Source organism: Streptococcus sp. DD04, from assembly GCF_001578725.1.
Classification (GTDB): Bacteria; Bacillota; Bacilli; order Lactobacillales; family Streptococcaceae; genus Streptococcus; species Streptococcus sinensis.
Map to the genome: position 1 here is coordinate 9,757 of NZ_KQ968979.1, position 57,671 is coordinate 67,427.

A 57,671-nucleotide genomic window follows, 5' to 3' on the forward strand; every position below is an offset into this window, starting at 1 on the left:
CTTCTATCTGAGCCCGCATAATCAATCTCAACACCCAAAGATAGAGCTAAAGTACTGGTCAAACCTATTACTTCATAAAGCGAAAAATTAGGATAAATTAAACAGAGTACTTTCTTCATAAGCATTTCCCTCTAGTTTACCGAAAAACAGAGGCTGGGCTGCAACCTCTGGATTTCTTCCTATCATTACGACGTTCAAAAACAAAGTCGGTTATACTTTGTTTTTGAACTAGTAAGGCGTTTAGGCAAGTCGCCATAGCGATTGCCGTAGAATGGCAATCACTTTAGTGAGTAGTCATTCTTAACGAGTTAAGCTGAATTGAGTTTCGGCTAAAAACTTCAGAAAAAAGATAAGCCATCTTTTGTGCATCGCACAAGGCGATGGCTTCCTATTTTTCTTTCGTTTTCTTAACGCCTCAACATCTTACTTCTCCGTAAACTCTCCGTCTACGACGTCATCGCCTGCGTTTCCTGTTGCTTGTGCGCCTTCTGCTCCTGCTTGAGCTTGTTGGGCTGCAGCGGCTTGTTCGTAGAGTTTCACTGCCAATGCTTGAGCTTTTTCGTTGAGAGCTTCCAATTTCGCCTTCATGTCGTCCAAGTTATTGTCTTCTTGCGCTTTCTTAAGCTCATCAAGGGCAGCTTGGGCAGCATCACGTTCTGCATCAAAGCCTTTGCCTTCAGTTTCCTTGATTGTCTTTTCAGTCGCAAAGATAGCTTGGTCCACTTCGTTACGAAGGTCTACTTCTTCCTTACGTTTCTTATCTGCTTCAGCATTTGCTTCTGCATCTTTCATCATGCGGTCAATTTCTTCGTCTGTCAAACCTGAGTTCGATTGGATGACAATTGTTTGTTCTTTTTGAGTTCCAAGGTCTTTGGCCTTAACAGACACGATACCGTTCTTGTCGATGTCAAATGTTACTTCGATTTGAGGAATTCCACGAGGTGCAGCTGGGATGTCTGTCAATTGGAAACGTCCAAGAGTCTTGTTGTCCGCTGCCATTGGGCGTTCACCTTGAAGAACGTGGATATCAACGGCTGGTTGGTTGTCTGCTGCAGTTGAGAAGACTTGAGATTTAGATGTTGGAATCGTTGTATTGCGGTCGATGAGTTTTGTGAAGACGCCACCCATTGTTTCGATACCAAGTGACAATGGTGTTACATCAAGAAGGACAACGTCTTTGACATCACCAGTGATGACACCACCTTGGATCGCAGCACCCATAGCAACTACTTCATCAGGGTTCACTGATTTGTTTGGTTCTTTACCAGTTTCAGCCTTAACTGCTTCTACAACGGCTGGGATACGAGTTGAACCACCAACAAGAATCACTTCGTCGATTTCTGACAAGCTCAAACCTGCATCAGAAAGGGCACGACGAACTGGAATCTTCGTACGCTCTACAAGGTCGCGAGTCAAATCATCGAATTTCGCACGAGTCAAAGTCATTTCCAAGTGAAGAGGTCCAGCAGCACCCGCAGTGATAAATGGCAAGCTGATTTGTGTTGAAGTCACACCTGAAAGGTCTTTCTTAGCTTTTTCAGCTGCATCTTTCAAACGTTGCACAGCCATCTTGTCAGCTGACAAGTCGATACCATTTTCTTTCTTGAATTCTGCTACCAAGTGGTCGATAATCTTTTGGTCAAAGTCGTCACCACCGAGTTTGTTGTCCCCTGCAGTTGCTAATACGTCGAAGACACCATCACCCAATTCAAGGATAGAGACGTCAAATGTACCACCACCAAGGTCGAATACCAAGATTTTTTCTTCTTTTTCAGTCTTGTCCAAACCGTAAGCAAGAGCTGCAGCTGTTGGTTCGTTGACAATCCGTTCTACTTCAAGACCAGCGATTTTACCAGCGTCTTTGGTCGCTTGACGTTGTGCATCGTTAAAGTAAGCTGGCACAGTGATAACCGCTTTGCTTACTTTTTCACCAAGGTATTCTTCAGCATAACCTTTCAAGTATTGAAGGATCATAGCTGAGATTTCTTGTGGAGTGTATTCTTTACCGTTTGCAGAAACTTTTTCAGAAGTACCCATCTTAGATTTGATAGAGATCACTGTATCTGGGTTTGTCACTGCTTGGCGTTTTGCAGCATCACCAACGATGATTTCACCATTTTTGAATGACACTACAGACGGAGTTGTGCGGTTTCCTTCTGGATTTGCGATGATTTTGCTTTCAGTTCCTTCAAGAACTGCAACTGCTGAGTTTGTTGTACCTAAGTCAATACCGATAATTTTAGACATGTGTTTTTTCTCCTTAAAATTTATCTTCTTTTTTTCTTTTTGATACTCTTCTTAAGTGGCGACACCGTCAGAGCTTGGCTTCGTCAATCTCTTTGACTAAACTTTGAGCCTAAAGTCTCAAAGTTTGCGCAAATAGCGCCACGGCGAAGAGTATCGCCTTCGGTTCGCTTCGCTCACTATTGGTAAAGCTGAACCATTGTTTATCATTCATTCATAGTTTATTGTCATTTCGGACAAGGTTCTTATTTTTTATGTTACGACACGAGAAGTCGAAATTATACGCAATAGCTGGTTGGCAGTTCACTTCGCAAACGCTCGTGACCAGCCTAATCACCCTTGCGGGGGTGCGTCAACGAAATCACAGATTTCTGACTTACCTCCTAGTTATAAACTACTACCATTGCTGGTCTTAGGATGCGGTCATGGAGTTTGTAGCCTTTTTGGAAGACTTGTGCGATGGTATCTGCTGGATGCTCGTCATCTGCTGGAACGGTTTGGATGGCCATGTGATAGTTATGGTCAAATGCTCCGTCCGCTGCGATTTCTTCAATTCCTTCTTCTTTAAGGGCATGAATCAAGCTTTCTTGTACCATTTCTAGACCTTTTTTGACATCGTCTGTCAAGCCTTCAACGGCAAGCGCACGCTCTAAGTTATCCAAAGAAGGTAAGATAGCTTTCCCTAAATCTTGGCTACGATAGCGTTGCAAGAGTTGACGCTCTTCGTTGGCTCGACGCTGAATGTTTTGCATTTCTGCATGAGCACGGAGATATTTATTTTCAAAATCTTCTGCCCGCTCATTAGCTAGCTCTAATTCTGATTTTTCAGGAGCAGTTTCTGCAACTTCTTCAGCGGTTTCTACCACTTCCTCTTCTTTTACTTCTTCGTTTTTTATTTCCTCAGACATTTTTCGCCTCCTTTTTAGGAATTTATGTAATTTCATTTTTAACTCACCTCATAATGATTGCTACTCAAATACCGATAGAAATCTGTGAGTTTCATAGTTAGGACTCGATTGACAACATTGAGTTGACTGACTACCTTCTGGTAATCCAGATTGACCGGACCGACCACTGCTAACATCCCAAAGCCCCGATAGGGAATCAGGAATTTGCTGGAAATCAAAGTTAGATTAGCCAGACTATCCTCTTGACTATCAGCGACTCGGACATTTTGCATCTGATTCTCGGCCAAACTATCACGAATTTCGAAGGCGACCTTCTGCCGGTCATCAAAGAACTGATAAGTCTTAAGATCCGCAAAGCGCAACAGCTGAACCTTACCAGCAAGGGCCACTTTCTCCACAAACATCTGAGCAAAAATATGCTCAAAGAGATCGAGGACATTGTCCGTCGTGGTAAAGTAGCGCTGGATAATCTGCGGAATTTCCGTCCGAATCTTGTAGTGGATATCCAAAACCGTTTGTCCTAGAAAGCGCTCCTGGATCATATCCCTCAAGCGCAGTAGGTCTTCTTGGAGAAAATTCCTAGGAATCATGAACTGACTGGTCAGGGTATTAGACTCATCCAGCGTAAAGACAGCTAAGGCTGCATGCTGGCTGAGCACGACGATGTCAAAAGCTGTCAGGCGCTGCCGACTAGGCTCGACATCCAGAGCTACAACCGTGCAAGCACTCAGCTCGGCTAAGACATCCGCCGCCCGCTGCAGGATATCTTCCAGCTTGAAGAACTCTTGGTCGAAGGCCTTTACGACCTCGTAGAGCTCATTTTCCGCCAGCTGATCAAAGGCCAAGGAATGCCGGACGAAATACTGGAAACCAGCGACACTGGGCTTACGGCCACTCGATGTGTGGGCCTTTTCCAGCAGACCTTCCTTTTCCAAGGCCGCCATGTCATTACGGATGGTGGCACTTGAGGACTGGATAGACTCTTGCAAGGTTTTAGAGCCGACAGGCTCCTGCGTCTTGGTAAAGATATCAATGATTAGATTTAAAATCTCATTTTGGCGCTCTGTTACCAAGAACCTCACCTCTCTTTAGAAAATTCCAGCCACTGGCAAGATTTTATTTTTCATATTTAGCACTCTAATGCCTCGAGTGCTAAACCATGATTCTATTATACACTCTTGAAAATGAAAGTCAAGACAAAAACTCAAAAAATTAGCACTCTTTTTGCAAGAGTGCTAAAAATCAGTCTCAAGTCCTAGAAAACTTTATTGGACAGGATTCCTTTTACAATTCTTTTGATGAGCTTTAAGCTTTTTCATAGCCCAATCATAGTGACTGGATGTTGCGCTGACAAAATAGGAGCCCAAGGTCGTTCCGCCCGTCCATTTATAAACTCCTTTAGAAAATAATTCTTCATTCGTAAAGGTTGCGGCTAGGTCTAGGACAGCTCTATGTGAACTAGCCAGCAAAGAACTTGCCTCCTCAAGAGAGGTCTGCTGGTGCTTTTCCCAAAATGCGACATTCATATCACCATAGGTTCTCCAATTGTAGGGAGCAGGCAGGAAGGACTTCTCTTCTCCTCTTTGATTGGCCTCTACCCAGTTTAGCAGCAGTTGGTGCCACTCATAAAGATGGATTAAGATATCCCTCAAGTTCCGATCGCGCTTCCAGTGGGCTTCTTTCTTTTTCTCATCCTTTGAAAAATCAAAGGGCCTCGCCAACTCGTCCGCTGTCATGTTCGAAATAAGCAGATTGAGTTTTTCGAGATTTTCTGTAGCTGCAGCCAGCAAATCGTTTTTTGTTGCAGGTCTCGGCATGTTACATTCCTCCTATCTGACAGCATACCTTAAGATAGTTTTCAACTTTTCTTCTGGTGTCCTATTTTGGTTGCTTAAGTAAATCTCTCTGTGAACTTGGTCGCATCTCTCCAGTCCCAAGCTGATTGCTAGCTCGTCCATTTTCTCAAAAGAGGCAGGCTCACTGTCATAACTTCCTATGTGTAAGACCTGAATAGCCCGCTCCTCTGGAAAGCTCTGTAAACGGATGGCATCGTAGAGGGGATTGGGCTTTTTCTTGCGGACATTCTCAAGCGCCACTGCAAAAATGTCCTGAGTGATGACAGTGGGCTGCTGAATCATGAGCTGATAGCGAAGCTGACTTTTATCGAAGCCTTCCCCAGTAGCTTTTTCCCAGATACCTTCCAAAGGATGGACCGTAAAATCCGTCACCTCGTCCTCCGCCTCATCTTTCATCATGGATTTAAAGAGCATTTTAATCGAATAGGCCAGCGAACAAAGGGCAGATACCCGCTCAGAGAAATCCGCTTCATTGGGGTCGCCCTCTCCTTCAATCAAAATGAACCGTTGACTCGGCACCTCTACCAGCTCTGGCTTTTGCTTGGCTCCATAAAGAGCTTTTTCACTCTTTCTCCATTCATATTTCATCTTGCTGCCTCCTGTTCTCTTCTTACTATTAGTATACAAAAAGATACCTGACACCCTATGTCAAGTTTTATATTTTTCTGCTAGCTTATGAATCATTTCTTTCATTTTCACTCGGATTTCGGGCGGCTCTAAGACCTCCACAGCGTCTCCAAAGGAAAGGATGTAACTATATAGACGATGGTCGTCGGGAATTTCTATTTCTGTGTACAGATTTCCTTCCGCATCTGTCCGAATGTCTCCACTTATTTCGTCATAAACTCTGAAAGCTACTTTGCGATCAAACTTGACTGCTAACTCAATCGTATTTTCATAGGTCAGTTCTTTTTCCAAGACGACATCTTCAAAGCTGTCCTCAAACCTTCCCTCCAGCCGCTCCAGATTTTTCAGTCGAGATAACTTAAAATACCTGAATTCCTGTCGCAAGAGGCAGAAAGCATAAAGATACCAATTCTGACTTTTAAACAACAAGCGCACAGGCTTGACACGACGACTTGTTTCCTGCTCATCACTAGCAAAGTAAGAAAAAGAAACAAGGTGCTTGCCTAGAATCGCAGTTTTTAATTGATGAAAGGTTTCTTCATACACTTTATCATTTTGCCAGTGATTAAAATCAACTTCAATCCAATTGGGATTTTTAACTTGAAAAAGCGCCGAAAGTTTTGTGAGAAGGTCACTCTGGTAAAGCTGACTGGTGCTATTCAGACCTTGCAGAGCCGCCATGATTTGCTCTTTCTCCTCCGCTGTCAGCAAGGACTTCCGCAAGACATAGTCCTCTGCGATTTCTATACCGCCACCCTTTCCTTGCGTGGTGTAAATCGGAATCCCCGCGCTGCTTAGAGAATCTACATCCCGATAAATGGTCCGGACCGAGACCTCAAATTTCTCAGCCAGCTCCGTTGCAGTCACTTTTTCTCTCTCCAAAATGTAGTACAATATCCGAAATAGTCTATTATTCTGCATGGTCACTCCATCTCCTCTACCTATTATACAATACTTGCCATGCGATGTCATGTTTACAAAAAAGCATCGTGACTATTCTGAAATGCCACGATGCCTCTTAATTAAACTATCTTAAAATCATTTCACACTGCTTGACTTGACTTTTCTTTTGACCATTTCACATTCTCATATACGAGTGAATAAGGACCTGCATCGCCATCTTCTCCGTCAAATATTAAATCAAATGTGATGGTTTTTCCTGCGGTTAGATTGGTGCCGATTTGTGTGTTATCAAAAGTGGAGCCATCTAAAATATAAACCTCATCATCCCGATCATATAAGCTAAATGAATACGGACTAAGCAGGATTTGTCGGCTAGACGTGTTTTCTACCGTCACTGAGGCGACAACAGCACTTCCTGTTGATTCATCACCCAAAGTGCGATCCTTATCCAAGCGGACAGAGTTTACTGTAATCTTGAGTCCTTCAGGAAATTCAACCGCCTCTCCCAATCGATAAGACTTATATTCAGCCGAGTAGCTATAATCATGGCTCTGTTTTGCTCGTAATTCTTCGTTTTCAACAGTTAGCCCTAGCGTTATAAGGAACAAGACCGCACAAAATATGGTCATGAGGAAAAGCACGATTCCCAATATCAAGGTCGTCCAGAACAGAGCCTGTTTATGAAGCGGCTTCTTTAACTGGTAAATCAAGCCCTTTCCATCCACTATAATCCCTTGTTTTTCATTTTCATTCATCACTCTTCTCTCCTAAACTTTTGAACCACTTCCTGTAACTGGAGCCAATGTCGGCAGAGCCACTCCTTCTTTTAACAGTGCCTCATGATAAAGTCTGTAAAAAATGTGGTAGATACTGGTCTGCATGCCGCCTTCCACCACTAGGCTGACCCGAAAATTAAACTGGCCACTCGCAGCCATCTGCGGTCCTAGAATATCAGGTTCTTTCAGAATTTCTGGATGCTCTGGCATAGCTTCCTCATTCACATTCGCAATAATCCGATAAATCTCATCCAAATCAGTCTCTGCATAGATGGGAATATCAATTAGAACCCGCATATCGCCACGAGAAAGATTGCTGACGACGGTGATATTTCGGTTGGGCACAAAGTGAAGTGTACCGTCCGCATCGCGAACCTGCGTGGTCCGAATCCCAACGCTGACGACTGTTCCGGCAATCTTGATAGCACCGTTGGTCAAGCGGACATTGTCTCCCACATCCAACTGTCGCTCTAGCAGAATAAAGAAGCCATTGACCAGATCAGACAGAAAGCCTTGGGCCCCCATCCCAATCGCTACGCCGGCAATTCCTGCCCCAGCTAAAAGACTCGAGACTGGCATACCCAAAATCGATAAAATCCAATAAAACAAAAGAAAATAAAGCGCATAATTCAGCAGATTCTCAATCAGGCGCGTAATAGTCTTTTGTCGAGCCTCATCCTGCCGAGATAATTTCAAAGATGGCGCAATAATCTTAGCTACCAAAAGATGAAGTGATTTCTTTGCAATATAAAAAAGTAAAATTAAAAATACTAAAGAAACTAACTTCGAGAATATTTCATCTAAAATACCGGACCAATCAAACTGCTGGAAGTATCGGGTAAATACATTGCCGGTTTTAGTCATAGCCCACCTCCTCGTAATGATAGTACCATTATACCATAAAGAAATTTTTCTGCCGAAATAGGATGTTCCTTAGTTTTCTTACCTCATTATTCCATTTATTCTTACTTCTCCTATCTATGCTTTAATACATAGGTACAATACTCCCTAACAATAAACTTTTAAAACAATTTTATCATTTGAATGAAGAAAACAACCTTTCCCACATAAGATAAAATCAAAACCCAACCTTCCTCTTCAGAAAAAACCAGCCTTACGACTGGTTTTCACTTATTTCTAAAGTTTTTCCAACTCTTCATTGAGCAGTTTTTGTGCTACTTGCGGGTTGGCTTGGCCCTTGGTGGCCTTCATGAGCTGACCGATCAGGGACTTAGCCGCATTCTTGTTGCCGCCCTTATAGTCATTGATAGCTTTTTCATTGTTGGCAAATACTTCTTGGATAATAGGAAGAAGCTGGGCAGGGTCTGAGATTTGAATCAGGCCTGCTTTTTGTACATATTCCTTAGCAGAGCCACCATTTTTAGCCAGATGAACAAAGACCTTCTTAGCAATCTTAGAGGAAATCGTACCGTCTGCAATCAAAGCAATCATCTCAGTCAGATTCTCAGGCGTCAGCTCAATCTCAGAGATGGTCTTACCTTCTGCATTGAGGTATTGCGCCACTTCCCCTTGGAGCCAGTTAGAGACAGCCTTAGCGTCACCACCTGCAGCAACAGCAGCTTCAAAGAAGTCTGACACAGCCTTCGTAGCTGTCAGCTGCTTGGCATCGTAGTCAGACAGACCGTAGTCGCCCACATATTTGGCACGGCGTTCTTTTGGAAAGGCTGGCAGGCTGCTGCGTACTTGCTCAATCCAAGCATCCTCGATCTCAAAGATAGGTAGATCAGGCTCTGGGAAGTAACGGTAGTCCGCTGAACCTTCCTTAACCCGCATGAGCAGAGTTTCGCCAGTCGCTTCATCATAACGACGGGTTTCCTGACGGATTTGACCGCCACTGCGTAGGATTTCTGCTTGGCGTTTTTCCTCAAATGCCAGACCCTTACGGACAAAGTTGAAGGAGTTAAGGTTTTTCAGCTCAGTCTTGGTACCAAACTCTTCCTGACCGTAAGGACGGATGGAAATATTAGCATCTACCCGCATGGAGCCCTCTTCCATCTTGACATCCGAAATGCCAGTGTACTGGATGATTTCCTTGAGAGCTGTCAGGTAAGCATAAGCTTCTTCCGGACTGCGCATATCCGCTTCAGAGACAATCTCAATCAGCGGCACCCCTTGGCGGTTGAGGTCCACATAAGAGTAGCCATCGCTGCCGTGGGTATTCTTTCCAGCATCTTCTTCCAAGTGGGCCCGCTCGATACGGATTTTCTTGGTCGTACCGTCTTCTAGCTCAATCTCAATCCAGCCATTGTAGCCAATTGGCTCATCAAACTGAGAAATTTGATAAGCTTTTGGATTGTCTGGATAGAAGTAGTTCTTGCGGTCAAAGTGCATCTTCTGGTGAATGTCCATGTTCAAAGCCAGAGCAGCCTTGATACCATAGTCAATAACACCCTTGTTCATAACAGGCAGTACACCTGGGAAGGACCAGTCAATGATATTGGTGTTGGCATTTGGATCTTCACCAAAGTGAGCTGGTGCTGGTGAGAAAATTTTTGAATTGGTCTTCAATTCAACGTGGACTTCCAGTCCGATAACTGTTTCAAAGTTCATTATTTTTCACCTCCAAAGATAAGTGGCTGCTGTTTGTGGTAGTCAGTCGTCGCTTCAAATGCTGCGGCTGCCTGATAGATGGTCGCCTCATCGAAATGGTTACCAATCAGCTGCAAGCCGACAGGAAGACCATCTGCAAAGCCAGCTGGGATTGAAATGCCCGGCAGGCCAGCCAGATTGACCGGAATGGTCAAAAGGTCAGCCAGATACATAGCCACTGGGTCTTGGTTTTGACTGCCCAAGTCATAAGCTACCGTTGGTGCAGTTGGGCCTAAGATTAAATCGTATTTTTCAAAAACTTTAGCAAAATCCTGCATGATCAAGGTCCGAACCTGACCAGCTTTCTTGAAGTAAGCGTCGTAATAGCCGGATGACAAGCTGAACGTTCCCAGCATAATCCGGCGTTTGACCTCTTCACCAAAGCCTTCACTGCGGGATTTGACATAAACATCTTCCAGATTTTCAATGCCTTCTGCGCGGTAGCCATAGCGAATACCGTCAAAACGCTGCAGGTTAGAGCTAGCCTCAGAGGAAGCAATGATATAGTAAACAGCCACGCCGTACTTGCTGTGAGGCAGGCTGACTTCTTCAACGATAGCTCCCAGGCTTTCCAAGTGCTTCGCTGCTGCTAAAATCGTTTCCTTGACCTTGCTGTCAATTCCCTCACCCATGTATTCCTTAGGCAGGGCAATCTTCATGCCCTTGATGTCTTGGCCAATCTTGCTGGTAAAGTCTGGCACTGCCTCTTGTGATGATGTAGAATCTTTAGGGTCATTGCCAGCAATAACATTCAGAAGCTGAGCATTTTCCTTAACTGTCTGAGAGAACGGTCCAATCTGGTCTAAAGAAGAACCAAAAGCAATGAGACCAAAACGAGAAACCCGGCCGTAGGTTGGCTTGAGACCAACTACACCGTTAAAGGAAGCCGGCTGACGAATGGAACCACCCGTATCTGAACCCAGTGACAGACGAACCTGACCAGAGGCAACAGCTGTCGCTGAACCACCAGATGATCCACCGGGAACCTTGCTGCTGTCCCAAGCATTCTTAGTCGTCTTAAAGTAAGAGTTTTCGCTGGATCCCCCCATGGCGAACTCGTCCATGTTGGTCTTCCCAACGATAATCATGTCCTTACCGTAGAGCTTCTCTACACTGGTCGCATCAAAAATTGGCTTGTAATTGTAGAGTATCTTGGAGGCAGCCGTTGTCAAGATTCCTTTGGTTGAGATATTGTCCTTAACCGCCAGAGGAATTCCGCTCATAAGATTGTCAGCATCAATACCCTTAGCATCCAGAGCCGCAGCCTGAGCCAAAGCTTCCTCTTCGCTGACAGTAATAAAGCTGTCCACAGCTGCTTCCCGTTCTTTGATGTCTGCCAAAGTTGCCTGAGTTAACTCTACCGCAGAAATTTCTTTCTTGACCAGCAAGTCATGCAGTTCTTCAATGGTCTTGTGATTAAAAGTCATTAGGCATCTCCTCCGTCATCTAGGATGGCAGGCACTTTGATGTAGCCCCGCTCTTTTTCAGGTACATTTTGGAAAAGCTCTTCCCGGTTCCAGCCCGGCTGAGCCACATCTTCTCGCATATAGTTGATATTGGCAGCTACATTAGAAGTGAAAGGCACCCCCTCCGTGTCCACTTCATTGAGCAATTCGACCATGTCGACAATCTTGGTTAAGGTCGTCGCAAATTCAGCTGTTTCTTCTGGTGAAAAAGCCAGTTTTGACAGCTTAGCAACGTGACTTACTTCTTCTTGAGTAATCTTCATCTCTGATTCCTTTCATAAGATATGTGAGCTTTAGCGACTGAAAATAAGAATTTGAGATGATTTTTTTATTTCCAGAGCTTCAGCTCACCTTTACTTTGACAAGCCAGGGACGCTCATTTATTTGCCATCCGCTAGCTCCTTTCTTCAGCTTCTTCCTGCTATTCTTCAGGAATTCGCATCATTTCATTTTACCATATTTCAGGCTAATTCTTCAATTCCAAATGCAGTTCTTTGAGCTGTCTTTGGTCCACCAAACTTGGACTTTCCAGCATAGGATCAAAGCCAGTACCATTTTTTGGAAAAGCGATGACTTGGCGGATATTTTCTTCCCCAGCCAAAATCATAACCAAGCGATCCAAGCCTAGAGCCAAGCCACCATGTGGTGGGAAGCCATATTCCAAAGCTTCTAGGAAGAAACCAAAGTCCCGTTCATAGTCTTCCCGGCTCATGCCCAATAGCTCAAACATCGCTTCCTGAGCTTTCCGATCATGAATCCGCAGACTCCCTCCGCCAATCTCATAGCCATTTAAGACGATGTCGTAAGCCTGGCTGCGGAATTGGCCTGGCTCCTGTCCTTCTTCAAAAATGCCCTGTGTGAAAGGATGGTGCATGGCTTGATAGCGGTTTTGGTCTTCATTCCACTCCAGCAACGGCCAGTCCACAACCCAGAGGAAATGAAGCAAACTCGGGTCAATCAAATCCAAAGCTTTTGCGACTTCTATACGCAGATGTCCCAAAGCTTCCTGAGCTCGACGCTTCTTGGCCATGACTAGCAGGATGAGATCTCCATCTTTGGCCTCAAAACGTGCCAGCAACTCCTGACTTTCAGTTTCAAAGGTGCTAGCCAAATCACCAACCAACTGGCTATCTTCAACCTTGAGACTGGCCAAACGACTGCAGCCAAATTCCTTCATTTCTTGATAAAAATGACTCAGCTGTTTCTTGCTAAAAGCACTAGCTGCATCTGGCACACAGATTCCCATCACTTCCTCTTGGCTATCCAAGGCTTTCTTGATGAGAAGCGAGTCATTGGACTGGCACAAATCCGTCAAACTCTTCAGCTCTAAACCAAAGCGTGTATCTGGCTTATCAGAGCCGAAGCGGCTCATAGCCTCTTCATAGCTGATAGTTGGAAAATCTTCCGTCAGCTCTAAACCATGAGTTTTCTTGACAACAGCCTTGAGCATGGCTTCAACCAGAGCTCGGATTTCTTCCTCGCTGGCAAAACTCAGCTCCAAGTCCACCTGAGTGAACTCCGGCTGACGATCGCCCCGCAAATCTTCGTCACGGAAGCAACGAACAATCTGATAATAGCGTTCGAGGCCAGCTCCCATCAGCAACTGCTTGAGCATCTGTGGGCTCTGTGGCAGCGCGTAGAATTGATTTTTAAAGACCCGACTAGGAACTAAAAAATCTCTGGCCCCTTCAGGTGTCGACTTAGTCAGATAAGGCGTCTCCACTTCCAAAAAGTCCAAACCGTTTAAATATTCCCGAATGGTTGAAGTGACCTGATGACGAAGCTTTAGGTTATGTGTCATCTTCTCACGCCGCAAGTCTAGGTAACGGTATTTCTGACGCAGGTCTTCGCCAGTATGGGCATGTTGATCCAGCTCAAAAGGCAGAGCCTTGCTGCTAGCAATGACTTCAATCTTTTCAGCTCGAAGCTCAACCTGACCAGACTTGATAGCCTTGTTGACAAAGCGCTCTTCACGCTGAACCACTTGCCCTGTCACTGCAATGACATCCTCTTTGCCAATGTCTTCCAGCTTAGCAAAATCTTCAATCTCACCGCCAACGAAGACCTGAAGCAAGCCCTCGCGGTCCCGCAATTCAATAAAGGCTAGTTTGCCGTGATTGCGGATATTGGCCACCCAGCCAGTTGCGGTCATGGTCTGTCCGACCTGCTCTAAACCATAGTTTCCGATAAAAATTTCTTTCATATTCTTTCCCCTTCAAATCCATTTGCAAGCTACCCTGTCCTTGAGCATATTGGCAACTTTCTTCCAGTATCTCCACTTTTCATTTTGCAAAACAAAAAGCTTCCGTCTATGAAACAGACGAAAGCCGTGGTACCACTGTTATTCGCCGCCTTAAAAGGCAGCCTCTGCGCTCGTAACGTGAGCGACGTTTGTGCTTGATCACACAAAAGATTACGAAACATGTTCTTCGGTTTTTGCTTCCTTGGTGCTGCTCTCAGCTATCAGCACTCTCTGTACAAGTCAGCAAGCCTACTCTGCTTCTCTTTTACTCTTAAATTGTATTTATTATAGTCGAACCTAAAACATTTTGCAAGTGGTTTAAGGCAAATTTGTGATTTTCCTCTGACAGAGAAGCCACTGCCGGCTCTACCACTTGGATCTGATAACCCAGATTATAGGCATCGATTGCCGTATGTAGGACGCAAATATCCGTCAAGACTCCTGTCAAAATGATCGTGTCTACCTTTCTCTCCCGCAGACGAATATCTAAGTCCGTACCAGAAAAAGCAGAATAATGGCGCTTATCCATCCAAAAGACTCGAGAGTCCGCTTGATGCTTGTCATAAAAATCCGCCAAGGGGCCATAAAGATTGCGACCGCTCGTTCCCTTGATATTGTGGGGCGGAAAAAGCTTACTTTCTGGGTGAAAGGCATCATTCTCATCATGGGCATCAATAGCAAAGAAGATATAGTCGCCTCGATCAAATGCCGCCTCGGTTACTTGGGAAATAGCTTCAGAAATCGCCTGAGCCGGCGCTCCTGCTGTCAACTTGCCCTCCTCTGCGACAAAATCAACCGTATAATCAATTGAAATCAGCGCTTTTGCCATTAGTAGTCCCTCTTTTTAATTTCATCAAAGACATCTGGAATCAGCACTTTCAGATAAGTCCCTTTCATTCCCAGCGAGCGGCTTTCAATAATCCCAGCGCTTTCTAATTTGCGCAGAGCATTGACAATCACTGAACGGGTAATCCCGATACGATCCGCAATAACAGAAGCCGTCAGCTGACCTTCATTGCCATTGAGTTCGCCTAAAATAGCTGAAACAGCTCTTAGCTCTGAGTAAGATAGGGTATTAACCGCCATGGTCACAGCTGTCCGACGGCGGATGTTCTTCTCATCCTCTTCCCGCTGGAAGTTAAGCAGCTGAATCCCGACCACTGTGCTGGCAATCTCGACCAGAATCAGGTCGTCATCCAAAAATTCTTTATCATTACGCCAGATAATCAGCGAGCCCAAGCGAATCCCTGAAACATGAATCGGCGCGATCGTGGTCAGCCCATCTGGAAATTCATCCTTGGTTTCCACTGGAAAAATGGTCAAATCATGCGTGACAGGCAGATTGGCCTCTGTCTCATAAACCATGTTCGCTTCTTGGACATAGCCTTCCGGGAAATTCTTATCCTGGAAAAAAGCTTCCACACGGTCATTATTGGTCTTATAGCGCATAAAATAGCCTAGAAGACGGCCCTTACTGTTAATGATACAGGCATTGCAATGAATAATATCAGCAAGCTGGCGAGTGATTGCATTATAAGGAAGTTCCTCTTGAAGCTGCTCTTCTGAACGTTTCAAGATAGAAGTAATTTTCCTAGTTTTTTCTAATAGGTTTGCCATACATTTACCTCGTATTTGATTTTCTAATTATAGCATGAAATCACTAAAATTTCAATAATTATCTGAAAATTGTGTATTGAAGAACAATTATCTACAATTCAACTAATGGTTCATTTTGAACCCTTTTAATTTGATATAGCTTATTTTATAACGAAAAGTGTCGAACCTTTCCAATCTTTTTAAAACAAAAATAGATAAAAAATTAGCTAAAATTTTCATCAAAAAACAGCTCCTGAGAGCTGTTGCAAATAAAGATTTAACGGCGATATTGGCGCAAGAAGCGCGTCATTTTTTCTTGGATTTGAGCTAGCTCATCCACCCGCGGTAAATAGACAATCCGAAAATGATCGGGCTCATGCCAGTTAAAGCCTCGACCATGAACAAGAAGAACTTTTTCCTGCTTAAGAAAGTCCAGCACAAACTGCTCATCATCATCGATGCGGTACATGTTTCGGTCAATTTTCGGGAAAATATAGAGACCGGCTTTAGGCTTAACAGCCGACAAACCCGGAATATCCTGAATAGCCTGATATATGAAGTTGCGCTGCTCATAAATCCGTCCACCAGGAAGCAGCAATTCGTCCACAGATTGATGACCACCGAGCGAGGTTTGGACAACTTGTTGAGCCAAGACATTGGAGCACAGGCGCATATTAGAAAGCATATTGAGCCCTTCGATATAGCCCTTGACATGCTGCTTGGGACCCGATAGGACCATCCAGCCGACCCGGAAACCTGCGATTCGGTGGGATTTGGAAAGACCGTTCATGCTGACACAGAAAAGGTCAGGAGCCAGACTAGCCACTGGCGTATGGACATGCCCATCCATCACCATGCGGTCGTAGATTTCGTCCGCAAAGATAATGAGATTATTTTGGCGAGCAATTTCCACAATCTCCAGCAAGAGATCCTTAGGATAAAGCGCTCCCGTTGGATTGTTAGGATTGATAATAATGATGGCTTTAGTATTGGACGTGATTTTTGACTTGATGTCATCAATATCTGGGTACCATTCTGCCTGCTCATCACAGACATAGTGAACAGCATTTCCGCCAGCCAGACTGACAGCCGCCGTCCAGAGCGGATAGTCCGGCATCGGCACCAGTACCTCGTCACCATCATCCAAGAGTCCTTGCATGGACATGACAATCAGCTCACTGACACCATTTCCAAGATAGATATCATCAATATTGACCCTAGGAAACTTCTTGAGCTGGCAATACTGCATAATAGCCTTGCGGGCTGAAAAAATCCCCTTGGAGTCGGAATAGCCCTCACTATCACGTGCATTCATAATCAAGTCATGGATGACTTCATCTGGTGCGGTAAAGCCAAACTCAGCCGGATTCCCTGTGTTGAGGCGGAGAATCTTCTCTCCATTAGCCCGCATCCGCATAGCTTCTTCCAAAACTGGCCCACGAATATCATAGGCTACATGCTCCAGTTTGCTGGACTTGTTAAATTCTTTCATCCTATTTTCCTCAATTCATCTGAATGGTTTTATTATACCACCAGAAAAAAAGATTGACAACAAATTAAAAAGAGGTCATTTTTTGTGCTCCTTTCCCTATATTATTGTTTACGCTCTTTGTAGCAAGAAAAACTTTTCATGCCTTTTCTGAAATAGATAGATAGATTTCGACATTTTGAGGGGATAGCACTTTAGTTTACAAAAAACCTCTTTTCTGATGTAAATGTTTTTTAAAACCTTAGTTATTTGACTATATTTGTGCTTCAGAATTTACTTAATCTTGACTTTTAACAGCTCATTTTGTTATTTTCATCATTTTTTAAACAGGTGACTTCATCAATATCTCTATCGTCTCGATTGCTACTCTATCTTTACTTTTTTTCTGAAAAGGGTTACAATAGAGATATTAAAATAGAATTTGAGTTAAAATACGGCTGCCTGATTTTCTTTCCCAAAGCACACTTAGGGCTTCAAAGATTTCGTTGCAGCTGCTTTTGAAACTCTCGTGTCCCTTATAAAGAACGGAGGTAGTCCCATGGTTCAACAAAAATATGAAAATATAATGGTCGCTGTTGATGGCTCACACGAAGCTGAGCTTGCATTTGAAAAAGGGGTGAATGTAGCACTCAGAAATGGTTCGCGCCTCACGATTGCTCATGTCATTGATACACGAGCTCTTCAAAGCATTTCAACCTTTGATGCCGACGTCTATGAGGAGCTGCAGGAAGATGCCAAAAAGTTGGCTGAAAAATATAAAGAAAAAGCTCAAAATGCTGGAATTAAGCACGTTGACATCGTTATCGAAATGGGAAATCCTAAAACACTTTTGGCTACAGAGATTCCTGATGAGCATAAGGTGGACCTAATTATGGTCGGCGCCACCGGACTCAACGCCTTTGAGCGTTTGCTGGTTGGCTCTTCATCAGAATACATTCTGCGTCATGCCAAAGTGGATTTGCTAGTTGTTAGAGATAAGGAAAAGACTCTGTAAGTGACCATCCTTACTCCATTTCTCTTCAAATACGGAGCATTTTAAAAGACCTGAGATGAGCATTGCAAAAATCAAATCTCAGGTCTTTTTTTCTATTTTGGCTGAGCTCCTGTCCAGTTTCTATATATTTATAATTGTTCAGCACCAAATATTTTTTTGTTTTTGGCTTACTTGTCGTGGCTTTTGTTGCGCTGATAAGCCTGAATCTGCCGCTCTAGTTCTCGTTTAATTGCAGGCTCTGGAGCATATTTTTCTTCCCAGTCATCCGGTTTCAGAATCTTATGCGTTACTGGGTCAAAATGCGCTTTTCCATCTGGGAAAATTTTCCCCATATTAGCCTGATGGACAATATCAAAAATCCGCTCGGGATCCACTCCCATCAAGACAAAGCTGCCATAAGTGAAGTAAAGCGTGTCGATTAGGGCGTCTACTTGACCGACTAACGAAACTTCGGCCTCTCGCTTGCTGCGAACCTTGGTAGCCGCCTTATCCAAAGCCTGGTGCATCCTTGAAATGGATTGATCAAATTCTGCTTCGGAACGACTGGCCGCTCTGAGAAATTCAACTAGCTCTTCCAACTTAAAATCAGCACGATGCCGTGCATCTTCTGGTGTCCAAGCGATTGGCTCTTCCTGCGTGCATTCATCCATCACACCATGGAAGGTCTTTACTTTATTGAAATGATGATCGCTGGAAACAAAGACTTTCTCACTTGCCAGAATACCGAAATGTTCCAGCGCGCGATGGATACCATCCTGACTGTTGCTGCTAGTCGTGTGCTTAGCCACTTTCTTGACAGAGCTGGTTCCATTGCCCATGGCAATAGATAAGCCGACACCCGACAGCATTTCTAAGTCATTGTCCGAGTCCCCGAAAGCCATCACTTGATTGATATCAAAGCCATATTCCTTGCCAACTCGGCGAATTCCTTCCAATTTGGACATGTCTTGATTGATAATATCCGCTGCATAGGGGCTCGACCGAGTAAATTTCAAATGCGGAAAATCCGCTTCAATCTTTTGACTTTCAGCTGGATCCGCCAATATAAGCACTTGATAAATCGGCTCTTGAATCAACTGTAAGAGCTCCTTCTCCTGCTGAGGAAGCGCCTTGCCGATAACTCTATTAAAACCACGACTAACTGTTCGAGCCCATTTCTTAGGGATAAACTGGCTGGCCCACTGAGAAAAAGAACTCATGCCAAAAGTCATGATTTTTGAACCTTGCATGGCCTCTGCTGTTCCAAAGGAAATTTCCTTCCGGTGCTTCTTAGCGTAGGCAATCAAATCGCGCAGGCTTTGTTTGTCAATCGGCGTAGCAGAAATCACCTTGTCTTTTGCAAAAATATACTGGCCATTATAGGTCACCGCAAAATCTAAATCCAGCTGTTCCATAAAAGGTTTGACAAAGAAAGGACCGCGGCCTGTTGCTAAACCGACCAAAATCCCTTGTTCTTTCAAACTTTTAATGGCGGCCTCTGTCGATTTCAAAACCGTTCGACTGTCATTGACCAGTGTCCCATCGATATCGAAAAAGACGGCTTTTACTTCCATTGATTTTCTCATTCTTTCCTTTTATGATACAATAAATTATAACACAATTCACGGAGAAGCTCACCTATGAATAAGCGAATTTTAGTTTTACACACTGGCGGGACCATTTCCATGCAGGCAGACGGAAGCGGTGCTGTCAATAGCAGCCATGATAATCCCATGAACCATGTAGCCGTGCCTTTAAGCGGCATTGAAGTGGCCGCGCTTGATTTCTTCAATATCCCTAGCCCTCACATCACTCCCCAGCACATGCTGGAACTCTACCAAAAAATAAAGTCTGATGCTGATCACTACGACGGAGTGGTCATTACTCACGGGACAGATACTCTGGAGGAGACAGCCTACTTCCTTGATACCATGGACCTGCCTGACATTCCTGTTGTTCTGACCGGAGCCATGAGGAGTTCTAATGAATTAGGCAGTGATGGGCTTTATAATTACCTAACCGCTCTGCGAGTTGCCAGCGACGAGAAAGCCCGTGGCAAGGGAGTCTTTGTCGTCATGAATGATGAAGTCCATGCTGCCAAATATGTCACCAAAACCCATACCACGAATGTCAGCACCTTTCAAACTCCGACGCACGGCCCTTTAGGTCTCGTTATGAAGCAAGAAATCCTCTATTTCAAAACAGCAGAGCCCCGCGTTCGTTTTGACCTGAACAGCATTTCTGGGCTTGTCCCCATCATTCCAGCCTATGCCGGTATGAAGACAGAACTCCTAGATATGCTAGATTTGCCAAAGCTAGACGGTCTGATTATTGAAGCCTTTGGCGCTGGCAATCTACCGAGAGAAGCGGCTGAAAAATTAACAGAGATGGCAAAAGCAGGTCTTCCCATCGCCCTAGTCTCACGTTGCTTCAACGGCATAGCCGAACCTGTCTATGCTTATGAGGGGGGCGGCGTTAAGCTACACCAAGCTGGAGTCATGTTTGTCAAGGAGCTTAATGCCCCAAAAGCCCGCATCAAATTGCTAATCGCTCTCAACGCTGAATTAACTGGTAAAGAATTAAAAGACTATATTGAAGGATAAGACCAAATAAGCCTGTCATGCTTTTGTGACTGGCTTATTTTGATTAGATAAAGAGCTGAAATATAGACTCTGCTATTTTACTGAGATAGTCAATAACCATAACTCGGAACTCCTTTTACTCCTTTTTTAAATTCTTTTTTATAGTTGACTTTAACTTCTACTTTCATCTTGCTACCTCGTTTCTTTTAATGCTGTCATTATAATTCTGAAAACTTAAGGAAGGCTTAGAATTTTCTTGCAGAAAGCTTAAGATAAGTGTCATGCTCCTGTCCCGACAACCATAGCTCTAGACTCAACCATGCACTTGGTTAAAAGCTACGACACTCACACCTCTTCACTTCGCCCGATCACTTTTCCGAGCGAAGCCTCAAAAACTGGACTTACTAAGACGCATAAAAACCTAGGAAGTTCTTCGTCCTAGGTTTCTCATTGTTTCCTTTAGTCTAGATAATCCCGAAGCTCCAAATGTCGGGCAATCAGGCGCCAATTGGCATCTTGCCGCCAGTTGGGATTCGCCACAATCTGGCTGGCTACCTTGCGCGCTTCTTCCAAAATCGGATAATCCTCCACGATGTCCGCCACCTGAAACTCTGGGATACCGGACTGGCGGGTACCGAAAATTTCACCAGAACCTCTCATCTTGAGGTCTTCCTCAGCGAGAACAAAGCCATCTGTGGTCTCCGTCATGATTTTCATGCGCTGCTTCCCAGACTCCGTCTTGGGATTGGCAACTAGCACGGCATAAGACTGCTTGTGACCTCGGCCAACCCGCCCCCGTAATTGATGAAGCTGGCTGAGACCGAAGCGGTCAGCATCCATGATAACCATGATGGTCGCATTTGGAACATTGACCCCGACTTCAATAACTGTAGTCGACACTAGAATATCTGTTTTCCCGACCTTGAAGTCTTGCATAATGGCTTCTTTTTCGTCATTTTTCATGCGACCGTGGAGGAGAGCCACCTGAGCCTGATTGGCAAAGTAGGCCTTGAGCTCTTCCTCTAGAGCAATCGCGTTTTTCAAGTCCAATGCCTCTGATTCTTCAATCAAAGGAGAAATAAAGTAGACTTGAGCCCCCTTGGCCAGCTCTTTTTTCATCCAGTCTAAGACCACTTCCAGCTGTTCGTGCTTGACCCAGCGGGTGATGATAGGCTTGCGACCAGCCGGCATCTGGTCAATGATGGAGACGTCCATATCGCCAAAAGCTGTAATAGCCAGAGTCCGAGGAATAGGCGTAGCCGTCATCATGAGGACATCAGGATTGTCTCCCTTTTCCCGTAAAATCCGGCGCTGGTCCACCCCAAAACGATGTTGCTCATCAATAATGACCAGACCCAGTCGATGATAAACCACCCCTTCCTGAATCAAGGCATGGGTGCCGACCACCATATCTACTTGCCCCGACTCTATTGCAGCCAAGGTCTCCCTACGTTCAGCGGCTTTCATCCCACCAGTCAGGAGGGCCAAATTCAGCTCAGGAAAGAGCTGAGTCAGGCTATCCAGATGCTGCTCAGCCAAGATTTCTGTCGGAACCATCAAAGCCGACTGGTAACCAGCCGTATAGGCGGCATACATGGCCAAGCCAGCCACCACGGTCTTACCACTGCCAACATCTCCCTGCAGGAGGCGGTTCATGTGACCAGGCGATTGCAAATCACTGAGAATTTCTTCCAGACTCCGCTTCTGAGCCTCAGTCAGGGCAAAAGGCAGCTCGGCCTTCTTTTGAGCCAACATTTTTTCCTGCCAAGGGATAGCTAGTCCCTGGCTGACATCCTTGGTCTCCTGCTTTAGAACTTGCAACTGCATCTGAAAATAAAACAGCTCTTCAAATTTAACCCGACGCAAAGCCTGCTTGTAGTCCGCCAGGTCCTTTGGAAAATGCATAGCCCGCACAGCTTGAGTGCGCCCCAAAAGCTGATAGCGCTCCCGAAGGACAGGAGGAAGATTTTCCTCCAATAACTGATCCAGACCTTGGTCAAAGGCCACCTTAATCAGCTTGACTAGACTGGCCTGACTAATTCCTTGGGCAACTCGATAAACAGGCTGCAAGTCGTCCTCAACCTGAGCCAGAAGCTTCATGCCAGTCAAACTGACCTTGGCTTTGTCCCACTTACCAAAAACGGCTATACTAGCTCCCACTTCAATCTTGTCTGCCAGATAAGGCTGGTTAAAGAAATTAACCGCCAAAGCGACTTCTCCCTGCTTGATGGTAAAACGCAGGCGATTGCGCTTGTAGCCATAATACTGGACATTGGCCGGGGTCACAACCTGACCAGAAACAACCGCCTTCTCTCCATCCTCCAAGTCTAGGACATTCTTGCTCTTAAAATCCTCATAACGAAAAGGAAAATAAAGCAGCAAATCCTGCAAACTCTCTAAGCCCAGCTTGGTAAATTTTTCTGCTGATTTCGGTCCCACACCAGGCAGAACCGTCAAAGGTTGGTGTAAATTCATAATTCCTCTTTCAGTTCTGATACTGTACGGTGCTAAAATCACAGACAAGGGAGGAAGCAAGCTAGAACATTATCAAATACTTCAAGCGCTTCCCTTCATCTCTCTTTAGTCTTTATAAACTCTCGGTACGCGGTCGCTAATCAAGCAGACCACCTCATAGTTAATGGTGCCACGCTTTTCTGCCACATCTGTCGCCGTAATGGTCTCAGCTCCGCTATTTCCAATCAAAACAACTGGCGTGCCAAGGGGATAAGCCCGAGGCAGGCGCACTGTGATCTGATCCATGGAAACCCGGCCGACAATAGGACAGCGCTGACCATCGACCAAGACGTCAAAGCCCTGCATATCTCGTGTCCAGCCATCCGCATAGCCTAGAGGAATGGTACCAATAATTTGCTGGCTATCACTAGTATAAGTCGCACCATAACCAACATGGGCACCCACCTGAATTTCTTTGACATGGACCAAGGCTGATTCTAAGCTTAAAGCTGGTTTGACCTCATAGGGCAACTCCAGCACCCGTCCGCTAGGATTAAGCCCATAGATAATATCTCCCAGACGAACAGCATTCATAATTGTTTCACTATGCCAAAGAGTAGTTGCTGAGTTGCTGGCATGAACAATCGGCGGCAGGAAATCTAACTCACTTAAAATTTCTTCAAAACGACTTAACTGAGCTGAAAAATTGGCAGTCTCTATCTCATCGGCCGTTGCAAAATGGGTAAAAATCCCTTCTACAAAGGCACCCGCTCCCTGCAAACGATGAATGGCCTCTCGAACTTCTTTGCCAGAGCGAAAACCAATGCGGCCCATCCCAGAATCAACCTTGATATGAACGGTCAGCCCAGACAGATCGCTCTGCCTATTTAAGAGCAGCTCCAACCATTCTAAACCAGCAACTGTTAAGGTAATTTCCTTCTCAATGATCAAGGGAACCACATCCACTTCAGAAACTCCCAAAATCAAGATTTTTTTGCTGAGTCCAGCTTCGCGAAGCTCTAAAGCTTCGTCGACATTAGAAACGCAAAAACCATCTACAATAGGGTCGATATATTTTGATACAGCAACTGCTCCATGTCCATAGGCGTTCGCCTTGACAACCGCCCACTTTTCAACTTCTTCTGGTATATGACTTATAATTTGTTCAATATTAAAGTAAATTGCTGATAGATCGACAACAGCTTGGCTGGGTCTATGTAGACTAGCTTTCATTTTCTTCCTCCAAAATAACACTGGCAATAACCTGATTGCCTGCATGACTGATGGATACCCAGACCTTGCCATCAAAAGGTGACAGGCTAAAGTAGGGAGCTCCTTGTTGATTGTTCAAGATTTCCAAATCCTGAAAGGTCACTTTCCCAATCCCCGTTCCCCAGGCCTTGGAAAAAGCTTCTTTTGCCGACCAACGACCGGCTAGATACTCCATTTTCCTTTTCCCTTTCAATTCTTCGAAGCGGGAAAATTCTTTTGGTGTCAATACTTTCTGGGCAAAGCGAGAATTCTTGCTATAGGCCCGCTCAATAGAGGATACTTCCTCTAAATCAATTCCATGTCCTTTAATCATATTTCTCTTGAGTAATGCGAGAAAACTCAGCCGATTCCCAGCTGAGTTTATCCTTTCAGACAGTTGATTTCAAACTGAAAACCCCTGTCTTCCTTTCACTTTTTATTTAGCTAAAGCATCATAAATTTCTTCAATCAGCTGGACAGTATTGTCCCAGCCTAGGCAAGGGTCAGTGATAGATTTACCAAAGACTTCAGGCTCATTTTGCCGTCCGTCTTCCAGATAAGACTCAATCATAAAACCTCGAACCGTTTGTTTGATTTTCTCGTTCCAAGCACGATTGATAAGGGTTTGACGGACAATCCGAATTTGCTCCATATACCGTTTGCCTGAATTATCATGATTGGTATCAATAATGATAAAAGGATTTTCCAAGCCTAATTTTTCATAGTTAGCAATAGCATCTAACAAAATTTCATAATAGAAATTTGGGCGGTTTTTGCCATATTCATCAATGGAGCCGCGGAGAATTGCATGAGCCAGCGGATTTCCAGAAGTCTCTACTTCTTGATTGTGGAAGAGGAAGGTTTGCATATTCTGAGCAGCATAAATCGCATTGAACATTACTCCCAAATTACCAGAAGTTGGATTTTTCATCCCGACTGGCGCATCAATTCCTGATGCTACAAAGCGGTGTTCTTGATCCTCCACTGAGCGAGCTCCAACTGCGTGATAGCTAACCAAATCATCCACCAGTCTCAAATTGGTAGGATAAAGCATCTCGTCCGCAGTTGTCAGACCAGTTTCCGTAATCACACGGTAGTGCAGCTGACGAACTGCTTGAATCCCATTAATAAGGCTAGGTGCTTTCGAGGTGTCTGGCTGGTGAACCAAGCCCTTATAGCCGTCACCATTAGTACGCGGTTTGGCAGTATATACCCGCATCACAATAAAGACTCTGTCCTCCACCTTTTTTTGCAGTTCAGACAGACGGCGGGCATATTCTAAAACAGCATCTTCATTATCAGAAGAACAAGGACCGATGACTAGGAGAATGCGATCATCCTGACCGCTGAGAATCCTAGCAAGCTCCTGATCCCTTTTATTTTTGTTGGCTAAAGCTTGGCCGCTCAGTCTCGTTTTTGACTTGATTTGCTCAATATCAATTCTCTGACCTTTTTCGATAAATACCATATTATTGCCCCAATGTTTCATAAATCTCGCGGACCAATACTTCTGTATTGTCCCAGCCCAGACACGGATCCGTAATGGATTTCCCAAAAATTTCTGGCTCATCCTGACGGCCGTCTTCCAAATAAGATTCAATCATAAAACCTCGAACAGCCGACTTGATTTTCTCATTCCAATCACGATTAATCAAGGTTTGACGGACAATCCGAACCTGTTCCATATACCGTTTGCCTGAATTATCATGATTGGTATCAATAATAATGCAAGGATTTTCCAGCCCCATCTTTTCATACTGCGCAATTGTATCTAACAGGTTATCATAATAGTAATTAGGAATATTTTTCCCATATTCATTGATAGAGCCCCGCAAAATCGCATGAGCAAGGGGATTGCCACTGGTTTCAACCTCTTGGCCTAAGAAAAGAAAACTCTGCTTGTTTTGGGCAGCATAGATGCCGTTGAACATAACATTGAGATTACCAGAAGTTGGATTTTTCAAACCAGTCGGAAAACTTGCCCCACTGGCTACAAACCGATGTTGCTGATCCTCAACAGAGCGAGCTCCAATCGCCATATAAGAAATCAAATCATCCACTAAAGGAAGGTTTTCAGGGTAAAGCATCTCGTCAGCCGTCGTCATGCCAGTTTCTGAAATCACGCGATAATGCAGGTTGCGAACCGCCTTAATGCCGTTGATTAGACTAGGTGCTGCTGTCGCATTGGGCTGGTGAATCAATCCTTTATAACCGTCACCATTGGTACGTGGTTTAGCTGTATAAACCCGCATCACCATAAAAATCCGGTCTTTGACTTCTTCTTGAAGAGCAGAGAGACGCTTGGCATATTCCAAAACAGCTTCTTCATTATCTGAAGAACAAGGTCCGATAACCAAAAGAATCCGGTCATCCTCGCCACGGATAATGGCTTCCAATTGACGATCACGCTCTTGCTTACGGGATAAAATATCGCCTTCTAGCTTTGCAAGCTGACGCACTTCTGCTACGTTGATTGGTTGACTAGTTGCTTTAAATGCCATCTTCTCTCCTTAACTACTTACGGCCATGACAATTCTTAAATTTCTTTCCTGAACCGCATGGACAAAGATCATTTCGCTTAACTTTAGACAAATCTATATCTTTAAGAAGATTCGGGATCTTAGCAGAAATATTCCGAGTAGCTGTTGTACTGATATTGTGCTCTGTACGCGGACGCTCTTGCTCATGAATCTGTGCTTTCATCATCAAACGCGTCACATCAAATTCAATGGAACCGATCATCGCATTAAACATACGGAAACTTTCTGCTTGGTACTCAACAACCGGATTGTTTTGAGCATATCCACGAAGTCCTACAGCCTGACGTAATTGATCAAGTGCGTCAATATGGTCTGTCCACTTACTGTCTACTACACGCAAAATCAAAACCTTCTGGAATTCACGTACGGATTCTTCATCTCGCAGTTTTGCAATTTGGTTATCATAAACTTCTGAAGCACGCTCAAATAGATAAGCTTTGATTTCTTGGTCTGATTTTCCTTCTAAATCATTCTCAGAAATAGAATCTTCTGAGACCAGATTGTACTTAGCAAAATTCAGGATAGCTGCAAGCCTTTCGCTCGCTTCAGCACGGCTGTTGCCATCTACGATCCGATCAATTGTCCGTCTAATCATAGCATGGATCTCAGGACTCAAATCACGATTGGCAGTGATCACATCGTAGCGTTCTGCATAGATAATTTCCCGCTGTTCGCGCATGACATCGTCATATTGAAGGACTTGCTTCCGGGTGTCATAGTTATTTCCTTCAACCCGTTTTTGAGCGCCTTCAACTTGACGAGTCAGCATCCGAGATTTGATAACAGACTCTTCTTCGCTGAGGTTCATCCGCTCAAGCAGAGCCTTGATTCGCTCAGAACCAAAACGACGCATCAGCTCATCTTCAAGCGACAGATAAAACTGAGATTCACCTGGGTCTCCCTGACGCCCTGAACGTCCGCGCAACTGATTGTCAATCCGGCGACTTTCGTGACGCTCTGTACCGATGACACAAAGTCCACCCAGCTCACGCACACCCTCACCCAGCTTGATATCCGTACCACGTCCGGCCATGTTGGTCGCAATCGTTACAGCACCGCGCTGGCCAGCATTCATGATAATTTGTGCTTCTTTGTAGTGATTTTTGGCATTCAAAACTTCATGAGGCACACCAGCTTCAACTAATTTTTTAGAAATAAAATCACTAGTTTCAACGGCAACCGTACCGACAAGAACCGGCTGGCCTTTCTCATAACGTGCTTTTACATCTTGAACGACTGCTTTGAACTTGGATTCAAGACTTGGATAGAGCAAATCTGGATGGTCAATCCGAGCTACAGGACGGTTCGTAGGGATTGGAATCACTCGGATATTGTAGGTTTCACGAAACTCTTCTTCTTCTGTTTTTGCTGTACCGGTCATTCCAGAGAGCTTCTTGTACATTCTGAAAAGATTTTGATAAGTGATAGAAGCCGAGGTCTTAGTTTCATCTTGGATTGGCACACCTTCTTTTGCTTCAATTGCTTGGTGCAGACCATCTGAATACCGGCGTCCTTCCATCGTCCGACCGGTAAACTGGTCAACAATCAAGACTTCTTGCTCCTCACTGACTACATAATCAATATCCAAAAGCATGATGTAGTTGGCTCGAAGGGCATTGTCAATAAAGTGAGTCAGAGCAACATTTTCAATATCATAAAGATTATCTAACTTGAAATAGCTCTCAGCTTTGTCGATACCAGAATCCGAAAGGCCAATGGTCTTAGACTGAACATCAATGATGTAATCCTCTTTAGCAAGAGATTTTACATAATGATCCGCCATGTGATAAAGCTGATTTGTATCAGAAGAGGTTGGACCAGATACAATCAGGGGCGTACGGGCCTCGTCAATCAAGATTGAGTCCACCTCATCAACCAAGGCGTAATTAAGCGGGCGTTGAACCATATTTTCAGCGCGAACGACCATATTGTCACGCAGATAGTCAAAACCGATCTCCGCATTGGTTGAATAAGTAATATCACAAGCATAGGCTTCTCTCTTTTCAATAGAAGATTTAGCCGCTAGGTTAATCCCAACCGAAAGGCCCAGCCAAGAATACAGCTCACCCATTTCAGTTGCATCCCGCTCTGTCAGATATTCGTTGACAGTGACAACGTGTACTCCTTTTCCTGCAAGAGCATTCAGATAAACCGGCATCGTTGCGGTCAGAGTCTTTCCTTCTCCTGTACGCATTTCCGGAACGTCTCCGTGGTGGAGGACAATCCCCCCCATGATCTGCACTTTATAAGGAAAGAGCCCCAGAACGCGCTTAGCACCTTCTCGGACAACTGCAAAAGCTTCATACAAAAGATCATCTAAACTTTCGCCTTTCGCACAACGCTCTCTGAATTCTGCTGTCTTTGCTTGCAGTTCTTCATCAGTCATCGCAGCCATTGTATCTTCATAAGCAATGACCCGATCTGCCATTTTCTCTAGTTTTCTTAATTCTCCTCTATCATTTTCAATGATTGTTCTTAAAATATTAGCCATTTTTTCCCTTACTTGTTTGTGTTCTGTTTTTAAATGTTTCTTCTCATTATAGCACGTTTCCCTATATCTTTCAAGAATGAAAGAAGGAGTAAGAAGACAAAAAAACACAGTCATTTCAATCTTTAACTGCATTTTTCATCCCGCTTTCAAATGATAAGAATGGTTTGAAACCATAATAAAAACGCATGAAATCTGTTTTAAGAATCTTTTCATGCGTTTCTCTAACATCAATCATTCCACAGAGCACAAGATCGGCTAGTCCTTTTCTATACCTTGTACTGCTTTTAGCCAATATCTGAATTCCCAGCGTAAAGGACTACCCTGCGAAATCTTTTTTCTAATTGCTTTTTGATAAGCTAAATACTGATGATCATAATCATCCCAGCGACTCCAAGGTTGCTTTGGTTTTTCTAGGCCCAGATTACTGCTAGAAATGTCAAAAACATAGTTATCCAACGGAACATGCAAATACTCAAACACTTCATCAAATGAAGTCGCTTCAAGCATATATAAATACTTGATGGTCATATTGAGCCATTTTTGCGCATGGCCATATGTAAACACAACCCCATTGTCTAAGTAAATCCTTTTCATTTGATTGCTTACATTTTGGTGCCAAGAATCAAAAGAATCTTGATTGGGAATGTCCTTCAAAGAGAGTTTAGGTAACTCTTCTGCAAATATTAAGTTTACTTTTCGTCGTAACATTAGCCTAACATCATCTGGCAACGGCTTCAGTCTTAGCGTTCTGTTCATATCAAGATAGGCCCGCCCGCTTGCTGCTTCGATAGGATTTGAAAAATCACCAAATTAGACATACTTCAAGAAATCAAGAATATCTTCATCAACACTTGTTTCTCTTACCTTATCAAGCACAAAATCCGCCTTTCTCTATGGATGGCTGACAATCAGCTGCAAGTCGCCAGACAAAGTCCATTCTTTGACGTCGCTTGGCAGGATGAAATGCTCCCCTTTTTCAAGAGGATAAACTGTTCCATCAACTTCCAGCTCGCCAACACCTTCCAAGACGCTAAACAGACTGTAATCTGCTGTCTTTTTAAACTCAACAGAACCAGCAATGTCCCACTTGTAAACAGCAAAGAAGTCATTGGCTACCAAAAGAGTAGACGTCAAATCGTCTGCCTGAATGGTAACGGGACGGCTATTAGCTGGCTCACCGATAGTCAGAACATCAATCGATTGCTCCAAATGCAACTCACGAAGATTACCAGCATCGTCCTTGCGATCAAAGTCATAGACCCGATAGGTTGTGTCGCTAGACTGCTGAGTCTCTAAAATCAGAATCCCTGAGCCAATGGCATGCATGGTTCCACTTGGTACATAGAAGAAGTCGCCAGCCTTGACTGGAATTTTGGTCAGGAGATGATCCCAGTCCTTGCTCTCGATTTGCTGGCGCAGCTCTTCCTTGCTCTTGGCATTGTGACCGTAGATAATCTCTGCTCCTTCGTCTGCAGCGATAACATACCAGCACTCAGTCTTGCCAAGTTCGCCTTCATGCTCTAGTCCATAAGCATCATCAGGATGGACCTGAACACTGAGCCAGTCATTGGCATCTAAAATCTTCGTCAAAAGCGGAAAGACAGGCTCTGGACGATTGCCAAAGAGCTCACGGTGCTCGGCATAGAGAGCATCTAACTTCTGACCGGCAAAGCGTCCATTCTTGACAGTTGACACGCCATTAGGATGAGCTGAAATAGCCCAGTATTCGCCCACATGGTCGCTAGGAATCTCATAGCCAAAGACATCGCGCAGCTTAGTGCCGCCCCAAATCTTCTCCTGCATCACAGACTGTAAAAATAATGGTTCTGACATAACAACATTCTCCTTAAATATTTTTTACATCCAATAAGGAATAGCCCTTGGTGTCGAAACGATTACGGCTTCTTGAATATTCAATCGGCCGACCATTTTCCAGATAAACGACCTGTTCCACTTGTAAAACAGGATCGGAAACCGAACAATTTAGGTACTTTTGATCATAGTCATCTGGCTGGCGCCAACCCCTTTTGCAAGTTTCGATTGAGTAGGCAACAAGGAGGCTATTGAGTAATTTTATCTCAGAGAACATCGGCTATTTCTTCATATTTTACTTTGGCCAAGCTCTCTTCTGCTTCTTTTTTCTTAATCTTATTATAATACAGACTCTGTCTGTTTGTCCAGTACGCCTACCGTCCAAGCCATTATACCAAAAATCTGCCTCTTCTTTTTTTAAATGTCTATACTTTTCATTTATTAAAGTATACTTTTGAGAAATAAAAACACAAGCCTAGCATAGCTAAACTTGCATTCAATTTATGACAATCAATGATGTACTAATCTACTCTTCTCATAATGAAGCTGAAAACTAAGCAAAACAGCCCAGAGCAGACTCAGCCGCTGCAGCTTGCAAACCAAATGAGAAGTGCTTATCAAATAGTCCACCTGCCTCGGTTTCAGAAAATCCTATTAAATCATTGCTTTTCACTTTCTCCTCGGCTATTCTTGCATATCCAGAATCTTGGCACCAATTTCACGGTAGGACATATCTCCCAAGACCTGCAGCGTAAATTGCCCCTTTTCATATTCGACAACTGTCACACTACCATTTTGGACACCAGGATTTTTGGTAATGGCTGCGTCGATCAGATAGGTAAAAGTCCCAATGGTCATACTGTGGCTGACAACCAAAGCATTGCCCCCACCAGCAGCTTCCACATCTTGAGCAATAGCCGTAAACCCTTCTAAAATCCGACCACCAAGCTGTTCCCAAGGTTCAGCCCAGCCAGCTGTATCCACTTCAACCAAGCCATTTGCTAAATCTGGCAGGCTCAGTTCTTTATAATCGTCTGTATCCAGCACCCGCGGAATGACCCCGTGGAAAAGCTCTCCACCATAGGCACCGTCAAAACTACCAAAACACCACTCCCGGATGCGCTTGTCAAACCGATAAGAAATCTTGCCCGTTAGTTATAACTCTTCCAAAACAATCCCCATAGTCTGAATCGTGCGACCTGAATCACTGGAGAAGGCTTTTACAAATTCCAAGCCAGACTCCCGCAACCCAATACCCAACTCATGAATCCCGCGTTCACCTTCCGCTGTCAGCGGTGTGTCCGACCAGCCCTGAGCTCGGCCAATGGTATTAAACATGGTCTTGCCATGGCGGATAATAAACAGTCTTGTCTTTGTCATATTCTCTCCTAAATTCCCCTTGAAATGATGGCAGCCCTGCCTTTCAACATCAAACTAGCGCAGACTGGGATGAATAGTCTCCTCTACCTGAATCAAATCCTTGCGGGAATAACTAACCATAAGCGACTGATTTTCTTGCAAAGTATACCAGACTCCGCCCTCGTCCAAGTAATAAAGCGACTGATCTGACCCTGCCAATTTCAGTAACTTTTTGCTGCCAACCCGCTCCTTCCCCAAATAGGTGAACAGTTCTCCTGCTGAATCAACTTTCCCAACCAGTAAAATCTTGCATTGGTAAGAATTGCCGACTTTCATAAATTCAAAATTATTGAAATCCAAAAGCAATGAATCATCAAAACAGCGCTCCTGACGTCCAGTGTCCACATTTTCCAAGATGAGAACCCGAGTCGTGCCATACTCTTCAATTGATTGCAACTTATACATAGAAAATCTCCTTTCCAGCTATTTTATTCGAAGGGGGAGTTGAAAAGAGCCAGTTAGCAGCACCCAGTGATTGCTCACTTTAATTTTTAAAACTGTGAATCGGTGCTGGAATTTGACCGCCACGCGCGATAAAGGCAGCTGACGAAGCCTGATTGACCTTCATGACCGGAGCTGTTCCCAAGAGTCCGCCAAATTCAATCATATCACCTTCCTTGCCTTTTGGAATAATCCGTACAGCTGTCGTCTTCTGATTGATGACACCGATCGCCGCTTCATCCGCAATCATGGCTGCAATGGTTTCAGCCGGTGTCGCCTCTGGAATGGCAATCATATCCAAACCTACCGAGCAGATAGCTGTCATAGCTTCTAGCTTTTCTAAATTGAGCGAGCCATTTTGCACAGCAGCAATCATGCCCTCGTCCTCTGAAACAGGAATGAAAGCACCAGACAGTCCGCCAACCTGATTGCAGGCCATGACACCGCCTTTTTTGACTTGGTCATTGAGAAGGGCAAGTGCCGCTGTTGTACCATGAGTGCCAACTGTTTCCAAGCCCATTTCTTCCAAGACACGGGCTACTGAATCACCGACTGCCGGCGTCGGAGCCAGACTCAAATCAACAATCCCGAACTTAACGCCCAGACGCTCGCTGGCCATCTGACCGACCAACTGGCCGATACGGGTGATTTTGAAGGCCGTTTTCTTGACCGTTTCAGCGACAACGTCAAAGCTCTCACCACGGACCTTTTCCAAGGCTCGCTTGACAACGCCTGGCCCAGAAACGCCAACATTGATGACCACATCTGCCTCACCGACACCATGAAAGGCACCTGCCATGAAAGGATTGTCCTCTACCGCATTGGCAAAGACGACCAGCTTGGCCGCACCCATGTCAGAAAGCTGGGCTGTTTCCTTGATAATCCGTCCCATATCCGCAACTGCCGTCATATTGATGCCAGTCTTGGTTGAGCCGATATTGACAGAGGAGCAGACCTTGTCTGTCTCAGCCAAAGCCCGCGGAATGGAATTAATGAGGATTTCATCCCCTTTTTGATAACCCTTTTGCACCAAGGCCGAGAAGCCACCGATGAAGTCCACACCGATTTCTTTTGCTGCCCGATCCAGAGCATGAGCCAGAGGCAGATAGTCCTTTGCGTCCGTAGCTGCCCCAATCAGGGAAATCGGGGTAACAGACACCCGCTTGTTGACGATGGGAATCCCCAGCTCAGCTGCGATTTCATTTCCGACCATCACCAGATCTTTAGCCTTGGTCGTAATCTTTTGGTACACCTTGTCCGCTGCCCGCTCAATATCCGAGTCAATACAGTCCAAGAGAGAAATGCCCATGGTGATAGTCCGAATATCAAAATTCTGCTCCTCAATCATGGCAATGGTTTCTGTAACTTGTCTAATATCCATGCGCCCTCTCCTTAGATATTGTACATAGCATCAAAAATCGCTGCACTTTGAATATTGATTTTGACATTGAGCTCTTGGCCGAAAGTTTCAAACTCACTACGAAGAAGCGCAAAATCTTGTTTTTTTTCACTTGAAACAACTGCCATCATCGTAAAAAACTCATCCAAAACAGTCTGGGAAATATCATCAATATTCAAGCCTAATTCTGCAATTTTAGTAGATACACCGGCCACAATCCCCGTCTTATCTTTTCCAACAACCGTAATAATCGCTTTCATCGTTTGCTCCAATCATATTTATTGCTAATATTGTAGCATAAATGAATAGATTTTGCATGAATTTGCAGAAATCAAGGCTTCAAATTTTGCATAAAACCTTATGTAAAAGCAGTCATAAACAAGTTCTTGAAAAATTAATATTAATTAGAGCGATTAACACTCTTTCTGTCAGTCAGATTTCCAGTTTTTGTCCAAAAAATTACAGATATTAGTCCTTTTCGTTAGAAGTTTAATTTTTTTCTATGCTTTTGATTGAAAACGGTTACAGAACCTGCTATACTAGATTTAAGAACACATTACAAAGGAGGTTTCTTATGAAAGACTCATATAAGAAACGCTTATATACTCAAGTCCTCAGTGTCTCAGCTGCAGTTCTTTTAGCAGTTTTAGTCCAAGGAAATGCTGCCGCTGACACACTCAGCCCTGCTGAACCCCCACAGGAGACCAATAAAGTCAGCACTGTCGTCGAGCAGCCTACGCCTGCAAGCTCAGAGAAAGTCGTAGAAAATGTAACTATTCCTCAAACCGGATCACCAGAGCAAACCAGCCAGCCTGAGGCTGCCCCTGAAAAAGCCGACGCTTCTGCCAATGCAGAGACGCGCGCAGCTGGTAGCGAAGAAAACAAGGTTCAGCTTGCTGACAGCAAGGTTTATATGTCTGAAAAAGCTGTCATTGAAGAAACCATTCAAGAACAGGGAGCTCAAGCTGGTAAGATTACCTGGAAATTAGATAACAAGCCGATTAGTGAGTGGAAAACTTGGAAGATGGCTGATGGAACCTTCTCTGGCGACCCATTTGTCACTGTAGAGGAAAAAGCTGATGGAAATGACCTTAAAGTTTCCCTTAAATTTAATGAGCTATTTGGTCAAGACTTAAGCCTGCGGACACCAAATAATATCCGCAGAACCTACCGCAACTTTATGGGTACTCATGAATTGGTCGGAACCAGTGAAGATCTGGGCCTGACCATTCGCAAGAATATCGTTCTGCGACCTTATGAAGATTTCCATACCCATGATGAAATGCTGGCAGCTATCGAAAAGAGCCGGCAGGATGCTAAAACGGATCGTCTTGTCAAAATCGAAACGACTGGTAAAAGCGCTCAAGGACGCGATGTTAAACTTGGTATCATCAGTTCCGATCAAAAGAGCATTGACGACTATCTCAATACAACCAATCGACTCGCTCTCACTAAACCATCTGAAATGTTAGCAGCTCTGAAAAATGGCACGCTGGACTATAAACTGCCAGTCCTTATCAACAATACCCACGCCGATGAACAACCTGCTATCGACATCATCACTGGACTCTTCAATACTTTTGCGACCAAAGATCAAATTTCTTTCCAAACCACTGATGCTAATGGCAATGCTAAGACTGTCACACTCAGTGTCAAAGAACTCCTCAAGAAATTCATTTTCCTCTTTGACTTTACTGAAAATCCTGACGGAGATGTTGCCAATACCCGTGCCCTAGCTAACGGAATCGATCCAAACCGCGATACTAGCTATCAGGCCAACCCAGAAACCCGTATTGTTGCTGGACTCATCAACAAATGGAATCCAATTGCACTTTACGACATCCACGGCTTTGTCAAGGACTTCCTGATTGAGCCAGCTACTCCACCGCACGATCCAAACTTTGAATATGACCTTTTGTCAAAAAATATGCTGGAAAATGCCCACCACATGGGCCGCGCCGGTGTTGCCAATTCCAAGTATGACCACTACATCATTCCTAAACTGGACTGGGGCGATGGCTGGGATGACTCCTTCTCTGGCTACACAGGTGTTTATGCTATGTACCATGGAATATTAGGACATACCGTTGAAATCCCTGAGGGCAATCAAGAATCCTATAAAGCTGGTTATCACGCTGTCCTTGGAGGTATCTCTTATCTGTCCCAAGATCCTGATAAGCTCATGGAAATGCGCCTCAACTTCTATCTCCGTGGCATCAATAAGGTTGAAGATCCAAAAGCTGAAAATGAATTGGTCGGACCTGACGGCAAGGTTGTTGGACGGGTAAAAAATGGTCAGAAAAAATTCTTCCCTGATTATTATGTCATCCCAATGGGTCTTGACAAAGACAATGATTCCCAACAAGCCTTTAACATGATTGAATACTTCAAGAGAAATGGTGTTGTCATTCAAGAATTGAAGGAAGATATCGGTAACTATAAGAAGAGCGACCTCGTTGTCGATATGGCTCAAGCTAAGCGTGGCTATGCCAACCATATCCTCTACAAAGGATCAAATGAGTCCGCTTGGGCTGCCATGTATGCTGAACTTTTAGTAAACTTCCCAGATATGAGAGGCTTTAAAGCCGAAGCAGTCTTTAAAGATAAACTCTTTGACGGCAAACTCGGCGAAGTTACTGCACTTCGTGCTACTCGCACCAGTGAAGTCAATCATAAAGCTCCATACTATGTGATTGCTAACACATCCGACAGCGCCGTTAAAGCTGTCAACCAAGCTATTCGCGAAGGTAAGAAAGTCTATCTGACAGAAGATGGTTATATCGTTGATACACCAACATTTGCAAATCTGCTGAACAATTATGCTATTTATGGAGACGCTCTTTATAAAGTTCCGACAGGGCAACCTTTGAAAGCTCTTAAAGTCTATGCTCCTCCTCATCAATATTATTGGGCCGGTGTTGATTCTCCTGCTCATACAGCCCTTGCACTGAAAAATCTGGGCTTTGATATTGTCGATACGCCTGAAGAAGCCGATGTCATCGTCCTTGAAAGCAACAAGTTTGATAAGTCTATCCTCGGTCTCAAACCAACAATCGTAGTTGGCGGCTCGGCTATGCAACGCCTTGAAAAACTTGGTGTCCTAGATGGATTTGATGCTGAAAGATTCTCTGGAGGCAGCGATTTTGAAGGACTTATGAAAGCTATTGTAGATGATAAAGATCCATTGACTAGTGGCTATAAGAAGAATGATCTCTTCTATTCTAATTCTGGAAATTGGATTGCTAAGGTGCCAGCTAACTTCAAGACTTTGGCTACAATTGCTGGCAGTGACTACTACATTGCAGGTTGGTGGCCAGGCAACGAAAAACTAGCCAATAAGATCGTAGCTATTTCCGGTAGTTACAAGGAGCATCCACTCTTCGTTTACGCTGGAAATCCAACTAATCGTCTGCACACCATCCACTTCTACCGTTGGATATCCAATGCTGTCTTCGGCAGCCAATTGGCTGAACTGAAAGATCCAGTTCAAGAACCATCTGTTGAAATTGTAGAAATTGTGAATCAAAAACCTCAAGCAGGTCAAGCAACCATAACAACCTACAAACCTACACCTCAACTAGTAAGCGCAACACAGCAAGCCCAACTACCAGAAACAGGCAGCAAGGAAAACACAGCTCTATTTGCAGTCGCAAGCGTTCTTATTGCTACAAGCAGCGGTCTGTTCTTACTGAAAAAGAAAGAAGAATAAAAATATTCCTCTCCTTTTCTGATAAGTAAACCTTTGCTCATTATGCTCTCTAAACTCAAAAATTGCATGGATAAATCTTTTTAGATGTCATCCATGCGATTTTTTATATTACCTGAGCAAAGGCTCAGAAGTATTTTGAACTAGGAAACAGTACATTTTTCCTCTAAAGTTGTAAGCAGACTAAGAAAATCAGCCTGCAATCCAAGGACAAAAAGGTTACCTTGAGGGGTGGTTCCGTATAAGTATAGCCATTCTTAAATCGCACCGCTTCCTTACAAGCCGGGCAGAGAAACCTATCCAACGGATTTACCGTATCTTCCACAGCATTTAGCATTTTTCCGTTTTCCTGACAAGCCATTAACATAGATTATTTTCCCCTTTTACTTAAATTATTCGTAAAAAAAGAGTGAAACAGAACTCATCTTAAAAATTTTAAGTTAAGTTCTGTCTCACCCCCGCAAAGTTGCTCAACAGTCTTCCAGACTGTTGAGCTGGTGGATAAAGAAAACAAAGTTTTTATCAAAAGTGCTATTCTGAGCTTGAAAAATGAAGAACTTTGAAGGTGGGGCAAAGTGCTCAGCTTCCTTTGTTTATATAGTTAGAATTATAAGACACAGTAGTTGAGTGGACTCTAATATGTTGATAAATCAACTTTTACAGCCCTACTCAACCGTGCGGAGGTGGGACGATGAAATCAAGTTTCTACGAAACTACTGATTTCTGCCCCACTCTCATCCTCCACCTCAAAGTAGTGCTTTGAGCAAACAGCTACTGCGACCTTGGTTTATTGCGCTATATAAATTGAAGCTGGAGACTTTCGTTCCAGCTTCAAATTTTTTATAAGGGGAAACAAATTTATTGAATCGCTTCAGCACCGTTCATTTCTTCTTTGTACAACTTCGTATCATACATCTTAATAAATGGATACCAAATTACAAAGGCAGCCAGAGCACAGATAAGTGCAACCACAAAGGCACCAATATTACCACCTGAACCAACGTATGCTCCAATACCAATAGGTGTTGGCCATGGTGTTTGGGCAATCGCTTTACCAGCTAGTCCAAGTTGAACAGACCAGTAACCAATCGAAGCAGAGACGATGGGAGCCAAAATAAACGGAATGGTCAACATTGGATTATACACAATTGGTAGACCAAAGATAAGTGGTTCGTTGATATTGAAAATAGCTGGACCCATAGCTGCTTTTCCAAGCATACGTAATTGATCTGACTTCGCACGGAAAGCAATATAGAAGCAAAGCAATAAGGTCGCACCAGAACCACCGATTGTTACATAAGAGTTGGTAAATTCACCTGCATAAGCAATGAATTTGCCGTCAACGTTTTGTGCCATATTAGCAAGCAAGATCGGACTAACCAGTCCCATAACGATATTAGCACCGTGAATACCGACAATCCAAAGAGCATGAACCAATAAGTAAATCACAACGATACCTAGCCATGTATTAGTGATATGGCTAACAAAGGCAAACGGAATTGCAATAACTTTATAAATATCTGTACCAAATAGGATAAAGATACCGTTAATGAAGAGTACTGCAAATGCAATGACAAAACCTGGAATAAGGGCTGTAAATGAACGAGCAACTCCTTCTGGAACAGCTTCAGGCATCTTGATGACCCAATTCTTCTGCACACAAAGGCGATATAGTTGCACAGCGAGAATGGACATCAGAATCGCAGTAAACATACCTGATGTAGATAGACGTGTCAAACTATCTCCGCCAACAGTCCAACCGCCAATTGTTGCTTTTCCTGTAACGGCTGAAATCACTCCTTTAGAATAAGTTAATTCAGGAATGGTCAAAAAGTAAGCAAATACCGCTAAGAGACCACCATTGAGTGGATTGAGGTTGAGCCCTTCTTCTTCGACATAAATTTTTGTGTATTCATACCCAATAACGATGGCAAAATAGAGAGACAAAATCCCCATTGTACACTTATAAGCTAACAAGTAGAGAGCTTGAATCTTATCAAATGAATTCGCCCACAAATCAACAATAAATTGAAGATTAAAGGCTTGCGGTATAACACTAAGAACCAAGAAAGCAGACCCTACGATTGTAAAGGGAATGCTGGCCATCCCGGCAGCAACAATAGCACGAACAGGACGCCAAGTAGAGACTTTCCCCATTGGTCCCATGAGGTACTTTTCTAGAAATTCAAACAATTTATTCATAATATATCCTCCTATGATGTTTGAAATATAATTTATAAACTAACGTTGAACAGTGGCAATATATTCTTGAATGCGTTTATATTGCTTATCTGTATGGTGATGAATCCGACTTAATTTTCTTAACATGAGAATGGCTAAAAGTAGCCCCAATAAAAGTACAACCGTTAAAACGGTTACAGTGGTTGTACTAATCGAAAAAAATGGAAAGAGGAAATGATACTGTCCCACAAAAACAATTATCAGTAGCAAAACATTTGCTAAAGCAGAAATATTGTAAAAGAACCGCGTTAATATCGCTTCTTTTTGATGAACGCTGTACATTCGTGTTTGTTCCCACATTGCCAACGCCGCTAGAACAGTTAGCAACAAAGGCAACAGCAAAACTAAACCAGCCTTTGAAAGATACAGCATTAGCATCCAATAAAGATTAGCAAAGAAGAAAAATGCTGTCGCGTAGCGGACTGAAAAGTAACGCGTGTAGTACATGTTTTTTATTGCTGCTTCTTTTCGTTTTGCTTCTAGTTCTTGTTTCTCTCTTTCAGTCATGTTTTCCCCTTTCATTCATCTTTTACTTTTCAATCTTTCGATAAAGACTGAGCATTTCAAGTGCTACCTCACGCAAGGTCATAGTTGTCATCAAATGATCCTGAGCATGCACCATGATAATTTCAATTTTGATTTCCGTTCCACTTGCGTATTCTTGTAGCAAATTTGTTTGTGCATGATGAGCTTCCAATAGCTCTGCATTGGCAGCTTCTAACTTTTCAGCAGCTTCATCATAATGCCCTTCGCGCATATCTGCAAATGCTTCATGAACTGTTGTTCTTGCTGAACCACTATGCAGGATAATTTCAAAAGCTGCAACTTGTAATTCTTCCTGATTCATAGACAATCTCCTTTACTTTATGTTTAAAAATAATGCTTTAAATTCTGTAAACGACTGACAGCTCAATATCTTTGCTTGCAGGTCAGGCTGCTCTAACAAATCAACAATCTTTGATGTCAACGTTGCCATTTCTTCATTCCCATAAACGGACGGAGAAGGGAGAAAAATGAGTTGAATTTTAGGACTTTCTTCATTCCACTGCACGCCATTTCTCACAATGGCAACACCAATTTTATGATTCTTTGCAAGGGGCTTAATCGGGTGAGGCACCGCAACTTGTTCTGAAAAAACGACAGAACTCATCTTTTCACGCTGCTTGATTAGCTCTTGCATATGTGTAACAAAATCCTTTTCTTCTCCCTGCTCCATTTTTGTTAATAATTCTTGCAAAATCTGCTCTTTTGTCGCATCCTGCATGAGAATAAAACAAGATGGAGAGAAATATTTATCAAAAATCCTTTCACTATCTTTATCAAATGTTATCATCGCTTTAACTGGCAAACAGGTTCCAATCGGCTTTAACTGACTGACCTTTTGCTTGATGGACTTTAATTCCTCTGCATTTAAAAAGATACTAACAGTAAAAACAGGAACACTAAAGACTAAATTTGACAAGTCAATAGACGAAATGATGAAATCAATATCTTTCAAACGTTCATCATCCAACTCATAATAACCAATCACATCTACAATGTGAACTAAGTTACCCAGCTCATTGACAATCCGATTTTTTAGCATTAATGCCGATCCATAACCCGTAGCACAAATCACCAAAATGTTAAACTTTTGCCTTTCCTTTAATCGCTCCAAAGCAGCCATGAAATGCAGTGCCACATAAGCCACTTCATCATCTGATAAGTCTTCCTTAGAAAAAATCGGCATTTCCTGCAAAATTTCTCTTGTCATCTTCAAAACAGCTGGTGATTGCTGTTGAATATCTTTCAAAAGAGGATTTTCAAGTCTCACATGATTTCGCAAACGAAGATAGAAAGTAGATAAATGTGTAACAACTCCTTCAACTAATTGAAAATAATGCTGAAATTGATAATCCTTGACATGCTCGACTTGCTCTAACGCCTCTAGTAGCTGCTTGCGAATTTCTTGATTGGTGTCTATTTTGGTATTCTGGCTTTCTTGACAAGAAGCTTTTGAAATCAAATGGAGCGTGATATAGTCTACTTCTTCTTTGGGAAATTCCAGCCCAGTTGCCAAATACACTCTGTGTAAAATTTTCTCAGCAATCTTTCGTTCTGCCAGATAATTACCTTGTTCCCAGTCTTCAATCTTGCTAATTTGGAAGCCTTCTGCAATCCTTTTAAACGATAAGGCAATATGAATGACTAAATTTTGAATCACAAAATCTGACAACTTTAAGTGACCTTCACGACATTCGTCCAATACAATAATCGTCAATTCTTCTAAGCTGATTTGCCGTCCTGGAACTTCAATGTTAATGTAGTTGTGCAAACTTTGAAAGAAATTATCACGAAAAAGTAATCCATGATAAAACGTCGTTTATTGCGTTCGCTGCCTTTTACATAAACACCACGATTGGCTTTGCTCTCGATTTGTAAATCATACTTTGCCAAGTCTTGTCTGATTTTCTTGAAATCTGCTGACAAGGTTGAACGACTGACAAACAGCTCTTCTGCTAAGTCATCACAATAAAGTTTTTCCTGCTCAAAGAGCAATTTATTTAAAATGTAATTGTAACGATCCTCTATATTTTCAGTCTTAGAAGAGTTTTGCTCTGTAAAAAATTCTGTTTTTATAAAGTTTCGATAGAGAGCTTTATCTTGAAGTTCAAGTCGATAACCATAACCTTGCTTGGCTGTAATCTTCCAGCCAGTTTCATCAGGCTTCCAATACATCAATGATTTCAGGTAAGTTCTTATCGTACGATCAGAGCAAGAAAGCTGACTAGCTAATTCCTTACTTGTAATATAATGATCTTTATTTTCCAACAAAGATTGAAGAATCAATTTTTCTTTCTGATGTAGCAATACAGTTCTCCTTCCGCATTTATAAGAACTATTTTACCCTTTTTGAGCTGAAAATTTAAATCTTTTCCAAGATGAGGTTTGCCATTTTTTCAATTCCCATTGGAATAGGAATGTAGGCTTGCGGAGGAATTTGTACAATAGGTTTGCCGACTTTTGCTCCAGCATCCTCAAATTGCTTGAAATACATTTTTGTTTGAGGGCTAATGAGATAAAGATCAAATTCAGCAGCAGCAATGGCTTTTCCACCTTCTGTCGCACTAATAGCATCTACTTCAATGTCATGCCCTTTGCTCTTTAAAAATTCCGTTGTTTTCTTTGCCATCAAAGAAGATGACATACCTGCTGCACAGATAATCAATGCTTTAGCCATAAGATTTTCTCCTTATAAATAAAATTTATTTTATAAACTCATTATAGATGAAAACGATTACAACTTCCATCTTATTTTTTTCCTTAGTGAAACGGAAACATTTCCTTAGTCACTTTTTTTACTTATATTTTAACTTATAACAGAGAATAGTTCCTGATAAAACCAAAGAAACGCTGTTAGCCATAATCAAAGGCAGATCGTCAATCACCAAGCCATGAAACAGCCACAAAGCAATACCAACAACTTGCATCAGATACATGCCAAGCGCAATAGACTCTGTATCCTTGGTTTTAATGACTTTTATTACCTGCGGTAAAAAAGCAAAAGTAGTTAATACAGCAGCAATCGTTCCAATCATATTTTCTCCCTTTCTAAAAACGAAGCTAGAAAACCTAGCCCCGTTTTTTTCTTCCTTGCTCTATTACATATAGAAAGATATATGCACAATCTTCCTATTACAAAATATTCACCAGTCCCAGATATTTGGATAAGACGACTATATCTTTCTTTTCTAGATTGAAAGCGACCATTATCAGCTCCCGAATCTTCACATCATTGATGTCACTGTCTACGACAAAGCCGTCTGCATTTTTCAACTTAATCGTCAAATGCTGAGTGATAGCTGGATTGGCAGCCAAGTCTGGCACAGCGACTCCTTTAGAAAATTTGATGACATAGGTTATTTTTTTACTCATAAAATCCCTTATCTAGTCTACAGTTTCTCCATTTGATGCAATGACTTCCTTATACCAGTTAAAGGACTTCTTCGGTGAACGTTCATACGTTCCCTTGCCATCGTCATCCTTGTCAACATAGATAAATCCATAGCGTTTGCGCATTTCACCCGTACCTGCTGATACTAGGTCAATACAGCCCCAAGGCGTGTAGCCCATGAGATCCACACCGTCTTCTACTACGGCCTTTTTCATCTCGCGGATATGAGCCCCCAAATAGTCAATCCGGTAATCATCATGAACCATACCATCTTCTTCCACCTGGTCAATAGCTCCAAAGCCATTTTCCACAATGAAAAGCGGTAGATGATAATGATCCGTAAACCAATTGAGAGCATAGCGCAGTCCTTCTGGATCAATCTGCCATTCCCATTCAGAGGCCTTGACGAAGTTATTCTTAACCAAGTCCTCAGTCTCTACATAGTCAAAGTAAGGGTTGTTTTCCCGATGGGAGTCAATAGCAAAGGACATGTAGTAGCTAAATCCAATATAGTCAACAGTGCCCTCCAGCAAGTCTTCCTGATCCTGCTCGCTAAAGTCCACCTTGATACCCTTTCTTTCCCAGTATTTGAGAATATGCTCAGGATATTGACCAAAGACATGCACATCTGTAAAGTAATAACGCTTCTGCATAGCTTTCATAGCCATGAGAATATCCTTCGGATTACAGGTAGCTGGATAAATCGGACACATGGCAATCATACAACCGATTTGGAAGTCAGGATTGATCTCATGACCAACCTTAACTGCACGCGCCGAAGCGACTAGCTCATAGTGAGCAGCCTGATACATAATTGCTTCGCGATCATCGCCTTCTTTATAGATAATCCCGGAGTTGGTGAAGGGAGCAAAATCTTCCTGATAATTAGCTTGGTTGTTGATTTCATTGAAAGTCATCCAGTATTTGACTTTATCCTTATAACGCTCAAAAACAACTTCTGCAAAGCGTACAAAGAAGTCAATCACTTTACGGTTTTTCCAGCCACCATACTCAGTTACCAAATGATAAGGCATTTCAAAGTGAGACAAAGTGATAACAGGCTCAATACCATACTTGAGGCATTCGTCAAAAAGGTCATCATAAAATTGCAGACCAGCTTCATTAGGCTCTATTTCATCTCCTTTAGGGAAAATCCGCGTCCAGGCAATAGAAGTCCGGAAACACTTGAAGCCCATCTCTGCAAAAAGAGCAATATCTCCCTTGTAACGATGATAAAAATCAATGGCCTCATGGTTAGGATAGTACTTGCCTTCTAGGACCCCTGGGGTAATTTCCCGAGGAACCCCGTGGCGAGCTGCAGTCATAACATCAGCTACACTGATACCCTTTCCACCTTCTTTCCAGCCGCCTTCTAGCTGGTGGGCTGCAACAGCTCCACCCCACAAAAATCCATCTTTAAAAGTAGTCATTCTTTTTCCTCCTGATTTTGTTACTTTTATTATAAGCTTCAAAACAAAAAATGGAAACACACTCTTTTTCCTTATTATTACGGAAAGGAACAATACTTTAGATAATCATTAGGGTGCTAAGAAACTAATAATGATTACTTACTAATATCTGCTTACTTAACGATAATTTACATGACCTTTTAACTACTTTAAAAATAGAAATTATTTAATTTAAAGCACAGAAAAAGCATTCCGTAATATACGTACGAAACGCTTTGAATAGACGTAAATAATGTTTAACATTTATTAAATGATGAAGCTTTACGAGCTTTCTTAAGACCTGATTAGAAAGTACAAGTTTCATGCAATGTTAAAGCTACAAAATATCAATCTTCATCAGACCTTCTTCTGGTATTATATCTCACAAAATCTAAATATCTCTCTAAAATATAAAATTTTCTTTCAAAACAAATCAACACTAAGGATACTACTAAAATTATATATCAAAATCAATTAGAAAAGAATCAAAATTTATTCCAACATTCAATCCAAACTATGAAAAAGTGATTTTTTCCAATTCAAGCTATTGATGTACCTGCTGAATTGTTTTATAATAGCTTGAATTCAAAAAAAGTGAGGGATCTTATGAAATTCTATTCATATGACTATGTACTGAGTCAGATTAGTCAGCAGAATTGGGTTATGGTGATTGTATCGGCCTGCTTGGTTTTGGTGACGGGATTTTTTGCCTTTAAGGCCTATAAAGACAAACGAGGAAGTAAGTTCCGCGAACTGTCCATTATTTCTATCTTGACCTTAGTAGCCTTCGTTCTGATTAGCATTACTAATTTCCAAAACAATCAGTCAAATGACAATCAATTCCGTAGCTCCTTGCATTTTATTGAGGTTGTCTCAAAAGAATTAGGCGTTGAAAAGGAAGAAGTCTACGTCAATACTTCAGCTACGACAGATGGCGCTATCATTAAGGTTGGCAAACAATTCTACCGGGCTATTAGCGGAACCGACCAAGATAGCTATTTATTAGAAAAAATGGAACTGTACAAATCAGACGTTGAACTCGTGGAGGTTGAAAAATAATGAGCTTTTTTATTACAATTGCAATTAAGTTAGCTTTGGGACTTGTTTCCCTCGTTTTTGTCATCAATGTGACAGGTAAAGGGAATTTAGCACCAAGCTCCGCAACAGACCAAGTACAAAACTTTGTTCTCGGTGGCATTATCGGCGGGGTCATCTACAATAGCTCCATTACTATCCTTCAATATGCAGTCATCCTAATCATCTGGACCATTCTGATTTTGCTCTTAAAATGGCTGAACACCAATGTTTCTTATATCAAACATCTGATTGACGGGAAACCAACCATTATCATCAAAAACGGTAAACTAGATCCTGAAGCCTGCCGTTCAAAAGGGCTATCCGCATCAGACGTCGCTTTGAAATTACGCTCCCAAGGTGTATTCCAACTGAAAGAAGTCAAAAGAGCTGTCATCGAGCAAAATGGTCAATTGATTATCGTAAGAATTGGCGATGAAAATCCGAAATATCCAATCATTACCGATGGAGTTGTCCAAGTTGAAATCTTAGAAACTATCGGCAAGTCAGAAGAGTGGTTGACGACCGAACTACAAAAAGAAGGCTTTGAAAATGTCTCCGATATCTTCATTGCAGAATATGACAAAGGTGAAATTAATGTGGTGACCTATTAAAAATGTTTTGTCATTTCGTAGCAGTTATTTGCTTTTTGTTACCAAAGAGTCTATACTTGTATCTATTATCTCGCTTGAATGAGTATCAAACCGCATCCAACTTAGATAATACACTGAATAAAGGAAGGAAATTTCCATGTCAATCGAAGAAAAATTCAACTAAGCTAAAGGTTCTCTCAAAGAAGGATTGGGAAAACTTACTGGCGATACAAAAACTCAAGCAGAAGGCACTGCTGAAAAACTAGCTTCAAAAGCGAAAGAAGTTGCTGAAGACGCAAAAGGCGCTGTCGAAGGTGCTATCGCAGGCGTTAAAAACATTATCAAAAAAGACGAATAATAATCATCGTCTATCGTTCTTATAAAAAAACACTCTTATCCTATGCTTTTAGCAGAACTAGGGATGAGGGTGTTTTTCTATATTGTTAAGGCATTGATTTTTCAGAATAGAACAAAAGCATCCCAATAAAGAGATGCTTGCTATAAATCTGAGAGCAATCAATGAAGCAGACTTGTCAGTATGTAGAGCAGATAGATATGGGTAGGATAGAAGATATAAAAGAAATTTTTATCTCCTCTTCCTTTTTCTCTATTATAGAAGTATAAAGGAATGATTGAAAATACCATATGTTAAAAATTGTCTAGTATATAGTAATAAATTAAAAAATTTTTTTGATAACGTCCGAAGTCTCTAAGTCAAGAATAAAGGCCAACTCTCGTATTTATAATAATTTTTCAATTTCTCCTAGATAGAAATAATATGTTAATGCATGTATGTCTTCTTCTCTGTGTTGAACTTCCTCAATGGTAGTCATACTTTCTCCTTTATCATATAGTTCGATAATCATCTTTACTCTCAGTATAAGATAATATGTTTTGCATCTCCACATAATTATCTATATACTTCTGAGATTCATTCCAAATAGATTTTGCATTTTCGGTTGCAAGTTGTGATAGATACTCAATTTTTTCACTTGCCAATATCGGTATTCTAACGCTTTCTAAATCATCAGAATACACTCTTGCTCTAGAGCTTGAGGAGCCAACACCTAATCTAACGATTTGTTGTTTCACTTTTGGACTCCGCAATATCGGGACTAATGCACTCTTAGTTAGTTCACTAAAATATAGATTATCTTTAAGTCTCAGCGTATATATTTCAGTTGAAGTAACAAATTTTATATTCTCACTCTCAATTGTATTTGGAATAAGTGTAATTCTATTTTTTCTTGGATTGATCCTTGAAAATAAGATATCCCCTGGAAAAAATTCAACTAAACTATTACTATTTATTTTACTGCCAGAAACTTTTCTAATATTAGTTACAACTCCCGTAGATTCGCTAATATCTGGAATTTCCAAATAATAATAGTCTTTTGACGGGTCTATCGAAATTTTATTTTGCTCGATATCTACAAGTTCAGTTAATGAGATGGTCTCCTCTAAATTGTGAACATCTAAAGAATTTAATAAATGTGATGCTCCAAGACGACGAGATGAAATTTGGGAAGTTGGAATCCATCCATATTCAGCGCCACTACTAGTGTATCTGATTTCCTCGTATATATTATCGAAATCATTCAAAAACTCGATCAAATCATTCTCACCAATTTTTTTATAATTCTTTTTACCAGTTTCAAATCCAATATTTTTTGCTACACCTAAAAAGGCAAATGCAGGTGATACATAATCTTCCTTTACCGACTTTTTCCTTAGTCCAATTATACAAGTTTTTGAAACAGAGCTCCCCATTGGAATAAATGCACCTTCTGGAAGAGATATGGAACAAAGCAAATCAGCTTTATCTAATAGCCAGTCTCTGAAATATTGATAACTTTTATTTGTCAATAACCCTTCAGGTAAAACGATATAAAGTTCTCCACCCTCCTTTAAGAGATTCAGTGATTTTTCAACAAAAAGAATATCTAACTCTTCCTTTTCTTTTGAAAGTCCTAGATCAAAATTTGATAAAACCTCAGGAAACTCATACTTTATGGTAAATGGTGGATTTGCTAAAACTAAATCAAAATACGAATTAGGGAGGTTTTTAGATATCAAGGTATCTCCTTGATATATGTTATTCCATCCGTCTCCATGCATGATTAAATTTATTTTTGCCAGAACATGTAAATCCTTATCAGCCTCGTGCCCCCAAATGTTCTTATCTATTAAATTTTTAAATTTCTTTTTTCTTTCCACTTCAGAAAATGTAGAACTCGTGATCTTTTGATTGACGTGATTAAAAGCTTGTATCAAGAATCCCCCAGAACCACATGCTGGATCAATAAATACGTCATCCATTTGTGGATCTGCTAACTGAACCATAAAATCTACAATTTCTCTTGGAGTAAAATACTGATCAAATTCTCCTCGTAAAGTTCCCTTTAGAAAAATCTCATAAACGGCTCCTTTTATGTCTTCCCCTGTCCCAAGAAAAGAAAATGGAGAAAGGTCATCGACTACTTTTAACAATGCCTCGTCATCTTCCACTTGAAACTCTGCTTCATCTCCAGGATAAATGTTAGGATATTTTTCTAAAGCATCTTCTAGCAATTTTTTAAATGATTCTACTATTGTTATAGAATTAGCCTTCGCAACCGTCTCTAAATATTTTTTTGAAAATCGGTTATTCCCCTCTTCAGCCTTCACCCTCCTTTCTTCGTTCATTTTTACTAAAATAATCTTTGTAATTTCTTTAAAAGATTGATCACTTCGTATTAGTGCCTTTTTTTCAATAATATCTTTTGAGATGCTTATTAATTTATACAATTCATCTGGCTCTGCTAAAGTTAATAAAATACTCTTAACTTCATCAAGTTGGACTTCATTAAAAGCTTTCCTCTTAGTTGAGTTCACCCGTTTCATAAGTTGACTCTTTGAAGGGATATCTACTTCTTGCTCCCCAGTGAAAGTGTTCGTACTTACAGAGTTAACTCCATTTGTGACACAACTCATTGTTGCAGGAGGTGTGCTTATTAATTTTGCATAACTAGCTGCCTGAAGAATATCAGTTTGAGAAATTGAATGACTTGGTTTCTTTATATCGATTACTAATTCAACTCTGCCATCCAAAACTATTTCTATATCAGAATATACCGTTGTCTTTTTAGAGCCTATTACTACCTCCATTGGAGACTCAAATCTCATATCTTCTTCTGAATAATCTAACGATTTTAGATATGGTAAAATTACTTTTATTTTTAAATCTTCCTCTGATTTGACGGTTGAGTTATAATTTTTTACATTCTGTAAAATATATTCTTTCAACGACATACACAATTCCTTTCAAATTCCTACACATTATATACATTATACCAAATAAGTACATATATTTATCAACTTTTACTTTTTCATATTCAAAAGTTCATAAGTCAGATATTTTAATTGTCCCTAACATATTACTTTCATTATTAATAAAATCTCTGTTTAATTTATCTACAATACTAAGAAAACTTCTATTAGGAAACCATGAAGTAATAGAATAAATAGCTTTAGACAAAGACTCAACGTCATATTCTAATAAAAAAGAGTTATTCATTTGACTTTCCTCATATTCTCTTTGTATAAATTTAAAATTCAAATATATTGCTATTATTATATCATTTCTTATTGTAGAGATGAATTGATTTTAATATAAAATAGATTTTAAATTTAACTACGATCTATGCTTTTAAACAAGATCATGTCCTATTATACACTTCTTAAATTCTAACTTATGGTGATAACAATTAATAAAGGTGCATGGCAATAAAAATAATCAAATTAATCAGATAGTACAGAAATTAACTGTTAGAAATCTCAAAAAATGACTCAGGTAAATTTCAGGGAAACTCTTGATATTTAGACAAAAAAAGACATCCAAGAGAAAATTCTTGAATGTCTGTAAACGTTGATATAATCGTATTGATTAACGTTTAGAGAACTGGCTAGCTTTACGAGCTTTCTTAAGACCTGGTTGGTGGCACCTACATCTCTTTAAATACTAAAAGCCTTTATTTCTGCACTTTTATCACTATGCACTTTTCACTTTATGTTATATAATTTCAAATAATTTCATTTAAATAAGGTAAATTTCTCAACACTTCAAAAAATAGAATACTGGGCTAGAGGTTATCTTACTAGACAAGATGCCTTTTTTATTTTGATTAAATATAAAGTTGCTTAAAACAAAAAAATTGAGAGTTGGCAGGGCTTTGTCACTTACTTAATAGCATTGAAATTTTAAAAATTGACCAAAAATAATGACAAGACACACTAATTAAAAAATTTAAAGTTCCCAGATAAGAAATTGAGGTTGGGATGTTATACCCAGCCTTGTTTTAATATATTTGGAAAAATAGTTTGACACAGTGATTGGACGAAAGACTTAGGATTGAATAGTTGAAAGAACCTCAGTATCTGTCGCAATACTGCTGAAGGGCAAAGTTTTCTTGGACTGATACTGCTCTGTCTCTTTTATAATTGTGAATACAGATTTTTTAGGGTGATTAATCCTTCCTCCAGTTCTTCTACAGTGTCTGGAGAGCGAATGGCTATACGTATGGTTGATTGCTCTATCAAACTACCCGTAAAGAAACGTTCTGCACATAAAACTTCAATCCCCTCTTGTTTGGCAAGCTTCTCAAAGAACATAGCTAATAATCAAGAGCTATGGAAACAAGAGCTAGCAGCTTATCCATTTCATGAAGATGAAATAGTTATACTAGATGGTCATTTTACGCTTTTAGATTCATTAGGACAGATAGTTGAACTTCCATATTCTACTTTTGATGGTTTAAAAATTAATAGAATCATTTTAAAGATAGAAGTTCCTTCCACTATTCAAAAGCGATTGATGAAGAGGGATAACAGTCATTGGGACAAAGATTTGATTGATTCTTTTCAAGCCAGAGAACAAAAGCGAGTAATCGAATTTGCTCGATTAGAAAAGATTCCATTATTCGTTTATGATAATAATTCAAAATTGGAAGAATTAAAACAATTTCTTCTTTAGAATAAAAATAAGCAAGAGTTGTAGCTACTACTTGCTTATTTTTCATATCGTATCATAATTGTAATATTTTTCTAGTATAATATTATAAAAGGAGGTTTGGAAAATGAAAAAATTACTTAGTCTATTACTTTTAGGAATTGCTACTATATTTCTAATATCTTGTTCCAAGCAAAATACTCTTGACGGAGAATATTATAACCAATATGATTATCTAGTACTTGAAATTAAAGGAAATCAAGGAACATATCATGAAAATCACAATCATCCGATAACTAATGTAGATTCTCAAAATAAAACATTTACTTTTTCAGCTTCTGGAAGAGAATATGTTGCAACCTATGATATTAAAAAAGATGGGACTTTAACATTTGATACAGGAAACTTCCTAACAGGAGGAAATAAACAAACAGTTTATAAAAAAAATAGTGAAGCCTATAAGAAAAATATAAAAAAATGACTTAGAGATTTTCTCTAGGTCATTTTCTTGTTATTAAAAGGAGTTTCACATGCCATTTGGCTTCTACTTCTGTCAGTTGTTACAATAAAGGTTCGTGTGGATTAGAAATATACAAATCAAAATCATCAGACAGTTTGAGTATCAACTTTAAAAATAATTCCTTTTCTATCAGCTATGCTTTTAAATCGTTCTCTATTTAGTTCGTAAATTTCGTAGTAATTTTTTCTATTGCCTGTATCAAAATCGAGTGAATTTGTATAAATAGTATTGCCTCTTATCATTCTCATTAATTCCCAATATTGAATGAACTCGTTATCAGGTAGCTCATCAATCAAATGTTTAACATCATCTTCCTTTTCTTTGTATCCATCAAAAGTTCTAGTTATTAGAAAGTATATATAAGGTTTATATTTCTCAGAAGATAATTTTTCTTGATTATGAAGCATTTCATTTGATTCTTTTGTTAACAAAGAAATATCCTTTATATCTTTTTTGCGATTTTGTGAGGAATGCATAGTTTCAACAAGACGAATTTCTTCGATATCTTCATCCAAAAGCAACATACCAAAATCCTTCAATTCGAGGTAATATTTTGGATAAAATAAAAAAATATAATCTATCGTAATTAGCTGTTTAACATCAACTAGTTCTCTCTTTCCTCTTTTAAAAAGTTCATAATTTAATAAATCAGAGAATACTTTCAAAGACTGCCCCTTTTTCATATATCCTTTTATCTCTCTTTTTCGTTCTTCCTGTTTCTGCTGACTGATGAGCTTTTTCCTTTTGTTTTGTAACTGCTTGATTTCTTCATCTGCCATTAAGATTTTTTCTTCAATGTTTTTCATTTTCTCGTTTCCTCCCTTTCTAATTTTGAGTAAAGAAAAACAGTAAACCTTTTTTGATTTACTGTTCCTGTGGTAATTTTTATTAAGTTGTTAGTTCTACAAACTGGGATTTATCGAGCCGAATTTATCCACTGCTTTAGTTCCTCCGATAAGCGCTCATCAACTTCAATCCTCGTCTGCTTACACTCTTTAGGATACTGCTTTGCCTCCTTAAAAGCCATGCTGATAAACAGCCCGGAACCCACAGGAAGAATGCCTGTTAACATGGTCTGCGGAAAAATAAAATGCGTTCCATGTTCATAGGTCATGAGAACTACACTGTTATCCGCGTCCCTTTCTTTCAGCCTGTTTTCCATTCTACGAATGTATTTACAGGTATCCCAAAGTACATCATCCTCCGCACCAATCAGCAGAATGCGACCCTTTATATTCTCCACCTTTATTTTCTCGGCTTCCTGCACGGGATGCCTTTTCTCCGATTCATCGAACAAATCGCGACTGGCAACCATCGCGCCACGCCGTTTGGTTTCCTCAGATATTTTCTGCCAGTATTCCGGATGGCGATACGCATAGGGCAGATAAGGAAGCGGCTTACCGTGATATGAAACAGATGACTCTCCGTCTCCCGGACGTTCGTGAGCCCCGTCTTTCCCATCCTGATAAAAACCTTCCATCACAAAATCAGAAGGAGAAATGGCTATCGTAAGCGTTATTTCCGAAAAGCATGACGCTGCGACAAGCGCAAGCATACCAGTTGTCGAGGCACCCATAATACCGATTTCTTCATTGCCCATCGTCTTCAGAAATGCAAGTGCCTTCTCAAAACGTTCGAGTGGATAGTTATGGTGACCGTAATCTTTTGGGGCCGGTGACATTGTGAGGACGTTCAGACCTTTCTTTTGAAGCCATTTGACGCCACCCTTTGCCATCATGTCTTTTGTATCATCACCAAGCATGGCAATCATGCAATATTTACTGCCGTTCGGATTCGGCCAGTATACGCCGTTATATCCATCTTTCTCTATTGTTTTGATTTCTTTCTTCATGGGAAAGTTTCTCCTCTTCAACTTCAAATTTGTTTATCTATATTGACTAATATTATAGCATTTTTTTTCGATATTTTTCTACTGTCATATTTCTCTACTCACTACTATTTACCCTTTGAATGTATTACCTTGAATAACTTATCTTGAAATGTTTCCTTGCTCTTTTTGTCAAAATATATCTCTGTTACAAAGGTCTATATCCTCATTGGTAAACATAAGAGGATTTTTAACCACTCTTTCTACTATCAATCCTCTTTGTATGAGTCTATGATTTCTTCTTTTTCGTTCCTTTTCGTTTGCAAGTTTTTCTAATTTCTTACCTTGATTTTGTAATTGTTTCAGCTTTACATCGCACTTTTGTCTTTCTTGCTGAAGTTCAAAAATTTGTTCCTGTACTTCCTGTAATGTGTTCTCTTTCTTCATTTTTCATTCCTCCGTTTCAATTTTTCTCAAATAAAAAAACAGTAAACTGTTCCTTTCAATTCACTGTTTTCATATTAGTTGTTAGTTATATAAGCTATAATTTACCTATCGCAGTGTGTACTTCATGATGGCAACCAAAACGATAACATCACACTTTCTCAAATATCAAGATTTTCTGTGATAGTTTGTGAGCAATCGGCAACCAGTTAATAAGCTTAAGCACAGGAAATAAAGCAGACATCCCCCTTGTAATATCATCATCCTTTACACTACGGAAACCTCTTGCAATATCCTTAATATCATCAAAGGAATCCGCTCCAAATATGAATTTTGCTCCGGTTTTTTGTATGGACTTTTCAACATTTTCTTTCGCCACCCACCTTTTTGACAGGCACTCCATAAGAACATAAGCATTGTCAAAATTCTCTCGAATAATTCTGAGCATTTGGGCATTGTCTTCCCTTGTCAAGTACATTGACAAGCCCTCAATGATAAACAGAATGTTCCCATCTGCTTTTATTTCTTTTGCCCACGCCGAATCCGTTGCTGAAATACCGATGTTTGAAACTCTGCCGGATTCTGCAAAAATCTGATTCCTTACCTCAACTGTTTCAGGCAAATCAAGGTTGTACCATGTGATTTTTCCGTTATCCATGCGATAAAATCTCGTGTCAAGTCCACAAGCAATATTTACGACTGTACAGGTTGGATTTTCGTCAATAAACTCTTTTACCAGTTCATCAAATACAAGCGTTCTTGCAATCACGCCATAACTCATAAGGGAATCATTTGTGGCGACAGTAAAATCGTAATCAATTTTTTCAACCAATTCCACCGCTTTGGCATCATAAAATTTATGTCTTTTGCTCTTGGAATATTGTGCTCTTGCATAAAAACTCTGAAGCATCGTTTCCGCAGCACCATTCAAAATAGGTTTTATTTTTTCTTGCATTTTTATTTCTTCCAAGTATAAACACCCCCTACTAATTTGAATTTAGTTTTTAAAATAATGTGCATATCCATGCAATGACTAACGATCCGATAATCATAAATAACACTTGAATAATGTGTTCCTTTTTGTTATATCCAAAGAGTTTAGGACTAAGCTTATCTACCACTTCCGGATAATAATGTTCAAAAAAAACTAAAACCTCGATTGCACAAAAGTATCCAATCAAAAAATACAATATCAAAGGCTTTCAACAAAAGAAGTATCATCAGAAATCTAATGAAAAACTGAATGTAAGTAAAGTTATTTTGAACACCATCCACTGCACCAACGATAATTGAACTCCCCATGAATAGTATTGCAATAATAGCTAATATCCATCCAACTAAACTCTGACCACGAAAGCGTTTTTCCTTTGGTTCAATAACATCAAACACTTCTTTAGGACACGAAGAAAAGAAGTCTTTGTTTTGAATAAATCCAACTCCTGCCCACAGCAATAAGAACAATCCAATCATCATAATAACGGCAAGCAGTATCGTCATATACATAATTATCAATCACCACACAATATCCACTTTTCTTCTGAAAACTACCTGTAGAATATTACAAGAGAAAGCCGTCATTTCTATCTCCCCTTATTACGGCATATATATTTCTTCTTACTTCCTTTGCCTCAGGTAAAAATCCTGCCGCTGCCCAAGCATGCATCATTCTTTCTCCTATGTATGTTTTCATAACCACGCCATCCATTTTAGCTTTTTCTTTTGCCTCCGGCAGCTCTGCTATCAACACTTCATAAGAACCATAAATGATATACATGTCAGGTAGCCCCTTCCATGAGTACTCAATTGGCGATTTCATATATTCCACATTATTTAAATTTATTCTTTGCATTACTTGATCTTGTTCTTTCATGTAGCAAGCCGGAATAATGCAATCAAACTTATCAAGTCTCTCCATCTCTTTCATCTGTTCTTTAGTTGGAGGAATACGAAAGGTCGGAGAGTGCATAATCAATCTTTTTGGCATTGATAATCTCATGTCGTTTTCAAGAATATGCAAACATATATTTTGTGCAAGGCTTGCTCCACTTGATAAACCAAAAAATATAATATCATCTGCATTAAACGCCTTAAGTGCCTCGCTATAAACGTTTAGACCTGCGTCGATAATTTGCAAGCCAGTTGCTTTTGGAAAAAGCGGGTACCATACAAGCCAAACTTCAGCCTGACTTTGATTAGCCATATCTTGAGCAAACTCAAAATCACCGGAATCTCCCGGAATGGTATATCCACCACCAAAGAAATATAATACAAGCCTATTTGCCACTTTATTTTTTGGTTTGACGACATAATACAAAGTTCCGCTTGTACACTTTTCTTCAAAATCATAAGATTTATGAAGTTTTTCAAGAGGGAGTTTAGATTTCTGTTTCTTTTCTTGTTTAGCAAAACATTCATCCAGATTTTTTATTGCTTTTTTCATCATAGGTTTTACAGTATGACGAAATAAAAATTCCGTTAATTTATATTTAACACTCACAATGCATACCTCCTTAATTCCAAAAATGGCAAATTATTTTATTTCTTAACTTCCATTAAATCTCTGAATTGATTAGCCATTTTCACAGGATAAAGACTTGCCATGCTACCATGTCCCATGTTTTCAAATTTAATAAACTCAGTATTTGGAAAGTAAGTTTTCATATATTTGATATCCCATGCACGGGCTTTAGACTCTTTATCACCATACCAATATTGAATACGACCGCTATGTTCTGACACGTTCTTTGGCATAACATAGTTGTTGCAAGATTCAAATGTTCTCCATATCGTTTTATAACTAATAAAATTAAGGACTTT

The 57,671-nt window shown here is 41.2% G+C and carries 49 protein-coding genes and 8 pseudogenes (1 of these 57 running past the window's edge); 8 read left to right on the plus strand and 49 right to left on the minus strand.

Going from position 1 to position 57,671, the window contains the following annotated elements; genetic code table 11:
• The 16 genes and pseudogenes from STRDD04_RS11505 to STRDD04_RS07020 all read right to left on the minus strand — a co-directional run.
• Positions 1–119, minus strand: a pseudogene (locus STRDD04_RS11505) (DJ-1/PfpI family protein); the annotation flags it as partial.
• A gap of 304 nt (positions 120–423) precedes the next feature.
• Positions 424–2,247 (minus strand): molecular chaperone DnaK, encoded by a 1,824-nt coding sequence (dnaK, locus tag STRDD04_RS06950; protein ID WP_062200611.1) that lies wholly within the window; start codon positions 2,245–2,247, stop codon positions 424–426.
• Positions 2,248–2,627: 380 nt separating this feature from the next.
• The gene (gene grpE, locus STRDD04_RS06955; protein ID WP_062200613.1) at positions 2,628–3,152 is read right to left on the minus strand and encodes a nucleotide exchange factor GrpE; all 525 of its coding nucleotides are present in this window, start codon (positions 3,150–3,152) and stop codon (positions 2,628–2,630) included.
• Positions 3,153–3,190: 38 nt separating this feature from the next.
• Positions 3,191–4,225 (minus strand): heat-inducible transcriptional repressor HrcA, encoded by a 1,035-nt coding sequence (gene hrcA, locus STRDD04_RS06960; protein WP_062200614.1) that lies wholly within the window; start codon positions 4,223–4,225, stop codon positions 3,191–3,193.
• A 192-nt stretch (positions 4,226–4,417) separates the two neighbouring features.
• Positions 4,418–4,969, minus strand: a complete 552-nt coding sequence (locus STRDD04_RS06965; RefSeq protein WP_062200616.1) for a ClbS/DfsB family four-helix bundle protein — start codon at positions 4,967–4,969, stop codon at positions 4,418–4,420.
• A 12-nt stretch (positions 4,970–4,981) separates the two neighbouring features.
• Entirely contained in the window at positions 4,982–5,596 is a 615-nt protein-coding gene (locus tag STRDD04_RS06970) for a GyrI-like domain-containing protein (RefSeq protein ID WP_062200618.1), read from the minus strand.
• A gap of 60 nt (positions 5,597–5,656) precedes the next feature.
• Entirely contained in the window at positions 5,657–6,556 is a 900-nt protein-coding gene (locus STRDD04_RS06975) for a helix-turn-helix transcriptional regulator (RefSeq protein ID WP_062200620.1), read from the minus strand.
• 122 nt (positions 6,557–6,678) lie between these two features.
• Positions 6,679–7,293: a DUF4352 domain-containing protein gene (locus STRDD04_RS06980; RefSeq protein ID WP_062200622.1), complete on the minus strand. Its 615-nt coding sequence runs from the start codon at positions 7,291–7,293 to the stop codon at positions 6,679–6,681.
• A 12-nt stretch (positions 7,294–7,305) separates the two neighbouring features.
• On the minus strand, positions 7,306–8,178 hold the full coding sequence (locus STRDD04_RS06985) for a mechanosensitive ion channel family protein (RefSeq protein WP_062200624.1): 873 nt from the start codon (positions 8,176–8,178) through the stop codon (positions 7,306–7,308).
• Between the two features lie 273 nt (positions 8,179–8,451).
• Positions 8,452–9,885, minus strand: a complete 1,434-nt coding sequence (gatB, locus tag STRDD04_RS06990) for an Asp-tRNA(Asn)/Glu-tRNA(Gln) amidotransferase subunit GatB (protein WP_002917617.1) — start codon at positions 9,883–9,885, stop codon at positions 8,452–8,454.
• Positions 9,885–11,351: an Asp-tRNA(Asn)/Glu-tRNA(Gln) amidotransferase subunit GatA gene (gene gatA / locus STRDD04_RS06995; protein ID WP_062200626.1), complete on the minus strand. Its 1,467-nt coding sequence runs from the start codon at positions 11,349–11,351 to the stop codon at positions 9,885–9,887. The genes gatB and gatA overlap by 1 nt, the downstream gene beginning before the upstream one ends.
• A complete protein-coding gene (gene gatC, locus STRDD04_RS07000; protein WP_002896305.1) occupies positions 11,351–11,653 on the minus strand; it encodes an Asp-tRNA(Asn)/Glu-tRNA(Gln) amidotransferase subunit GatC in 303 nt (100 codons plus the stop codon). Before gatC ends, gatA begins: the two co-directional genes overlap by 1 nt.
• 203 nt (positions 11,654–11,856) lie before the next feature.
• Positions 11,857–13,593, minus strand: a complete 1,737-nt coding sequence (gene aspS, locus STRDD04_RS07005; RefSeq protein ID WP_062200628.1) for an aspartate--tRNA ligase — start codon at positions 13,591–13,593, stop codon at positions 11,857–11,859.
• Positions 13,594–13,903: 310 nt separating this feature from the next.
• Positions 13,904–14,461 (minus strand): cysteine hydrolase family protein, encoded by a 558-nt coding sequence (locus tag STRDD04_RS07010; RefSeq protein WP_062200629.1) that lies wholly within the window; start codon positions 14,459–14,461, stop codon positions 13,904–13,906.
• Positions 14,461–15,249: a GTP-sensing pleiotropic transcriptional regulator CodY gene (gene codY, locus STRDD04_RS07015; RefSeq protein ID WP_062200631.1), complete on the minus strand. Its 789-nt coding sequence runs from the start codon at positions 15,247–15,249 to the stop codon at positions 14,461–14,463. The genes STRDD04_RS07010 and codY overlap by 1 nt, the downstream gene beginning before the upstream one ends.
• Positions 15,250–15,505: 256 nt before the next feature.
• Positions 15,506–16,720: a pyridoxal phosphate-dependent aminotransferase gene (locus tag STRDD04_RS07020; protein WP_062200632.1), complete on the minus strand. Its 1,215-nt coding sequence runs from the start codon at positions 16,718–16,720 to the stop codon at positions 15,506–15,508.
• 535 nt (positions 16,721–17,255) lie between these two features.
• Between STRDD04_RS07020 and STRDD04_RS07025 the strand changes: the two genes are divergently transcribed.
• On the plus strand, positions 17,256–17,711 hold the full coding sequence (locus STRDD04_RS07025) for a universal stress protein (protein ID WP_037615825.1): 456 nt from the start codon (positions 17,256–17,258) through the stop codon (positions 17,709–17,711).
• A gap of 167 nt (positions 17,712–17,878) precedes the next feature.
• Here STRDD04_RS07025 and STRDD04_RS07030 read toward each other — a convergent pair whose 3' ends face one another.
• On the minus strand, positions 17,879–19,264 hold the full coding sequence (locus STRDD04_RS07030) for a Cof-type HAD-IIB family hydrolase (protein ID WP_062200634.1): 1,386 nt from the start codon (positions 19,262–19,264) through the stop codon (positions 17,879–17,881).
• 66 nt (positions 19,265–19,330) lie between these two features.
• Here STRDD04_RS07030 and STRDD04_RS07035 point away from each other — a divergent pair, with 66 nt between their 5' ends.
• Positions 19,331–20,293 (plus strand): asparaginase, encoded by a 963-nt coding sequence (locus STRDD04_RS07035; RefSeq protein ID WP_062200636.1) that lies wholly within the window; start codon positions 19,331–19,333, stop codon positions 20,291–20,293.
• 438 nt (positions 20,294–20,731) lie between these two features.
• Here the strand turns inward: STRDD04_RS07035 and recG are convergent, their stop codons facing one another.
• The 13 genes and pseudogenes from recG to STRDD04_RS07100 form a co-directional block, all read right to left on the minus strand.
• Positions 20,732–22,747 (minus strand): ATP-dependent DNA helicase RecG, encoded by a 2,016-nt coding sequence (recG, locus tag STRDD04_RS07040; RefSeq protein ID WP_062200637.1) that lies wholly within the window; start codon positions 22,745–22,747, stop codon positions 20,732–20,734.
• Positions 22,748–22,852: 105 nt separating this feature from the next.
• Positions 22,853–23,959 carry an alanine racemase gene (gene alr / locus STRDD04_RS07045; RefSeq protein WP_062200639.1) on the minus strand — a complete coding sequence of 369 codons (1,107 nt, stop codon included), beginning with the start codon at positions 23,957–23,959 and terminating at the stop codon, positions 22,853–22,855.
• On the minus strand, positions 23,949–24,311 hold the full coding sequence (gene acpS, locus STRDD04_RS07050; RefSeq protein WP_062200640.1) for a holo-ACP synthase: 363 nt from the start codon (positions 24,309–24,311) through the stop codon (positions 23,949–23,951). The genes alr and acpS overlap by 11 nt, the downstream gene beginning before the upstream one ends.
• Before the next feature lie 102 nt (positions 24,312–24,413).
• Positions 24,414–25,445 (minus strand): 3-deoxy-7-phosphoheptulonate synthase, encoded by a 1,032-nt coding sequence (locus tag STRDD04_RS07055; protein ID WP_062200642.1) that lies wholly within the window; start codon positions 25,443–25,445, stop codon positions 24,414–24,416.
• Position 25,446: 1 nt separating this feature from the next.
• Complete coding sequence (locus tag STRDD04_RS07060; protein WP_062200643.1) at positions 25,447–26,478, minus strand: 3-deoxy-7-phosphoheptulonate synthase; 1,032 nt, start codon at positions 26,476–26,478, stop codon at positions 25,447–25,449.
• Between the two features lie 13 nt (positions 26,479–26,491).
• Complete coding sequence (secA, locus tag STRDD04_RS07065; protein ID WP_062200645.1) at positions 26,492–29,008, minus strand: preprotein translocase subunit SecA; 2,517 nt, start codon at positions 29,006–29,008, stop codon at positions 26,492–26,494.
• 255 nt (positions 29,009–29,263) lie between these two features.
• Positions 29,264–29,716, minus strand: a complete 453-nt coding sequence (locus STRDD04_RS07070) for a hypothetical protein (RefSeq protein WP_231853910.1) — start codon at positions 29,714–29,716, stop codon at positions 29,264–29,266.
• A gap of 183 nt (positions 29,717–29,899) precedes the next feature.
• The gene (gene manA / locus STRDD04_RS07075) at positions 29,900–30,841 is read right to left on the minus strand and encodes a mannose-6-phosphate isomerase, class I (protein WP_062200646.1); all 942 of its coding nucleotides are present in this window, start codon (positions 30,839–30,841) and stop codon (positions 29,900–29,902) included.
• Between the two features lie 13 nt (positions 30,842–30,854).
• Positions 30,855–31,022, minus strand: a pseudogene (locus tag STRDD04_RS07080) (UTRA domain-containing protein); the annotation flags it as partial.
• Positions 31,023–31,504: 482 nt separating this feature from the next.
• Positions 31,505–32,200: pseudogene (locus STRDD04_RS07085) on the minus strand (histidine phosphatase family protein).
• Between the two features lie 54 nt (positions 32,201–32,254).
• Positions 32,255–32,644, minus strand: a complete 390-nt coding sequence (locus tag STRDD04_RS07090) for a hypothetical protein (protein WP_062200649.1) — start codon at positions 32,642–32,644, stop codon at positions 32,255–32,257.
• 79 nt (positions 32,645–32,723) lie between these two features.
• Positions 32,724–34,061 (minus strand): PFL family protein, encoded by a 1,338-nt coding sequence (locus STRDD04_RS07095; RefSeq protein WP_062200651.1) that lies wholly within the window; start codon positions 34,059–34,061, stop codon positions 32,724–32,726.
• A gap of 11 nt (positions 34,062–34,072) precedes the next feature.
• Entirely contained in the window at positions 34,073–34,339 is a 267-nt protein-coding gene (locus STRDD04_RS07100) for an ACT domain-containing protein (protein ID WP_062200653.1), read from the minus strand.
• A gap of 314 nt (positions 34,340–34,653) precedes the next feature.
• Between STRDD04_RS07100 and STRDD04_RS07105 the strand changes: the two genes are divergently transcribed.
• Entirely contained in the window at positions 34,654–37,788 is a 3,135-nt protein-coding gene (locus STRDD04_RS07105; RefSeq protein ID WP_062200654.1) for an LPXTG-anchored zinc carboxypeptidase, read from the plus strand.
• Between the two features lie 247 nt (positions 37,789–38,035).
• Here STRDD04_RS07105 and STRDD04_RS11645 read toward each other — a convergent pair.
• The 9 genes and pseudogenes from STRDD04_RS11645 to STRDD04_RS07145 form a co-directional block, all read right to left on the minus strand.
• Positions 38,036–38,152: pseudogene (locus STRDD04_RS11645) on the minus strand (competence protein CoiA); the annotation flags it as partial.
• Between the two features lie 491 nt (positions 38,153–38,643).
• Positions 38,644–39,987, minus strand: a complete 1,344-nt coding sequence (gene celB / locus STRDD04_RS07110; RefSeq protein WP_062200656.1) for a PTS cellobiose transporter subunit IIC — start codon at positions 39,985–39,987, stop codon at positions 38,644–38,646.
• A 39-nt stretch (positions 39,988–40,026) separates the two neighbouring features.
• Positions 40,027–40,533: a hypothetical protein gene (locus tag STRDD04_RS07115; protein ID WP_062200657.1), complete on the minus strand. Its 507-nt coding sequence runs from the start codon at positions 40,531–40,533 to the stop codon at positions 40,027–40,029.
• A gap of 22 nt (positions 40,534–40,555) precedes the next feature.
• Positions 40,556–40,873 (minus strand): PTS cellobiose transporter subunit IIA, encoded by a 318-nt coding sequence (locus tag STRDD04_RS07120; protein WP_021001470.1) that lies wholly within the window; start codon positions 40,871–40,873, stop codon positions 40,556–40,558.
• A gap of 12 nt (positions 40,874–40,885) precedes the next feature.
• A pseudogene (locus STRDD04_RS07125) lies at positions 40,886–42,876 on the minus strand (BglG family transcription antiterminator).
• Between the two features lie 55 nt (positions 42,877–42,931).
• On the minus strand, positions 42,932–43,246 hold the full coding sequence (locus STRDD04_RS07130) for a PTS cellobiose transporter subunit IIB (RefSeq protein WP_003073302.1): 315 nt from the start codon (positions 43,244–43,246) through the stop codon (positions 42,932–42,934).
• A 118-nt stretch (positions 43,247–43,364) separates the two neighbouring features.
• Positions 43,365–43,604, minus strand: coding sequence for a SemiSWEET transporter (locus STRDD04_RS07135; protein ID WP_062200659.1), 240 nt, complete (start codon positions 43,602–43,604; stop codon positions 43,365–43,367).
• Positions 43,605–43,701: 97 nt separating this feature from the next.
• Positions 43,702–43,941, minus strand: coding sequence for a hypothetical protein (locus tag STRDD04_RS07140; protein ID WP_062200660.1), 240 nt, complete (start codon positions 43,939–43,941; stop codon positions 43,702–43,704).
• A 12-nt stretch (positions 43,942–43,953) separates the two neighbouring features.
• On the minus strand, positions 43,954–45,390 hold the full coding sequence (locus STRDD04_RS07145) for a 6-phospho-beta-glucosidase (RefSeq protein WP_062200661.1): 1,437 nt from the start codon (positions 45,388–45,390) through the stop codon (positions 43,954–43,956).
• A gap of 624 nt (positions 45,391–46,014) precedes the next feature.
• On the opposite strand from STRDD04_RS07145, the gene STRDD04_RS07150 reads away from it, so the two are divergent.
• The 3 genes and pseudogenes from STRDD04_RS07150 to STRDD04_RS07160 all read left to right on the plus strand — a co-directional run bounded on the left by STRDD04_RS07150 (position 46,015) and on the right by STRDD04_RS07160 (position 47,433).
• Positions 46,015–46,467: a DUF3290 family protein gene (locus STRDD04_RS07150; protein ID WP_061910633.1), complete on the plus strand. Its 453-nt coding sequence runs from the start codon at positions 46,015–46,017 to the stop codon at positions 46,465–46,467.
• The gene (locus STRDD04_RS07155) at positions 46,467–47,096 is read left to right on the plus strand and encodes a DUF421 domain-containing protein (protein ID WP_062200662.1); all 630 of its coding nucleotides are present in this window, start codon (positions 46,467–46,469) and stop codon (positions 47,094–47,096) included. The genes STRDD04_RS07150 and STRDD04_RS07155 overlap by 1 nt, the downstream gene beginning before the upstream one ends.
• A gap of 136 nt (positions 47,097–47,232) precedes the next feature.
• Positions 47,233–47,433, plus strand: a pseudogene (locus STRDD04_RS07160) (CsbD family protein).
• Between the two features lie 488 nt (positions 47,434–47,921).
• On the opposite strand, the gene STRDD04_RS07165 reads toward STRDD04_RS07160, so the two are convergent.
• Together STRDD04_RS07165 and STRDD04_RS11720 are read right to left on the minus strand one after the other, a co-directional pair.
• Positions 47,922–50,366: an N-6 DNA methylase gene (locus STRDD04_RS07165; RefSeq protein WP_062200663.1), complete on the minus strand. Its 2,445-nt coding sequence runs from the start codon at positions 50,364–50,366 to the stop codon at positions 47,922–47,924.
• Between the two features lie 1,182 nt (positions 50,367–51,548).
• Positions 51,549–51,719 (minus strand): annotated as a pseudogene (locus STRDD04_RS11720) (PLP-dependent aminotransferase family protein); the annotation flags it as partial.
• Here STRDD04_RS11720 and STRDD04_RS07170 point away from each other — a divergent pair.
• On the plus strand, positions 51,649–52,086 hold the full coding sequence (locus STRDD04_RS07170) for an AAA family ATPase (RefSeq protein WP_410468292.1): 438 nt from the start codon (positions 51,649–51,651) through the stop codon (positions 52,084–52,086). The pseudogene STRDD04_RS11720 and the gene STRDD04_RS07170 overlap by 71 nt on opposite strands.
• A 103-nt stretch (positions 52,087–52,189) precedes the next feature.
• A complete protein-coding gene (locus STRDD04_RS07175; RefSeq protein WP_062200664.1) occupies positions 52,190–52,543 on the plus strand; it encodes a hypothetical protein in 354 nt (117 codons plus the stop codon).
• Between the two features lie 125 nt (positions 52,544–52,668).
• Here the strand turns inward: STRDD04_RS07175 and STRDD04_RS11510 are convergent, their stop codons facing one another.
• The 8 genes and pseudogenes from STRDD04_RS11510 to STRDD04_RS07210 form a co-directional block, all read right to left on the minus strand.
• On the minus strand, positions 52,669–53,388 hold the full coding sequence (locus tag STRDD04_RS11510; RefSeq protein WP_062200665.1) for a V-type ATP synthase subunit I domain-containing protein: 720 nt from the start codon (positions 53,386–53,388) through the stop codon (positions 52,669–52,671).
• Between the two features lie 110 nt (positions 53,389–53,498).
• Entirely contained in the window at positions 53,499–54,434 is a 936-nt protein-coding gene (locus STRDD04_RS07185; protein ID WP_062200666.1) for an acyl-CoA thioester hydrolase/BAAT C-terminal domain-containing protein, read from the minus strand.
• A 104-nt stretch (positions 54,435–54,538) separates the two neighbouring features.
• Positions 54,539–54,613: a hypothetical protein gene (locus tag STRDD04_RS11725; protein WP_080554318.1), complete on the minus strand. Its 75-nt coding sequence runs from the start codon at positions 54,611–54,613 to the stop codon at positions 54,539–54,541.
• Positions 54,614–54,626: 13 nt separating this feature from the next.
• Positions 54,627–54,857, minus strand: a pseudogene (locus tag STRDD04_RS07190) (DUF3847 domain-containing protein); the annotation flags it as partial.
• Positions 54,858–55,005: 148 nt separating this feature from the next.
• Positions 55,006–55,824 (minus strand): class I SAM-dependent methyltransferase, encoded by an 819-nt coding sequence (locus STRDD04_RS07195; protein ID WP_229311721.1) that lies wholly within the window; start codon positions 55,822–55,824, stop codon positions 55,006–55,008.
• A gap of 167 nt (positions 55,825–55,991) precedes the next feature.
• Positions 55,992–56,357, minus strand: coding sequence for a hypothetical protein (locus STRDD04_RS07200; protein WP_229311722.1), 366 nt, complete (start codon positions 56,355–56,357; stop codon positions 55,992–55,994).
• A gap of 55 nt (positions 56,358–56,412) precedes the next feature.
• Complete coding sequence (locus STRDD04_RS07205; protein ID WP_049517558.1) at positions 56,413–57,351, minus strand: alpha/beta hydrolase; 939 nt, start codon at positions 57,349–57,351, stop codon at positions 56,413–56,415.
• 38 nt (positions 57,352–57,389) lie between these two features.
• On the minus strand, positions 57,390–57,671 hold the 3' portion of the coding sequence (locus STRDD04_RS07210) for an alpha/beta fold hydrolase (protein ID WP_004804273.1). Its footprint extends 486 nt past the window's final position; only the last 282 of its 768 coding nucleotides appear in the window; its start codon lies beyond the right edge, outside the window; its stop codon occupies positions 57,390–57,392.

Excerpts from the sequence above, each read along its gene's own strand:
- gatB (WP_002917617.1), bottom strand. The coding sequence starts at position 9,885 with ATGAACTTTGAAACAGTTATCGGACTGGAAGTCCACGTTGAATTGAAG.
- STRDD04_RS07095 (WP_062200651.1), bottom strand. The coding sequence starts at position 34,061 with ATGGATATTAGACAAGTTACAGAAACCATTGCCATGATTGAGGAGCAG.
- STRDD04_RS07060 (WP_062200643.1), bottom strand. The coding sequence starts at position 26,478 with ATGGCATTTAAAGCAACTAGTCAACCAATCAACGTAGCAGAAGTGCGT.
- STRDD04_RS07020 (WP_062200632.1), bottom strand. The coding sequence starts at position 16,720 with ATGAAAGAATTTAACAAGTCCAGCAAACTGGAGCATGTAGCCTATGAT.
- STRDD04_RS07115 (WP_062200657.1), bottom strand. The coding sequence starts at position 40,533 with ATGACTGAAAGAGAGAAACAAGAACTAGAAGCAAAACGAAAAGAAGCA.
- STRDD04_RS06985 (WP_062200624.1), bottom strand. The coding sequence starts at position 8,178 with ATGACTAAAACCGGCAATGTATTTACCCGATACTTCCAGCAGTTTGAT.
- STRDD04_RS11510 (WP_062200665.1), bottom strand. The coding sequence starts at position 53,388 with ATGAAAAACATTGAAGAAAAAATCTTAATGGCAGATGAAGAAATCAAG.
- STRDD04_RS07185 (WP_062200666.1), bottom strand. The coding sequence starts at position 54,434 with ATGAAGAAAGAAATCAAAACAATAGAGAAAGATGGATATAACGGCGTA.
- STRDD04_RS07150 (WP_061910633.1), top strand. The coding sequence starts at position 46,015 with ATGAAATTCTATTCATATGACTATGTACTGAGTCAGATTAGTCAGCAG.
- STRDD04_RS07130 (WP_003073302.1), bottom strand. The coding sequence starts at position 43,246 with ATGGCTAAAGCATTGATTATCTGTGCAGCAGGTATGTCATCTTCTTTG.
- STRDD04_RS07010 (WP_062200629.1), bottom strand. The coding sequence starts at position 14,461 with ATGGCAAAAGCGCTGATTTCAATTGATTATACGGTTGATTTTGTCGCA.
- STRDD04_RS07120 (WP_021001470.1), bottom strand. The coding sequence starts at position 40,873 with ATGAATCAGGAAGAATTACAAGTTGCAGCTTTTGAAATTATCCTGCAT.
- STRDD04_RS06980 (WP_062200622.1), bottom strand. The coding sequence starts at position 7,293 with ATGAATGAAAATGAAAAACAAGGGATTATAGTGGATGGAAAGGGCTTG.
- aspS (WP_062200628.1), bottom strand. The coding sequence starts at position 13,593 with ATGAAAGAAATTTTTATCGGAAACTATGGTTTAGAGCAGGTCGGACAG.
- STRDD04_RS07135 (WP_062200659.1), bottom strand. The coding sequence starts at position 43,604 with ATGATTGGAACGATTGCTGCTGTATTAACTACTTTTGCTTTTTTACCG.
- STRDD04_RS07105 (WP_062200654.1), top strand. The coding sequence starts at position 34,654 with ATGAAAGACTCATATAAGAAACGCTTATATACTCAAGTCCTCAGTGTC.
- STRDD04_RS07175 (WP_062200664.1), top strand. The coding sequence starts at position 52,190 with ATGAAAAAATTACTTAGTCTATTACTTTTAGGAATTGCTACTATATTT.
- STRDD04_RS06970 (WP_062200618.1), bottom strand. The coding sequence starts at position 5,596 with ATGAAATATGAATGGAGAAAGAGTGAAAAAGCTCTTTATGGAGCCAAG.
- STRDD04_RS06975 (WP_062200620.1), bottom strand. The coding sequence starts at position 6,556 with ATGCAGAATAATAGACTATTTCGGATATTGTACTACATTTTGGAGAGA.
- secA (WP_062200645.1), bottom strand. The coding sequence starts at position 29,008 with ATGGCTAATATTTTAAGAACAATCATTGAAAATGATAGAGGAGAATTA.
- acpS (WP_062200640.1), bottom strand. The coding sequence starts at position 24,311 with ATGATTAAAGGACATGGAATTGATTTAGAGGAAGTATCCTCTATTGAG.
- STRDD04_RS07090 (WP_062200649.1), bottom strand. The coding sequence starts at position 32,644 with ATGTATAAGTTGCAATCAATTGAAGAGTATGGCACGACTCGGGTTCTC.
- STRDD04_RS06965 (WP_062200616.1), bottom strand. The coding sequence starts at position 4,969 with ATGCCGAGACCTGCAACAAAAAACGATTTGCTGGCTGCAGCTACAGAA.
- recG (WP_062200637.1), bottom strand. The coding sequence starts at position 22,747 with ATGAATTTACACCAACCTTTGACGGTTCTGCCTGGTGTGGGACCGAAA.
- manA (WP_062200646.1), bottom strand. The coding sequence starts at position 30,841 with ATGTCAGAACCATTATTTTTACAGTCTGTGATGCAGGAGAAGATTTGG.
- STRDD04_RS07035 (WP_062200636.1), top strand. The coding sequence starts at position 19,331 with ATGAATAAGCGAATTTTAGTTTTACACACTGGCGGGACCATTTCCATG.
- grpE (WP_062200613.1), bottom strand. The coding sequence starts at position 3,152 with ATGTCTGAGGAAATAAAAAACGAAGAAGTAAAAGAAGAGGAAGTGGTA.
- STRDD04_RS07030 (WP_062200634.1), bottom strand. The coding sequence starts at position 19,264 with ATGGAAGTAAAAGCCGTCTTTTTCGATATCGATGGGACACTGGTCAAT.
- alr (WP_062200639.1), bottom strand. The coding sequence starts at position 23,959 with ATGAAAGCTAGTCTACATAGACCCAGCCAAGCTGTTGTCGATCTATCA.
- STRDD04_RS07055 (WP_062200642.1), bottom strand. The coding sequence starts at position 25,445 with ATGGTATTTATCGAAAAAGGTCAGAGAATTGATATTGAGCAAATCAAG.
- STRDD04_RS07025 (WP_037615825.1), top strand. The coding sequence starts at position 17,256 with ATGGTTCAACAAAAATATGAAAATATAATGGTCGCTGTTGATGGCTCA.
- STRDD04_RS07140 (WP_062200660.1), bottom strand. The coding sequence starts at position 43,941 with ATGAGTAAAAAAATAACCTATGTCATCAAATTTTCTAAAGGAGTCGCT.
- celB (WP_062200656.1), bottom strand. The coding sequence starts at position 39,987 with ATGAATAAATTGTTTGAATTTCTAGAAAAGTACCTCATGGGACCAATG.
- dnaK (WP_062200611.1), bottom strand. The coding sequence starts at position 2,247 with ATGTCTAAAATTATCGGTATTGACTTAGGTACAACAAACTCAGCAGTT.
- STRDD04_RS07070 (WP_231853910.1), bottom strand. The coding sequence starts at position 29,716 with ATGTTACGACGAAAAGTAAACTTAATATTTGCAGAAGAGTTACCTAAA.
- codY (WP_062200631.1), bottom strand. The coding sequence starts at position 15,249 with ATGGCAAACCTATTAGAAAAAACTAGGAAAATTACTTCTATCTTGAAA.
- gatA (WP_062200626.1), bottom strand. The coding sequence starts at position 11,351 with ATGACTTTTAATCACAAGACCATTGAAGAACTGCATGACTTGCTGGTC.
- STRDD04_RS07100 (WP_062200653.1), bottom strand. The coding sequence starts at position 34,339 with ATGAAAGCGATTATTACGGTTGTTGGAAAAGATAAGACGGGGATTGTG.
- STRDD04_RS07145 (WP_062200661.1), bottom strand. The coding sequence starts at position 45,390 with ATGACTACTTTTAAAGATGGATTTTTGTGGGGTGGAGCTGTTGCAGCC.
- STRDD04_RS07165 (WP_062200663.1), bottom strand. The coding sequence starts at position 50,366 with ATGTCGTTGAAAGAATATATTTTACAGAATGTAAAAAATTATAACTCA.
- STRDD04_RS07155 (WP_062200662.1), top strand. The coding sequence starts at position 46,467 with ATGAGCTTTTTTATTACAATTGCAATTAAGTTAGCTTTGGGACTTGTT.
- STRDD04_RS07200 (WP_229311722.1), bottom strand. The coding sequence starts at position 56,357 with ATGTATATGACGATACTGCTTGCCGTTATTATGATGATTGGATTGTTC.
- gatC (WP_002896305.1), bottom strand. The coding sequence starts at position 11,653 with ATGAAGATTACTCAAGAAGAAGTAAGTCACGTTGCTAAGCTGTCAAAA.